Raw genomic sequence first — 42500 nt, forward strand, 5'->3', positions numbered from 1 at the left:
CGACTAGGGCGTGTGCCGGAAGTCCCGCCGTCCGCCCGAAGGGTGGGCGGCGGGACTTCCGACACACGCCCCGAGGGCTGTCCCGTAATCCCTGGCGGGCGCACGACGACAGGAGGACCCCAGGTCCTGTCGTCACACCGCCGCACGACGCCCGACACGCACGCACCGGACGCCGCGAGGCCGCCCTTCGGGCGACGACGGCAGTGTGACGACAGGACCTCCGCGAGGGATCAGTCGACCTCGGCGACCGCCTGCGCGAACTGCGCCGCGTACAGCCGGGCGTAGGCCCCCTGCGCCTCCAACAGCTCCTCGTGCGTGCCCTGTTCGACGATCGACCCGTTCTCCATCACGAGGATGACGTCCGCGTCCCGGATGGTGGAGAGTCGGTGCGCGATCACGAAGCTCGTACGGCCGTGCGCCAGCCGGGCCATCGCCTTCTGGATCAGCACCTCGGTACGGGTGTCGACGGAGCTCGTCGCCTCGTCGAGCACCAGGATCACCGGGTCGGACAGGAACGCCCGCGCGATGGTGATCAGCTGCTTCTCACCCGCGCTGACCCCGGAGCCCTCGTCGTCGATCACCGTGTCGTAACCGTCCGGCAGGGTACGGATGAAGCGGTCGGCGTGGGCCGCCCTCGCCGCCTCCTCGATCTCCTCGCGGGTGACCTCGCGCGAAGCGCCGTACGCGATGTTGTCCGCGATCGAACCGCCGAACAGCCAGGTGTCCTGCAGGACCATGCCGATCCCCGACCGCAGCTCGTCGCGCGACATCTTCGCCACGTCGACACCGTCGAGAGCGATCCGGCCGCCCGTCACCTCGTAGAAGCGCATGAGCAGGTTGACCAGCGTCGTCTTGCCGGCACCGGTCGGGCCGACGATCGCGACCGTGTGGCCCGGCTCGACATTCAGCGACAGGTCCTCGATGAGCGGCTTGTCGGGGTCGTAGCGGAAGGACACCTTCTCCAGCGAGACTCTGCCGAGCAATTCCGCCGGACGCTCACCCGTCCTGGGGTCGGCGTCCTGCTCCTCGGCGTCGAGCAGTTCGAAGATCCGCTCGGCGGACGCGACACCCGACTGCACCAGGTTCGCCATCGACGCGACCTGCGTCAGCGGCATCGAGAACTGTCGCGAGTACTGGATGAACGCCTGGACGTCACCGATCGACAGCGAACCCGACGCCACCCGCAGACCACCGACGACGGCGATCAGCACATAGTTCAGGTTCGACACGAACATCATCAGCGGCTGCATGATCCCGCTGTTGAACTGCGCCTTGAAGCTCGCCTCGTACAGCGCGTCGTTCTGCTCGGCGAAGTCCCTCGCGGACTCCTCCTGCCGTCCGAAGACCTTCACCAGGGTGTGCCCGGTGTACATCTCCTCGATATGGGCGTTGAGCTTGCCCGTCACCTTCCACTGCTGCACGAACTGCGGCTGCGACCGCTTGCCGACGCGGGTCGCCACGACCACCGACAGCGGGACCGTCACCAGCGCGACCAGCGCCAGCAGCGGCGAGATCCAGAACATCATGACCAGCACGCCGATGATGGTCAGCAGGGAGTTGATGAGCTGACCCATCGTCTGCTGCATCGTCTGCGAGATGTTGTCGATGTCGTTGGTCGCCCGGCTGAGCACCTCGCCGCGCTTGGCCCGGTCGAAGTAGGACAGCGGCAGCCGGGACAGCTTCGTCTGGATGTCCTCGCGGATCTGGAACACGACCCGGTTGATCACCCGGATCGACAGCCGTGTCGACACCAGCATCAGCAGACCGGCACCGACGTAGATCGCCAGCGCGGTCAGCAGCACGTTCCCCACCGCACTGAAGTCGATGCCCTGCCCGGGGGTGAAGTCGACCCCGGAGAGCATGTCGGCGAGGCCGCTGTTGCTCTTGCGCAGGCCCTCGACAGCCTGCTCCTTGGTCGTTCCCTCGGGCATCCGCCGGCCGATGACGCCGGCGAACACCAGGTCGGTCGCCTTGCCGAGGATCTTCGGCCCGACGACCGAGAGCCCGACGCTCAGCGCACCGGCCACCAGCATCACGTACAGCGTGGCCTTCTCCGTCGCGAAGCGCTTCAGCAGCCGCTTCGAGGACCCCTTGAAGTCCATGGACCGGTCGGTCGGCGCCCCGCCCGCCATCATGCGTCCGCCAGGACCGGCCATTACGCGGCCTCCGCTTCCGTCAGCTGGGAGAGCACGATCTCCCGGTAGGTCTCATTGCCGTCCATCAGCTCGTGATGGGTACCGGACCCGACGACCCGGCCCTCGTCGAGCACCAGGATCCGGTCCGCGTCACGGATGGTGGACACCCGCTGCGCCACTATCACCACGGTCGCCTCGGCCGTCTCCCGTGACAGCGCCCCCCGCAGCGCGGCATCCGTCGCGTAGTCGAGGGCGGAGAACGAGTCGTCGAAGAGATAGATCTCCGGCCGCTGCACCAGCGTTCTCGCGATCGCGAGCCGCTGCCGCTGCCCGCCGGAGACATTGGTGCCGCCCTGCGCGATCGGCGCGTGCAGTCCGTGCTCCAGCTTCTCGACGAACTCCTTGGCCTGCGCGACCTCCAGCGCGTGCCACAGCTCCTCGTCGGTCGCGTCCGGGTTTCCGTACCGCAGATTCGTCGCGACCGTCCCGGAGAACAGATACGGCTTCTGCGGAACCAGACTCACCGTCTTCGCCAGCAGCGTCGGCTCCAGCGTCCGTACGTCCGTTCCGTCGACCAGCACCTGACCGTCCGTCACGTCGAGCAGCCGCGGTACGAGACCGAGCAGCGTCGACTTCCCGCTGCCCGTCGACCCGATGATCGCGGTCGTCTCGCCGGGCCGTGCCACCAGATCCACCGACCGCAGCACCGGCTCCTCGGCGCCCGGGTAGCGGAAGTCCACACCCCGCACCTCCAGATGACCGTGGGCGCGCAGCTCCCGCACCGGCTTGACCGGCGGCACGACGCTCGAATCGGTCTCCAGGACCTCCTGGATGCGCTCGGCACACACCTCGGCGCGCGGCACCATCATGAACATGAAGGTGGCCATCATCACCGACATGACGATCTGCATCAGGTAGGAGAGGAACGCGGTCAGCGCGCCGATCTGCATCCCGCCGCTGTCGATCCGGTGCGCACCGAACCAGACCACGGCGATCGACGACACGTTCACGACCGTCATCACGGTCGGGAACATCAGCGCCATCAGACGCCCGGTGGAGAGCGCCACATCGGTCAGCTCGGTGTTGGCGCCACGGAACCGCTTCTCCTCGTACGGGTCCCGCACGAAGGCGCGGATGACCCGGTTGCCGGTGATCTGCTCACGCAGCACCCGGTTCACCGTGTCGAGCCGCTCCTGCATCGTGCGGAACAGCGGCCGCATCCGCCGCACGATGAGACCCACCGCGATGCCGAGGACCGGCACCACCGCGAGCAGCACCGCCGACAGCGGAACGTCCTGGCCGAGGGCCAGGATGATGCCGCCGACACACATGATCGGCGCCGAGACCATCATGGTGAAAGTCATCAGGACCAGCATCTGGACCTGCTGGACGTCATTGGTCGTACGGGTGATCAGCGAGGGCGCCCCGAAGCGGCCGACCTCACGTGCCGAGAACGACTGAACCCGGTCGAAGACCGACGCCCGGACGTCCCGGCCGAGTGCGGCCGCGGTGCGCGCACCGTAGAAGACCGCCCCCATGTTGCAGACGACCTGGGCGACGGAGACGGCGATCATGATGCCGCCGTACTCCAGGATGTAGCCCGTGTCCCCCTCGACGACACCGTTGTCGATGATGTCGGCGTTGAGCGAGGGGAGATAGAGGGTGGCGCAGGTCTGCAGCAGCTGGAGCGCCACCAGCAGCACGATCGGTTTCTTGTACGGGCCGAGGTAGCCCCGCAGGAGTTTTATGAGCACGCGTGTCTCTCGGAGTCGGCAGAGGTCGGGAGTCGACTCATTTTCCGGCAAGGCTCGGTGCGACCGCGAACGTTTTTCCTCAAGCCCAGGTCAAGAACGAGACCCGGTCCACCCGCCGGAGACCGAACCTCCGACCGCGGACCGGCCTGGTGACCGAGAGCGCCCGGTTCAGAGCGCGGAGCCGAACGCGCCGGGGTGGAGCTGGTCCCGCGTGGCCGTGTACTGCTGCCGCACCGCCTGGCCGACCGGCAGTTCCTCGCCCGGCTCCAGCACCTGCGCCGCCGCACCCTGCCAGGCCGGGGGAGTCCGCGGATCGAGCGTCCCCCGAGAGACCCCGAGCGCCCAGGCCGCCTGCCGGGCGGCGCCCAGCGCCGCGTACTCGGCCGGCTGCGGCACGACGACCTGTGTACCGAACAGCGCGGGGGCAAGACCCTGCACGGCCGGCAGTTCGGCCGCCGCCCCCAGCAGGAACACCCGACGCACCTCGACCCCACGGCCGCGCAGCACATCGAGCGCGTCGGCCAGCGAGCACAGCATCCCTTCGAACGCCGCCCGCGCCAGATGCTCCGGCTTCATCGACTCACGCCGCAGCCCGCTCAGCGTGCCCGCCGTGTGCGGCAGATGCGGGGTGCGCTCGCCCTCCAGATAGGGCAGGAGCACGAGCCCGGAGGCGCCCGGCGTCGACTTCAGCGCCAGCGCGGACAGCTCCTCCAGGCTCTCCAGCCCCAGCATCTCGGCGGAGCCCCGCAGAGCACGCACCGCATTGAGTGTGTGCACGACCGGCAGATGCATCCCGGTGGCATCCGCGAACGACGTGATGATCCCGGTCGGATCGGACAGCGCCTCGTGGTGCACCGCCATCACCGAGCCGGAGGCTCCGAGCGACACGACCGCGTCGCCGACCCCCACCCCGAGCCCGAACGCCGCCGCCATCGTCTCGCCGGTCCCGGCCGAGATCAGCAGTCCCTCGGGCGTCGTCCCGGCCGTGTCGGAGGGACCGAGCACCTCCGGCAGCGTCGCCTGCTGTCCGAGTGCGAGCTCCACCAGATCGGGCCGGTACGAACCGGTCCCGGCCGACCAGTACCCCGTCCCGGACGCGGCACCGCGATCGGTGGTCCGCCGGCTCGGCCGGCCCAGCAGCTGCCACACCAGCCAGTCGTGCGGCTGAAGCACCGCGGCGACCCGCTGCGCCGCATCCGGCTCGCTCCGCGCCAGCCACCGCAGCTTCGACACCGGCTGGGCGGCCTGCGGGACAGCCCCGACCGCCTCGGCCCAGGCCTGCCGCCCGCCGAGCCCGTCGATCAGATCGGCCGCGGCGACCTGCGCCCGCTTGTCATTGCCGAGCAGCGCCGGACGGACGAGATTGCCCTGCTGGTCCAGCGGCACCAGACCGTGCTGCTGCGCGGAGACCCCGATGGCCTGCACACCTTCGAGCAGCCCGCCGGTGGCCGCCTCACCGAGTGAGAGCAGCCACGCCTGCGGGTCCACCTCGGTGGCCTTCGCCTCGACGGGATGTGCGGCGTACCCCTGCCGGAGCACGGCACCCGTGTCCGCGTCGCAGACGACGATGTGTGTGAAGGCCGAAGAACTGTCCAAGCCGGCGACTATGCCCATGGGGAGATTCTGCCGCACCGCCGGACCGTTCCCGTACGGGAGGAGGACCCGCCGGCCCGCTCACGTGTTGCTGGTGCCCCAGTCGTCCTCGGTGCCCTGCCCCTGGCCCCGCTCCCGCAGTGACCGCACCCGCTCGGCCACCGAGGCGGGCACCTTCTCCCCTACTTTGTCGCTCACCGCGTGGTACGCCTTGCCGGCGAACTCGCGGCCGCTCTGCGCCGCGGACTCGGCACTGTTGCGCACGGCCGGATTCTGGGCGAACTGGCGTGCGGACTTCTTCAGCTGCTCGTAGCGCTCGCGTCCGGCCCGTGTGCCGAGTACGTAACCGAGGGCCAGTCCGGCGATGAACGTGAGCCGGTACCGCATGGCTGCCACCCTTCTCCTGCTCCGTGCCTGCTCCGTGCGACGTGTGCTGCCCGCCTACCCGTCGGCAACCGAGATCACCCCGGGCGATACCGATTGGCGGAGCACCCCCCTGCTTGCGCTAATGTATGTGTCGCAGCGAACGCGCGCCGCCCGGCAGCAGCCAGGCAGGTATGGTTCGGTGCAAACGCAGCAATCCCCTGTAGCTCAATTGGCAGAGCAGCCGGCTGTTAACCGGCAGGTTACTGGTTCGAGTCCAGTCGGGGGAGCGCGATCCCCTGTAGCTCAATTGGCAGAGCATTCGGCTGTTAACCGGAGGGTTACTGGTTCGAGTCCAGTCGGGGGAGCGGAACGGAAGAGGGCCCTTCGGGGTCCTTTTTCGCGTGCCGGATCGGAGTCGGCGCCGGCCCGGCACGGACTCTTTCGCGTCTGATTTCCGCTGTTCGGAACCGGGCAGCGGCCGACTCTGTCTTCATGGTCATGCGAAGCCGACCATCCGGAGCGAGAGATCGTATGACCGGCTATGCTGCGGCAGACGGCGCGCACACATGTACGCGCCACGCCGAAAAGGGGCGGTAGCTCAGCCGGTTAGAGCAGCGGACTCATAATCCGTCGGCCGTGGGTTCGAGTCCCACCCGCCCCACGCCCACTGTTCCTGGCGGAAACGTTTGACCTGGAACAACGCGTAGGCCCCCGCGTCAGCGGGGGCCTTTTCGTGCCCCTCGTGATCGCTCGCTCGCCCCATGCTTGCCCGAAGTGTTGACGGAGTGAGTGAGGCGCGCCGGTGGCTTCCCTCGAACAGCGGGTCGCACTGCGCGCTTCGCCCCTGCTCTACAGAAGGCAGACGTCCGGAAGCAGTGGGAGGTGGAGGTCGATGAGACCGTCACACTCGTCCGGCTTCTGAGGCGCTGTCGGCTCCTCCGTCGGCCCCGGCGTAGGAGGAGGCGGCGGCGTCGTGGTGGGGGAGGCGCTCGGGCCGGGCGCAGCGGTCCCGGCCGGGCCGGGTGCAGCCGTCTCGCTCGGGGCGAGGTTGCCTTCGGCGGGCTCGGCCCGGTCCTCGTCGCCGGAAGCGGGTGTACTGCTGGTCCCGGGGGAGGGCTCCCCCTCGGTGGAGGCCACCGACTGGCCCTCGCCGGAAGCCGCCGACCGGGGGCCGGAGAAGGGGCGCGCGTCGCTGTCGTCATGGGTGACGGCTGTACCGTCCCCTTCTTCGGCGGGGCTGCGCTCCGCGTCTCGACTGTCCCCCTTCTCGTCCTGGCCGGCGCCCGGGACGGGGCCCGGGGCAGTGGCGGGCGGCGCGGCGTTGGCCGTTTGGGGTGCGCCCCCGCCTGACGTCAGGACGAGCGCGCCGGCGACGGCGACGGAGGCGGCGGTCACCGTCATTGTGGCCGCGCGATGTCCTCTCCAGACGGGCCGGGCCAGGTCACCGAAGGAGGGGGGAAGGGCGGGTGGGCCGCCGCCGATGCGGAGCGCAAGGTGCCGCTTGCTGCGGACGGGGTCCGGCTGCTCCGCGGCGTCATCGGCAGGGAGGACGGCCGTTCGTCCAAGGGTGATTGCCGCAATCCTCTGCGCGGCCACCTCTGCGCGCAGCAGGGTGGTGATCTCTCGATTTCTCCGGTGCGCCCTGTGGAGGAGGAATGCCGCCAGGACGACGGCCCCCAGGATTCCGGCCAGCAAGACCTCTGCCACAGTTGCCCTCTCAAGACACTGGATCGTGACCTTGGGTGCATACTCGTGTGCCCACGGTAACTCTTTCCGGGGATATTTGAATCCGTGACCTTTCTGTGACCGGGGTCGCCCGGCCCCGGCCTCGTTCATCCGGCCGACGGTGAGCCGAAGCGCGAGCTCCGGCTGATGTGCGACGACATCAAGCCCCGGCTCGGTGGGTCAGTGCTGGGAGATCGGTCAGCCGCCGGGTGATCGGGGATGGGGGCTCCTCGCCCGGGTCCGGCTGCCCGGCGGAGCGGAACTCATGCCCTATGGGCCCCGTCATCCGGTCGCCCACGGCCTCCGTTGATACCGGACGTGCGACGTCACACGTTCAATCTCGGTAGCCCAGGGTGAGTGACTGCCCCGGCGGCCAGGTGACTGGTCGCCGGGGCGGTGTCGTCCGTGCGCTCGGTCGGTTCGCCGCCCGCGTCGCGCCCTGGGTGGTGGGGGCCTTGAAGTCGTCCCTGCTCCTCGATGCGGTTTTCCGGCGCTCGATGCGCTCCCGCGTCGGCTGCGCTGCGGTGAAGTCCGATCGATTGGTGACGTATTGCCCGCGCGAACCGGATCGTGATGCCGATGCGGCGATACGGTCCGAGAGCCCAGGGTCTGCGTCGACGGGGATGCGGTCGGAGTCCCGTTGTCTTTTGGGTCGTCAGAAACCCTGTGTGCAGGCATGGTTGGCGTGGATCGCGGTGTGTGCCCCAAGGGGAAAGCGGTATGCCGGATGAATATGCGATTGGCATATTCATGCTTCGTCAGGTGTGCGGATGCTGCGTCGGGTGTCGGTCGCCGTGGCGAGGCCCCGTCAGGGCGGTTGGGTGTGGGTTCTGTACGGTCCGCCGGTGGGTCGTACAGGAGGTGTGCTGGAGTGTCATGCCCCGCAATCCCTTGAGAATCCTGGGCATTCCGTAAGTTTCGCCCGTATCCGTCCTTGCCCGACTTGTTGGCGGTTGGGGGTAGTCGTAATGTCGGAAGTGCCGCAGTTGGAGCAAGGGGCGGCACATCAACGTTCGTAAGGAGCTGGAGATGAACGCACGTAGCATCTTCCGCGGAGGCTTCGGCGGAGACGGCGGATACGGCGGCGGATACGGCGGCGGATACGGCGGATTCGGCGGCGGATATGGTCGCGGATTCGGCGGCCGCGGATTCGGTCGCGGATTCGGCCGCCGCGGATTCGGTCGCGGATTCGGCCGCGGATACGGCCGCGGCGGCGGGTGGTGCGGCTACTAACCGCACATCCCCCCATCCCCACTGCTTCGAGGCTGGCTCGCGCACCCGCGCGGGTCCGCCTCGAAGTGTGGGGGCCTGCGTCTATGGCGACGGACCCATAGCCCGAGCACCCCTGTGACGTGACGCCCATGAGCCTTCGCAGCTCACCCCGGCATGCAGCCCGCCCTGACGGGCCGACCCAGAACTCGGCGACGGATGTGCCGATCCGCACCGATCCCATCAGTATCGCCGTCTCGTTCCGGCGCTTCTGGCCACTGACGCGAGGCGACCGGCGCTGGATCGTCCTGATCTGCCTGCTCGGCATCGTGGCTGCGATCGCCGAGACCGTGACGATTCTGCTCTTCGCCCAACTCACCGACAAGGCCCTGCAGACAGGCTCCGTCAGCGCCTTCTGGGGGCCTGCCGGCAAATGGCTTGTTGTGGCCGTTCTCGGTGCAGTGGTGGGGTATCTGGGCAGCTCGCTCGCGGCCTGGATCGCCGAACGCTTTGTGCTGCGGCTCCGGGCCCGTGTTTTCTCGCATCTCCAGACGTTGCCGCCGCACTTCTTCCAGCGCAACCGCCGCGGTGACCTGGTGGAACGGCTGACGGGCGACGTGGAAGCCATCGAACAGCTCGTCGTCTCCGGCATCGTCGGGGTGACCTCGGCTCTCTTCAACACCCTGTTCTTCGCCGCCGCCGCCCTGTGGCTGCGCTGGGATCTGGCCCTTGCCACCTTTGTCCTGGTCCCGCTCTTCTTCGCTGTGACCCGCATGTTCACGGGGCGTCTGCGTGCCGTGTCCCGTCGCGGACGCGCGGCGGACGGTGCCATCACAGCGGTGGTCGAGGAGACGCTGGTCAACGTCGTTCTGACCCAGGCGTACAACAGGCAGCAGGACGAGGAGGAAAGGCTCCAGGACAAGGCGCGAAAGCGGCTGAAGGCGGCGGTGTCCGGCGTCCGCCTCACCTCGCTCTACGCACAGGTCGTGGAGGTCCTCGAAACGCTCTGCATCCTGACGATCATCGGTCTGGGCGCGTGGGAGATCGCCGAGGGAAGGATGACGCTCGGACAGCTCCTGGCCTTCGCCGCCTTCATCGGCTACCTCTACCCGCCGGTGCGCTCGCTGGGCCAGATCGGCCTGACGGCCACCGCTGCGACCGCCGCTGCCGAGCGGCTGCTGGAGATCCTCGACACCCGGCCCGCCGTCACCGACCCGGCCGATTCGGTGCCCGTGCCCGTCCGCAGTCGCGCACTCGGCACGGTGGAAGCACGCCAGGTTTCCTTCCGCTACCCCGGCAGCAGCGAGCTGGTTCTCCGCGATCTCTCCTTCACCGCGAGCCCAGGGGAACTGCTGGTCATCACCGGCCCCAGCGGCGCGGGCAAGTCGACCCTCGCGTCCCTGCTGCTGAGGTTCTACGACCCCGACTCCGGCAGCATCCGACTGGACGGAGTGTCCGTGGACCAGCTGCCGCTCACCCACCTCCGCCGGAACATCACGCTCCTGCCCCAGGACACTCTCGTCCTGCACGACACCATCGAGGAGAACATCGGCTGCGGACGCGACGACACCACCCACCGTGACGTCGTGGATGCCGCACGGGCAGCCGACGCCGACGAGTTCATCCGGGCCCTGCCGGACGGCTACAGCACTGTCATTTCCCCCGGAACCGCCCGGCTCTCGGGAGGCCAGTTGCAGCGTGTCGCCATTGCCCGCGCCATGCTGCGTGACGCGCCCGTTCTGCTGCTCGACGAGCCCACCACGGGGCTCGACACCGTGGCCGCTCAGCGCATCCTCGGACCGTTGCGGCGCCTCGCCGAAGGGCGGACCACCATCGTGATCACGCACGACCTGGCCCTGGCCGCGGACGCCGACCGCATTCTGGTGCTGGACGAGGGCCGGCTGGTGGAGTCGGGTACGCATGCACAGCTCCTCGGTCGGAGCGGTCTGTACGCCACGCTGTTCACCGCCCATCCCCCGGCGCGGAACGGCGTCGCCCGCCCTCCTGCCGCACCGTCGGAAGTTCCCTGGCAATGAGCGGGTGAGCCCCGGCGCCCCGGTCCGCGCCGGACGGCAGGCCCCGGCTTCCGCGGCAGGGGCGTCTCCGGGCGCGGGCGGGCGCCGGCCGGTCGTTACCATCCGCTGTGACCGAAACGACCGAAGAACCCGCCCAGCGCCTCCGCATACTCGCCGACCTGACCCCGCTTCGCACCTCGCTCGACTACCGCAGGCTCTGGTTCGGGAACACGGTCTCCTGGATCGGGCAGGGGATGACGTCGCTCGCCGTGTCCCTCCAGGTGTACGACATCACCGGGTCCGCCTTCTCGGTCGGACTGATCGGAATCTGTTCGTTCCTGCCGCTGGTCGTCTTCGGTCTGTACGGCGGTGCGATCGCGGACACCGTCGACCGTCGCAAGCTGGGGCTGGCCAGCTCGTCCGGTTCGTTCGTGCTCTCCGTCGCCCTGGTCGCCGCCACCGTCGCCGGGGTGGAGCAGGTGGGGCTGCTGTACGCGGTCGTCGCCCTTCAGGCGGTCTGCTTCGCGCTCAACTCACCGGCCCGCAGTTCGATGATCGCCCGGTTGCTGCCGGCCGAGCAGCTGCCCGCCGCCAACGCGCTCAACTCCATGACCAGCACCACCGGCGCGCTGGTCGGGCCGATGCTCGGCGGGCTCATCGTCGGCTGGTGGGGGTACCGGGCCGCATACACCGTCGACGCCGTCACCTTCACCGCCTCGCTGTACGCGATGTGGCGGCTGCCCCCGATGCTCCCCGGACGGGGGGACGGCGCAGGGAAGGGGGGCGGAGAGAAGCGGGCGTCCGTCGCCGACGGGCTGCGTTTCCTGGGGGCGCGGCCCAATCTGCGGATGACCTTCTTCAGCGACCTGTGCGCCATGGTCCTCGCCCACCCGCGGGCCCTCTTCCCGGTCGTCGCCGTGGTCTGGTACGGCGGTGACGCGAAGACCACCGGCCTGCTGGTCGCGGCTCCGGCGCTGGGGGCGCTGCTGGGCGGCGTGTTCTCCGGCTGGCTGGGCCGGATCAGGCGGCACGGGCTCGCGGTGATCGTCGCCGTGGCGTGCTGGGGAAGCGCCATCGCCGTTTTCGGGCTGACCCGTCAGCTCTGGCTGGGGCTGGTCCTGCTGGCGCTCGCCGGGTGCTCGGACACCATCTCGATGGTCTTCCGCAACACCATGCTTCAGGCGGCGGTGCCGGACGAGATGCGGGGACGGCTGCAAGGCGTGTTCATCGTGGTGGTGGCCGGTGGGCCGAGGCTCGGCGACTTCCTGGCGGGCTCGGTGTCCGACCTGACGTCGCCGGCGGTGGCGGTCACCGGGGGCGGGATCGCATGCGTGGTCGCGGTGTCACTGCTCGCGCTGAGGTGGCGCGGGTTCGCCCGGTACGACGCGCGCGATCCGCAGCCGTGACCGGCCGGACGGAGCCGGTGGCGGAGGCAGGGGGAGGGCAAGGGGTCGGGGAGCAGCTTCATTCCCAACTCCGCGACCGGTGATCCGAACCGCAGGCGCCGATCTCCGCAGGCCATGCTCTCCCAGAGTGCCGCTCGCAGTCGAGAGCGGTGCTCTCGCCCTGTGGAGTTGTGCGGGGAGTTGCCCGGAGGCGCGGTGAGGAGGCGGCAGCCGGTCGCCGACGGGCGGCGACCGGCCGCCCGTGAGCCGGACGGCCGGACTCCGCCGATCAGGCGGTCGCGTCGGAGAACTCCGGCATGTCGCCCCCGGTCGTCTTGACGTCGATCACCGAGAATGCCGCCCCCTGCGGGTCGCTCAGCGCGGCGAACCGGCCGAAGGGGCTGGTCATCGGCCCGAACCGGAGGATCGCCCCGCGCTCCGTCGCCTTCGCCACCGCCGCGTCGCAGTCCTCGACGGTGAAGTACACATTGATATACGGCGGGACCTCGGGCGGGAAGTCGTCCGTCATCCTCATCCGCCCCATGACCGGGTCGGCGCCCAAGTCGTAGAGGGAGAAGTCGATCGCGTCGTCCCTCATCTGCTTCACGTGGTACGGGAAGACGGCGGGGAAGAAGGCGTCCGCCTTCGCGGGCTCCCGGGTGAACACCTCCGACCAGCAGTAGGCGCCGGGCGTGCCCTTGGCCTCGAACCCCTCGTGCTGCCCCGCCTGCCACACGCCGAACGTCACCCCGGCCGGATCGCGGGCCAGCAGCATCGAGCCGAAGTCGCCGACCTGCATCGGGTCCATCAGCACCTCGCCGCCGTTGTCACGGATCTTCGTGGCGGTGGCGGCGGCGTCGGGCGAAGCGAGGTACAGGCACCATGCAGACTGGCCCTCCTGGCCGGGCATGGGCGGTACGACGGCGGCCACCGCCTTGCCCTCCGCGTACGCCTGCGTGTAGTTGCCGAACTCCGACGACGCCTCGCTGAAGGTCCAGCCCAGTACGTCACCGTAGAAGCTCTTCGCCCCCTCGAGATCGGTGAACATGGCGTCCGCCCAGCACGGCGTGCCCTCCGGTTCTGCGGCCATCACTCTGCGCTCCTGACTCGATGATTGGTCCGGTTCGTCACGCTAACCAGCCATCCGTCACCCTGCGCGGTGGACTCGCCGTCAGAGGGGCGGTGCGCCAGGGGCCGCGATCCCGCGGGCGATGCCCAGCTCCACCAGGTCCTGGGGTCGAAGGCGTAGCTGGTCGGCCGTGACGCGTACGGCGTCGGGGGAGCGCTTCAGGATGGCCGCCGCGAGCTCCGGGGCGATGACGGAAAAGTAGCTGTCCCGGGTGACGTACGTGTTGTCCGGCGCCGCCAGGGCCAGTGCGCCGCCCGAGCCGCCCTCGCCGATCACCAGGGTCGTCAGGGGGACCCGGGCCTCGGCGATCGCCGCGAACGCGTCGGCGATGGCGGCTCCCGCGCCCGCCCGCTCCGCCTCGGCGTCGTTCGCCGCGCCCGGGGTGTCGATCAGTGTCAGGACGGGTACGCCGAGCCGGTCCGCCAGCCGGATCACCCGGGCCGCGGTGCGATAGCCCGCCGGGCGGGTCGCGGTACCGCACTGGGCGACATACGCGATCGGCCGTTCGCCGCGCAGCCCGAACCCGCAGAGCAGCCCCGGATCCGTACCGCCGCACCGGTCACCGCTGAGCGGCAGCAGGTGGTCGAAGTACGCGTCGAGATACGCCTCGGCACGCGGCCGGGCCGAGGAACGGGCCTGCCGCACGGCGTCCCAGCCGGTCGCGGGCAACCCGGCGTCCGAAAGGGCGTCCGGGACCGGTGCGGGCAGGAGGGGCGCGCCGCCTGCCGCCCCCAGCGCGCCCAGCCACCGCCCCAGTGTCCCCGGCAGCTCGGCCGCGCCGACGACTGCATCGACGTGGCCCGTGACCAGCTGGCCCTCCGCCGTGTAGGCCGACGGGTCCGCGTCCGTCGGCCGCACCCGCGATCCGGCGAACCCGATCTGCGCCCCCGGCAGCGCCAGGATCACATCGGCACCGGCCCCCAGCGTGGCCCAGCCGCCGCCCGTCGTCGGGTCGCGCAGGACCGCGAGCTGGGGCAGACCTGCCGCCCGCAGCCGGGACGAGGCGCGCGCCACCCGTTGGAGCTGGGTGAGTGCCACCATGCCCTCCTGCATCCGGCTGCCGCCCGTCGCGATCAGCGAGACGAGCGGCAGCCGACGGCTGCGGGCGGTCTCGTACGCGGCTTCCAGCCGGTCCCCGGTGCGCCGCCCCAGCGAGCCGCCGAGGAAGCCGAACTCGAACGAGATCAGGACGCACGGGTGGCCGCCGACGGTGGCGAGGCCGTGGACGACGGACTCCTCCTCACCGGTGCGGTCCGTCGCACGGGCCCGGGAGTCCGCGTAACCGGACCAGGAGAGCGGACCGTCCGCCGGTATCTCCGCGCCGGGCGGGGCTACGGCCTCGACGAAGTCCTCGCCGACCGCCGCGATCGCCTGGCGCGCCGTCAGCCGCCTACGCACGGAGGGACCGCTTCATGATCTTGCCCATGTCGTTGCGGGGCAGCGCCTCCAGACAGTGGACCGTGCGCGGCCGCTTGTGCGGGGCGAGCTGAGCCGCCACATGGTCCGCCAGCTCTGCCTCCGTGGGCGGCGCGCCCGGATCGGACGGGACCACCCAGGCGACGATCCGCTCGCCCAGATCCGGGTCCGGCTCCCCGGTGACGGCGGCCTCGCGTACGCCCGGGTGGTCCAGCAGCGCGTTCTCGATCTCGCCCGCGCCGATCTTGTAACCCCCGCTCTTGATCAGGTCGGTCGCCCTGCGGCCGACGATCCGTACACAGCCGTCCGTGTCGAGGGTCGCCATGTCGCCCGTCCGGAACCAGCCGTCCTCGGTGAATGCGGCCGCCGTCGCGTCGGGGCGGTTCAGATAGCCGGTGAAGACGTTCGGGCCGCGCACCTGGATCTCGCCCACCGCGCCCTCGGCCGTCGGGTCGGCGAGCGGGGTGCCGTCCTCCTCGACCAATCGGAGTTCGACGCCGGGCAGGGGCGCGCCGACCGTCCCGGGCCGCGGTTCGCCGTCCGCGCGGACACCGGTGTTCATCAGGGTCTCTGTCATGCCGTACCGCTCGACGACGCCGCGTCCGGTCGCCGCCGCGATCCGCTCGTGGTCATGGACGGGCAGCGCGGCCGACCCCGAGACCAGCAGCCGCGCCCCTGCGAGTGCCTTCGCCAGCCCGGCGGCGTCCGGCGCCGAACCGTCGCCGAGGGTCTCGGCCAGCCGGTGGTACATCGTCGGTACGCCGAACAGCATCGTGCCGCCGGACCCCAGCTCCCGGGCCACACCCTCGGTGGAGAACCGCCCCAGGTGACGCACCGAACCGCCCCGGCGCAGCGGACCCAGGACGCCGAGGATCAGACCGTGCACATGGAACAGCGGCAGGGCATGGACGAGGACGTCGTCGCCGGTCCACTGCCAGGCGTCCTCAAGCGCGTCCAGGGATGCGGCGATCGCCCGGCGGGGCAGGATCGCGCCCTTCGGAGGGCCCGTGGTGCCGGAGGTGTAGACGATCAGAGCGGGGGACTCGGGGGAGGGCTCGGGGAAGCCGACGCCGTTCACCACCGTTGCCGACGTGTCAACATCCGTACGGTCCAGGGCGCCCAGCGCGGGCGGGAGCACATCGCCCGCCCCGGCCAGCACCGCCGACGGGGCGCTGTCGGCGACGACATGGGCCAGTTCCCGCTCGCCCGTCCTCGGGTTGAGGGGCACGGCGGGCACCCCGGCCCGCAGCGCCGCCACCACCGCGACCACGGTCTCCGGGGTCGGTGTGGCCCAGACGGCGACCCGCCCGGCGCCCACGAGCCGCGCGGCGAGGGCGTCCGAGGCGGCGGCCAGCTGTGCGTACGTCAGGGTGTGCTCGCCGAACCGGACGGCTTCCCGGGCGGCGGCAGGGCCGGAACCGTCCTGCAGCGCAGGCAGAAGAGGAGTCACCCTCCCGACCCTAACGGCCTCCCGCGGGGGGAGGTTGTCGGAGCCGTCACCTCCTCCCCGGAGGCGCGCGGACGACGGGCGGCCCTCAGCCGGTCCCGCTCAGTCCCGGCCCTGATCCGCCGGACGGCCGTTCGTCCCGCGTGATGTTCCGCATCCGCCCGTATGCGTACACACACCCGGCCAGTGCCAGGTCGGACAGCAGGATGAAGCCGATCGAGTACGAGCCCTTGATCCGCGGGGTGAAGTACCCGGACAGGGCCACTTTGCCCATGCCCATGCCGAACACACCGAGCGCGGCCCCGCGCCGCGCCGGCGGGAACCACGAGTTGACCAGCGGGATGCCGATTGCGAACGTCGTGCCGCCCAGCCCCAGCAGAAAGCCCACGACGAGCATCGCGCCGTAGGAGTCCTTCGCCGGGATCAGCAGCAGTACGGGAATGACGGTCAGCGCCGGGACCAGCGGAAACATCAGCCGGGGCGCCGTATTTGTCGGTGAGTGCACCTGCCGGGATCCGTCCCAGCGAACCGACCAGCACCGGCACGGCGACCCGCACCGACTCTCGAACGAGCTCAGCCCGAGCCGTTCCTTGAAGGCCCCTGACAACGGCGAGATCAGGTTCCAGGCCCGGAAGGTGGGCCCGAAGCCGATCGTGGCCATCGCGAGATTGCGGTACGCCGCGGCGGACTGCTTGGCGGCCGAAGCGGGCAACTGCTTCACGGCTGTTTCCACCCTGTCGGTCAAGGCCGTACCGCAGCGGTGGGCCCGCCGACGTACTCCATGCGGGGGCACGGGCACCCGACCTCAGGTCTCCGCAGTCGAAATCCGTCACAAGCTGCGATAATCGCAGTATGGACCGTCTGGACAGGGAAATCCTCAGCGTCCTCCAGGAGGACGCGCGGATCTCGTATCGCGATCTGGGGGTACGGGTCGGCCTCAGCGCCAACGCCGCGGCCGACCGGGTGCGCCGGCTGCGCCGCGACGGCGTCATCCGCGGCTTCACCGTGATCATCGACCCGGCCGCCGACACCCGGACGGGCCTGGTCGTCTTCATCGATGTGACACTGCGTATGGACACGACCAACGAGGTGTTCGAACGCGCGGTGCTCGCGCTGCCCGGCATCACCGAAGTGGTGCATGTGACGGGCGGCCACGACTATCTCGTACGCGCCACCGTCGCCGACACCGCCGCCCTGGACGGCCTGCTGCGCAGGCTCAAGCGTGAGGCGGGTGTCGCCCACTCCAGCACCCGGGTCGCGCTCAGAGCGGCGCCTGCCAGGTGACGGTCGTCGAGCGCGAGCCGTCCTCGGCGCGCCCGTCGTCGGCAACCGCCAGCTGGACCGCGGATCGTCCGTCCGGAAGCCGCACCGTCGCATCCACCTCCACCTCTATGGCCGACACCCCGGCCCGCCGGTGCGCCGCCGCCAGCGCGCCGCGCAGCGCCACGAGGAGCTGCTGGTCCACCGGCTGCCGCACCAGGGCGTCCACCGCCCCGGAGAACTGCACCGACGGCTGGAATCCGAGCACGGAGGCCGCGCCCCGGGTCTCCCGCAGCACCCGGCCGCGGAACGTGGAGGGTGCCTCGGCGGGCGGCTGCTGGAGGGCGAAGATCGCGGTCCGCACTTCCTGAATGGTGGAGTCCAGCTCGTCGACGGCTCGGCCGAGCAGCTCGTCCGTCTCCGGTGCGGCGGCCCGCCGGCGGGCCGATTCGAGCATCATCTCCGTCGCGAAGAGCCGCTGGACGACGAGATCATGCAGATCGCGGGCGATCCGGTCACGGTCCTCGTACACCGCGAGCTGCTCCCTGTTGTGCTGGGCGTCCGCCAGCACCAGGGCGAGTGCCGCCTGCGAGGCGAACTGGGAGGCCAGCAGCCGGTCCACCGCCGTGTACGGGGCGCCACCGCGCCGCCGGGGCAGAGCGAGTGTGCCGATGAGCCGCCCGCCGCTCTGCAGCGGCAGCATCATGCTGGGACCGAACCGGGACCGTACATGCGTCGTCATCCGCGGATCGGTCGCCGAGTCGTCGATGAAGACCGGCTCACCGCCCAGCAGCTGCGCCAGTACGGGGGAGCCGGGCTCGATGGTGGTGCCGACGATGCCGGCCGGGTCGTCGAGTGTGGACGCGGTGACGATCTCCATGCCGCCGTCCGCGGTCGGATGGAGGATCACCCCGGCCGAGGCGTCGGCGAGGATCCTGGCCCGCTCGGCGACGGTCATCAGCGCGTCGTCCGCGCTCGTGCCGCTCAGCAGGGCCGTGGTGACGGCTGCCGCGCCCTCGATCCAGCGCTCCCGCTGCCGGGCCGCCTCGTAGAGCCGGGCGTTGGCGATCGCGATCCCGGCCTGCGAGGCGAGGATCTGGAGCAGCGCCACGTCCGCATCGGTGAAATGGCCGGTGATCTTCTCCGTGAGATAGAGATTGCCGAACACCTCGTCGTGCACCCGGATCGGGGCCCCGAGGAAGGAACGCATCGGCGGATGGCCGGGCGGCACACCGCAGGAGCGCCCATCGGCGGTCAGGTCGTCGGAGCGCAACGGCTGCGGATCGTCGATGAGCACGCCGAGCAGACCCGAGTGCCCGTCCGGGAAGTTGCCGATGCGCTCCCGCCCGGCGTCGGTCAGACCGGAGGTGAACAGCTCGGTGATGGTGCCGGCCTCGGGATCGAGGACGCCGAGCGCTCCGTACCGCGCCCCGGTGAGCTTGGTGGCGGTGTCCACGATCTGCCGGAGCGTGGCCCGCAGTTCGAGATCGGTGCCGAGGCCGAGCACCGCGTCCAGCAGCATCGGCAGCCCGGGCGGCCTGCCGTCGGAGCGGTCCGCCGTCTGCCCGTCCGCAGCGGCCGGGTCCTCGTGCGTCATACGCCGCCCCCGTGGTCGTCAGGCGGCCAGCGGGTTGAGGACCAACGGCTCGATCTTGCCGTCCAGCATGGCGCCGAGCCCCAGGACGGAGCAGACGTCGGGGCGCTCGGCGATCTGCACCGGCATGCCCGTCGCATCGCGCAGCATCTGGTCGAGTCCCGGCAGCAGCGCGCTGCCGCCGACCATCATGATTCCGCGGTCCGCGAGATCGGCCACCAGGTCGGGCGGGCAGTCGCGCAGCACCTTGCCGAGGCCGTCGTGGACCGCGGTCAGCGGAGTCTGGATGGCCTGCCGCACGGCGGCGGTGTCGACATGCACCGAGCGGGCCAGACCGGTCACCACGTCACGGCCGTGGATCTCGGTCGTCGCGGGGCCGTACGGGGTCAGACCGTTGCCGCTGAGCGCCAGCTGCAACGGACGCACCGACTGACTCGGCAGCATCAACTCGTGGTGCTGGCGCAGATGCTGGATCACCGCGTGGTCGATGGCGTCGCCGCCGATCGGGATCCGGGCGGCCGTGACGATCGAACCGAGCGAGAGCACCGCGATCTGCGTGGTCGCCGCCCCGCACACCATGATCATGCTCCCGACCGGCTGCTCCACCGGGAGCCCGCAGCCGACGGCCGCCGCGATCAGTGTGTCGACCAGCTCGACCCGCCGGGCGCCGAGCCCGACCAGGGTCTCGACGGCGGCCCGCTGGGCGAGGGGGTCGCTGTCGTGCGGGCAAGCCGCGGCCGCCCGCAGCCGCGGCTTGCGGCGCAGCTGGCGGCGGAGCTTCTCGCCGAGCAGATGGCGGAGCATGCGCTGGGCCATCTCGATGTCGATGACGGTTCCGCCGGAGACCGGGCGCGCCACCCGGATGTAGTCGGGGGTGCGGCCCGTCATCTGCTCCGCGAGCGCACCGACGGCGATGAGCGAGCCGGTACGGGTGTTCACTGCGGCGGCGCTCGGCTCGTCGACGACGAGCCCGAGCCCCTTGACGTACACGCGGGTACGGGCGGCCCCGAGGTCGACGGCGACATGGCAACGGCGCAACTGCTCAAGACTGACGGTCACGGCAGGGTCTCCCGAGAACGCTGATGGGGATGCCGGCGGCAGCCGGCCCTCTCTGCATCGTGCGCCGTCCGGAGGAATCGCGCGCGTTGGGATGAGCCGGAGGGAGTATGGAGCTGACGGGTCGCCAGATGTGGGCGACGCGCCGAATTCAACCGGGCAGCAGTCGCTGGAACAGCCCCCAGGTGAATTCGGCCACGTACGGTGCCCCCGTCACGGGGTCGTTGATCGCCAGTGCCCAGCGGGTCGGTGCGCTGCCCTCCATCGGGCGGGCCGGCGCGAAGGCACGCGCCACCTCGTCGACGGTGCACGACCAGGGGCGCAGATCCTCGACGGTGCGCAGCTCGGGGCCGGCCGCCCCCGGGGCTCTGACCAGCCATTCGTTCCATACGGCCGCGCCGGGCGCGACCATCACCTCGAACCGCAGATCCGGCCAGAGCGGCACCGGCCAGAGCAGGGCATCGCACTCCAGGTCGCCGATCCGGCGGCGTACGGAGGACTCGGGTTCGCCCAGCACCGAGCGGTAGCGGCGCAGCGAACCGCGGCCGCGGGGCGCGCGCACCATCGCCTGCCAGCGGCGGTTCGCCTCCCGCATCTCGGAGAGCGAGGCGCTCAGTTCGTGCCGGGCATCCTCGACGAGGCCGGGTTGATGGTCGGCCATCCGGCGGAGCAGGACGAGCTGGAATTCGAGCGGACCGAAGGGAGCGGTGGTCATGGAATCAACGCTTCCACACAGGATCCTCACCTGAGCGGCTTTCTCTGTTGCCCTATCGGCACATAATCTGCGGGCGCCATGGATTACTGCCACCCGTGTCAGCGGCATCTCAACGGAGCCCTCGCCTGTGCCGGGTGCGGAACCCCCGTCGAGGCGCTGAGCCACTACGCCACGCCCTTCCTCTCCGGCCACGAACCGGACGCGGAGCGCGAGACGACCGCACCGCCCCTGGCGGCCGGACGCCGCCGGTCCCGCGGCGCCGCCGAACCTGTGCGCGGATCCCGGGGCAAGCGCGCCCCGGGCGGCCGGGGAGAGCGGGGTGGCCGGGGCAATCGACGCGGCCGGGAAGGGCGAGGCGTCAAGGAGGGCCGTGGCCGCCGTTCGCACCGTCGCCGCGGCCGTACGGCTCTGCTCGCCGTCCTCGGGGTCGTGCTCGCCGCCGGTGTCCTGAGCTTCGCCCGGCTGGCCATCGAGCCGAACGGCGACGACCACGCCTCCGATTACGTACGCGAGGCCACCGACGTCACGACCGAACCGGCACCGGACCCCTCGTCGAGCCACGACGTCGACGGTCCCGGACCGGTGGACGGCCCCTCCGTGGTCCCGGTCACCGATGCGCACACCTCCGGCACCCGCCGTCCGGCCGCCTCGACCGGCACCGGGGCCCCGGGCGGCGAGGGCTCCGCCCCGCCCGCGGCCACCACCACACCGCCCGACGGCGCCGGCTCCGCCACGGAGCCGCCGTCCGGACCGAGTCCTTCGGGGACGCCTCGCGACCCGGCGGAGTCGGGGGAGCCCACCGGCACCGCGTCGCCGCCCCAGAATCCGGCGCCACCCACACCCACACCCAGCCCGACCAGGACGGAGACGTGCTGGTTCCTGTTCTTCTGCTCCTAGGGCGTCCGCGGCCCGGGGTCCTGGGACTCCGCGTCCACGCCCAGCATCCGCCGCAGCAGATCCCGCAGCACCGCGCGGTCCGTGTCCGACAGTTTCGCCAGGGGCTCCCGGGCGAAGTTGAGCGACTCGCGCAGCTGTCGCGCGGTGTCGATGCCCTTCTCCGTCGGGGCGGCCAGTTTCACCCGCCGGTCGGCCGGGTCGGGCCGACGCTCGACAAGGCCGCGGGTCTCCAGCCGGTCGACGATCCCCGTCACGTTCGACGGCTCGCACTTCAGCTTCTGGGCGATCCTGCGCATCGGCATCGGCTCCAGGGAGAGCAGTCCCAGGACTCTGGCTTGCGCGCCCGTCAGTGAGTGCGCGGCCGCGGCCTGGTCGTACTCCTCGTAGTAGCGCGCCACGACAGTGCCGATGAGCTCGACGACTTCGAGGGTCAGAGGGTCTGTTCGCGTGGTGGCCATGACACTCAGGATACTCCGTTGCTTGACAACATGAAATATTCAGGAGCATGGTTGTTTCACGTCATGAAGCTTTTCTCCGTTGCAGGAACGCTTCCCCCCACCCGTAAGACATTGAGGAGACCTCGAGCCCATGTCTGCAGCACTTCCCACGTCCAGCCGTGAATGGCACCTCGTCGCCCGCCCCCACGGCTGGCCGAAGGCCGAGGATTTCGCGCTGCGTGAGGCCCCGGTCACCGCTCCCGGCGAGGGTCGCATCCTCGTCCGCAACCTGCACTTCTCCGTCGACCCGTACATGCGGGGCCGGATGAACGACGTGAAGTCGTACGTCCCGCCCTTCAAGCTGGACCACCCCATGGAGGGCGGCGCGGTCGGCGAGGTCATCGCCTCCGGCGCCGAGGGGATCGCGGTCGGCGACCACGTCCTGCACGGTCTGGGCTGGCGTGAGTACGCCGACGTCCCCGCCGAGCACGCCGTGAAGGTCGACCCGGACCTGGCCCCGCTCTCCGCCTACCTCGGCGTGCTCGGCATGACCGGGCTCACCGCCTACGCCGGCCTCTTCGAGGTCGCCTCCTTCAAGGAGGGCGACGCCGTTTTCGTCTCCGGTGCCGCCGGTGCGGTCGGCAGCCAGGTCGGCCAGATGGCCAAGCTCAAGGGCGCCTCGCGGGTCATCGGTTCGGCCGGATCCGACGAGAAGGTCAAGCTCCTCGTCGAGGAGTACGGCTTCGACGCGGCGTTCAACTACAAGAACGGCCCGGTCGCCGAGCAGCTGCGCGAGGCCGCCCCCGACGGCATCGACGTCTACTTCGACAACGTCGGCGGCGAGCACCTCGAAGCGGCGCTCTCCTCGCTCAACGTTCACGGCCGCGCCACCATCTGCGGAATGATCGCCCAGTACAACGACACCGAGCCGGTCCCCGGCCCGCGCAACCTCGCCCTGGTCATCGGCAAGCGGCTGCGCCTGCAGGGCATGCTCGTCGGCGATCACGCCGCGCTCCAGCCGCAGTTCGTCCAGGAGGTCGCCGGCTGGCTGGCCTCGGGCGAGCTGAAGTACGGCGAGACCTTCGTCGAGGGCATCGAGAACGGCTTCGAGGCGTTCCTCGGTCTGATGCGCGGCGAGAACACCGGAAAGATGATCGTCTCCCTCGCCTGAAGGTCACTCCCGGGCACCCGTTAGTCTCATTGCAAGCCGTCGCGATCGTGGGCGCGAGTCGCGGCGCTACAGCAGAGGAACACTCAGCATGAGCATTCAGGACATAACCGTCGCGTACACCGCTGTCGCCACCGCGGAGAACGGCCGTGACGGCCGTGTCTCCTCCGACGACGGCCGGCTCGACGTCGTCGTCAACCCGCCGAAGGAGCTGGGCGGCAGCGGTGCGGGCACCAACCCGGAGCAGCTCTTCGCGGCCGGCTACAGCGCCTGCTTCCAGGGCGCTCTCGGCGTCGTGGCCCGCCAGGAGAAGGCCGACATCTCCGGCTCCACCGTGACCGCCGCCGTCTCCATCGGCAAGACCGCCGAGGGCGGCTTCGGCCTGGAGGTCGCGATCTCCGCGACCATCCCGAACGTCGACACCGCCACCGCGCAGTCGCTCATCGAGAAGGCCCACCAGGTGTGCCCGTACTCGAACGCCACGCGCGGCAACATCAAGGTCGAGCTGTCGGTCGTCTGATCGCCCGTACGGCTCGTACGTGACCGAGGGTCGCACCCCCGCCAGGGTGCGGCCCTCGTTTTTGTTCGATATCCCGGACATTGTTCGGAATTCTTGCGCGACCCATTGACGCGCAAGCGCTTCGATTTTACGGTCCGTTCGAAGTTACGGGCAGCATTCGGGATTTCGAATAAGTGAGGGCAGGGAATGGGACGACCTGGCCTGAATCGCAGGCAACTGATCACGGGGCTGGGTGGGTTGGCCGTCGCCGGCAGCTTCGGCTTCGCGGCGCTGGGAAGCGGTGCGGACGCCCTCGCGTCGAGCGCGGCCTCCCGGGTCCGCTACTGGAATCTCTTCAGCGGCGGCGACGGCTCCAACATGATCGCGATGCTGGACGCCTTCCGTAAGGCCAACTCCGGCATCGCGGTGAAGGACGCGACCCTCCAGTGGGGCAATCCGTACTACACCAAGCTCGCGATGGCGGCCGCCGGCAGCCGCGCTCCGGACCTCGCCGTCAGCCACCTGGGACGTGTCGCGGGCTTCGCGCCGGGACGGCTCCTGGACCCCTGGGACACGGACCTGCTCGCCACGTTCGGCGTACGCGAGCAGGACTTCAACCCGGCGCTGTGGAAGCGCGCCTTCATCGACGGCAAGCTGTACGCTCTGCCGCTCGACATCCACGTCCAGCTGAACTTCTATCGCAAGGACGTCCTCAAGAAGGCCGGCCTGCTCGGCGACGACGGCCTCATCGTGCCGATCGCCTCCACCGAGGAGTGGTTCGACGCACTCAAGGCCGCCAAGAAGGCCACCGAGAACGGGCTGCAGACCGTCGGTATCCACGCCAACGACCAGAACTTCGCCTGGTGGTTCTTCGTCGCCTTCTACACCCAGCTCGGCGGAACCTACTTCGACGACGCGATGACCGAGGTCACCTTCGACGAGGAAAAGGCCACCCAGGTCCTGGAGTTCCTTCGGCAGCACGTCACCGACGGGTACGCCACCGCGGGCGCGGCCGATGCCGAGCAGTTCATGAACGGCTCACCGTTCACCTGGGAGGGCAACTGGTCGGTCCCCGTCTACTCGGGCGCGAAGATCGAGTACGGCGCCGCCCCGCTGCCGCCGGTCTTCGGCAAGCAGGCGACCCACGCCGAGTCGCACTCCTTCGTCCTGCCGCACCAGTCGGACCGAGGCGGCTCCTCCAACGAGGGCGCGCACCGACTGGCCGCGTACATCGTCAAGAACGCCCTGGCCTGGGCGGCGGGCGGGCACATCCCCGCGTACACGCCGACCCTCGGATCCGCCGCGTACAAGAAGCTCACGCCGCAGAACGAGTACGTCTCCGCCATGGATCACCAGGCGACGGAGCCGAAGGCCTGGTTCTCGGGCTCCACCGGGACGCTCGCCGCCCGTATCGGACCGGTCGTGGCCTCCTCCACCCTCGGCTCCGCCAAGCCCGCCGCGGCCGCCCACCGCATGAAGAACGTCCTCGAAACGCTCCTGGCGATGAAGAACCCGATGGATGGCAGGACCGCCGCGCAGGGAGGTGCCGCATGACGACGACACACGCCGAGGCCGCTCTCGCGCCCGCTTCGAAGTCGATGCGTTCCATCAGCTCGGGGGATACGGAGAGCGCGCGGGCCCGTGCGGGGCGGGCGCTCCAGCACGGCGGCTGGTTCGTCGCGCCGTTCCTCGTGCTGTTCGCGCTGTTCGTGATCTGGCCGGTCCTGCGCGGCGTGTATCTGAGCTTCACCGACGCCAACGTCTCCGGCGTCGGTGCGAACTTCGTCGGCTGGGACAACTACCGCGAGGCGTTCGACGACCCGCTGGTGTGGGACTCCCTCGGCCACAGCGCCTACTTCACGCTCCTGGTCGTACCCTGCATCACGGTCCTCGCCTTCCTGATGGCGATGCTCGCCCACCACATCGAGCGCGCCAAATGGCTGTGGCGGCTGTGCTTCTTCGCCCCGTTCCTGCTGCCGTCGACGGTCGCGAGCAACCTGTGGCAGTGGCTGTTCAACCCCGGGACCGGGATGGTCAATTACGTCCTCGGCGTCGACACGCCCTGGCTCACCGACAAGTCAACGGCCATGCTCGCCGTCGTCATCACCACCCTGTGGTGGACGGTCGGCTTCAGCTTCCTGCTCTACCTGGCCGCGCTCCAGACCATCCCGGACCACCTCTACGAGGCGGCCAAGCTGGACGGTGCCAACGCCTGGCACCGCATGGTGCACATCACCGTACCGATGCTGCGGAACATCACCGGGCTCGTCATCGCCCTGCAGATCCTCGCCTCCCTCCAGGTGTTCGACCAGGCCGTCGTGATCTACGACTTCGGTCCGGGCCCCGAGGAATCGACCCGCACCTTCGTCCAGTACACCCTTGAAGAGGGCTTCACCAGCTACCGCGTGGGCTACGCCTCCGCGATCTCCATCATCTTCTTCGTGATCATCGCGGCCGTCGCCCTCGGGCGCATGTGGCTGCTGCGCAAGCGTGAGGAGGGCGTGCGATGACCGCCACGCAGATCCGTGTCAGGACCGGCCCGGTCGGGGCGGGCAAGGTCCGCAAGCCCTGGACCGCTGGCCAGATCGTCCTCACCGTGGTCGGCGTCGCCGTCTCCGCGGTGTGGGTGGCCCCGCTGGCCTGGGCGCTGTTCACCTCCCTGAAGTCGGAGACCGAAGCCGTCGAGGTGCCGCCGCACTGGCTGCCGAAGGTGTGGACCGCCCAGGCGTGGAAGGCCATCTTCGAGACCGGCAACATCACCAACTGGTTCGTGAACTCGCTCGTCGTCTCGGTCTGTGTCACGGTCATCGTGCTGGTGGTCAGCGCGCTTGCCGGATACGGCTTCGCACGCACCGAGTTCCGCGGCAAGGGCGCCCTGATGGGCCTCGTCATGGCCGGACTGATGGTCTCGCCGGCGGTGCTCGGCGTACCGCTGTTCAGCACTGTCCAGTCGATGGGCATGGTCGACACCTACTGGGGCATGATCCTGCCGCAGTGCGCGCCCGCCGCGATGGTCTACATCCTCTACAAATTCTTCCAGGGGATTCCGAGGGAGCTGGAGGAGGCCGCCTTCATCGACGGCGCCGGTCGCTGGCGGGTGTTCTTCACCATCATCGTGCCGCTGTCCCGGCCCTCCCTCTCCGCGGTCGGCATCTTCACCTTCATTGCGTCCTGGAACAACTTCCTGTGGCCGTACATGGTGACCAACAACCCCGACCTGATGACCATGCCGAACGGCATCGCGACCGTGATGAATTCCTACGGCATCCAGTGGGCCCAGCTCATGGCCGGCGGCCTGATGGCCGGGCTGCCGCTGATCATCGTCTTCGTCTTCTTCCAGCGTCAGATCGTCAGCGGCGTCGCCCACACCGGCCTGGCCGGGCAGTGACCCGTACCGAGACCCCGGAGGCAGTTCCCGTGCAACGAACTGCGCCGGAGCCGCGACGGCCGGCCCGTCGTGGGACGACCCCGCACACGCACAGTCCTGCTCATTTTCCCGACCGATGACCGAGATACCGAACACACCGAGGAAGTCATGACCCGCACCGCGCGCTTCACCCTCGACCCGGCGTTCACCGTCGGCGACGTCGACCCCCGCCTCTTCGGCTCCTTCGTCGAGCACCTCGGCCGCTGCGTCTACGACGGCATCGTCGAGCCCGGCCACCCGGCCGCCGACGAGGCCGGCCTGCGTACGGACGTCCTCGAACTCATCCGTGAGCTGGGTGTCACCGCCATCCGCTACCCCGGCGGCAATTTCGTCTCCGGCTACCGCTGGGAGGACGGCGTCGGCCCCGTCGACGAGCGCCCGCGCCGCCTCGACCTGGCCTGGCGCTCCACGGAGACGAACCGCTTCGGGCTCTCCGAGTACATCGCCTTCCTGAAGAAGATCGGCCCCCGGGCCGAGCCCATGATGGCCGTCAACCTCGGCACCCGGGGCGTTCAGGAAGCCATCGAACTCCAGGAGTACGCCAACCACCCGGCCGGCACCGAACTCTCCGACCGCCGCATCGCACACGGCGACAAGGACCCCTTCGGCATCAGACTCTGGTGCCTGGGCAACGAGATGGACGGTCCCTGGCAGACCGGCCACAAGACCGCCGAGGAGTACGGGCGGCTCGCCGCCGAGACGGCACGGGCGATGCGCCAGATCGACCCGTCCGTCGAACTCGTCGCCTGCGGTTCGTCCGGCCGGTCCATGCCGACCTTCGCCGAGTGGGAGGCGACGGTCCTCGCCGAGACGTACGACCTTGTCGACTACGTCTCGCTCCATGCCTACTACGAGGAACTCGACGGCGACCGCGACTCGTTCCTCGCATCCGCCGTGGACATGGAGTCCTTCATCGAGAGCGTCGTCGCCACCTGCGACCACGTCGGGGCCCGCCTCAAGTCGTCGAAGAGGATCAACCTCTCCTTCGACGAGTGGAACGTCTGGTACATGAGCCGCACCCAGAAGGAGGCCGAGGAGAACCCGCTCGACTGGCCCGAGGCGCCGCGCCTGCTGGAGGACAACTACACGGTCACGGACGCCGTCGTCTTCGGCACGCTGCTCATCGCACTGCTGCGCCACGCGGACCGGGTGACCGTCGCCTGCCTCGCCCAACTGGTCAATGTGATCGCCCCCATCATGACGGAACCCGGCGGACCCGCCTGGAAGCAGACCACGTTCTTCCCCTTCGCCCAGGCCGCGGCCCACGGGCGGGGACAGGTCCTCGACGTGCGGGTCGACTCGCCCACGTACGAGACGGCGAAATACGGCGAGACGGATCTGCTGCACGCCACCGCGGTCCGTGACCCGCAGACCGGTGCGGTCACGGTGTTCGCGGTCAACCGGAGCCAGGACGCGGAACTTCCGCTCGAAGTCGCCCTGCACGGCATCGACCTGACGGCCGTTGCCGAACACCAGGTCCTCGCCGATCGGGACCCGGACGCCCGCAACACCCTCACCGACCCGGAACGCGTCACCCCGCACCCGGCCGACGGCACGAAGCTCGACGGCGGCATGCTGCGGGCGACGCTGGAACCGATGTCCTGGAACGTGATCCGCCTGACCTGAGCGCGGCAGAGGCCGAGCCCGTCCGGCGTTCGAGGACAAATCGTCCCGCCGGACGGGCCCGGCCCCGACTCCCCGGTCACCGGTGTCCACCGCCGCCAGTACGCTGACGCCATGCGTGATCTAGGGGCGGGTTTCAGCTATTTGATCAAGGGGCAGCGCTGGGTGGCCCGGCACGGACGATGGTTCGGCTTCGGTCTGATCCCCGGCCTCATCACACTCGTCGTGTACGTGGGAGCGCTCATCGGTCTCGGCTACGGAGCCGACGACCTCGTCGCCTGGGCGACCCCGTTCGCCGACGACTGGTCCAGCCCCTGGCTCGGTCTTCTCCGCACCACGCTCACCGTGCTGGTCTTCGCGCTCGGCCTCTTCCTCGCCGTGGTCACGTTCACCGCCGTGACCCTGCTGGTCGGCCAGCCGTTCTACGAGTCGCTCTCCGAGGAGGTCGACCGCACGGAGGGCGGCGAGGTCCCCGAGTCCGGGCTGCCGCTCTGGCGCGAGCTGTGGATCTCCGCCCGTGACAGCATCCGCATCCTGGTGCGTGTCACGCTCTACGCCGTCCTGCTCTTCGCCCTCGGATTCATCCCGGTCGTCGGCCAGACCGTGGTCCCGGTCATCGGCTTCTGCGTCACCGGCTACTTCCTCACCGAGGAACTCACCGCCGTCGCGCTCCAGCGCCGTGGCATGGTCCTGGCCGACCGGCTCGTCCTGCTGCGCGGCCGCCGCATGCTGATCCTCGGCTTCGGCGTACCGCTGGGACTCGCCTTCCTGGTCCCGTTCGTCGCCGTGTTCCTGATGCCGGGCGCCGTCGCCGGGGCCACCCTGCTCGCCCGGGACCTGGTGGCGCCGCCCGCCGACGACGAGGACGCGTCCCCGTCCGCGTCCCCGTCCCCGTCCCCGTACAGCGTCAACACGGACTGAGGAGACCTGAGCTCATGACCGAGATCATCGCCGTCGCCGTCATCACCGTCCTCGCCGTCATCAGCCCGGGCGCCGACTTCGCGATGGTCGTGCGCAACAGCTATCTCTACGGCCGGACGACCGGGCTCCTCGCCGCCGCGGGTGTCGCCGCGGGCGTCCTGGTCCATGTCACGTACACCATGCTCGGCGTCGGGCTGCTGATCGCGTCCTCGACCGTCCTGTTCACCGTGATCAAGCTGGCGGGTGCGGCGTATCTCGTCTACATCGGGGTACGGACCTTCTTCGCCCGCAACGACCTCGCCGTCGACCTGGAGTCGAAGCCGGGACTGAGCCGGCTCGGGGCCCTGCGCACCGGCTTCCTCACCAATGCGCTGAACCCCAAGACCACGCTCTTCGTCGTGTCGACGTTCACCCAGGTCGTCGGACCCGACACCGGCTTGTGGCGGCAGGCCGGCTACGGGCTCTTCATGTCCCTCGCCCACCTCGGCTGGTTCGGACTGGTCGCCCTGTTCTTCTCGCACGCCCACCTGCGCACCGCGATGCTGCGGTGGCAGAAGGTCCTCAACCGGGGCATCGGTTCGGTGCTCGTCGGACTGGGCGTCACGCTGGGCCTCGCCCGCTGAGGTCCGCGACGGACGTCGGCTCGCAGAGGACTTCGAGGGCGGTCGCCCGGTAAGCCGCATGGTGCACGCGCTGGTTATCGATCTTGTCGTATCGGTGTTATCGCTGGTCATCCGACTCGCGGGTGGGGTCTTCGTGCTCGTCGGCTGCGTCCGGGGATCCCGGCTGCAACAGCCGCAGGAAGTCCCGGAACGCGGCCGGCATGTCCACCGATCCGGGGTCGAGCAACCACTGGTACTGGAGCCCGTCCAGCACCGCCACGAGCAGCGGCGCGGCCCGCTCCGGAGTGAGGCCGCCCGGCAGTGTCCCGCCGTACTCCGTGCGCAGCATGGCCGCCATGCTCGCGCGCACCTGTGTGTAGCGGCGGGTGAAGAACTCCCCGGCCGGATGCCCCTCCGTCACGCTCTCGCCGAGCAGCGCCGAGAACGTCTGGACGACGCCGGGGCGCATCGCGTTGTACTCGACGAGCGAGTCCAGAAGATCCACCCGCCAGGTGCCGTCACTGCGGGACCCGCCGCCCGTGTCCCACTGGTCGCGCTCCTCCAGTACGGCGACGAGCAGCGCTTCCTTGGTCGGGAAGTAGTGCAGCAGTCCCTGCTGGCTCAGCCCGACCCGCTCGGCTACCGCGCTCAGCGTGGCGCCGCGGTAGCCGCGTTCGGCGATCACTTCCAGCGTGGCGCGGAGGATCTCCGCCCGCCGCTCCGCGGTTCTGGCCCGCACCATCGCGCCCGGCCCCTTTCGGTGCTGTCGGTTCCTCAAGCAGGACCGTACGCCATCCCCGACATGTCGCATAACAAAGCAATAACAAAGCCTACTGCTCTACTGGTAACCGAGTCACCATGGAGACAATTCCGCAGAGTATTCACCACGAGGAGGTACGGCCGTGGCAGGCGCGTCCACACCCACCCAGCCCGACGAGGCCCGCGAGGCCGCGGTCGAAGCGGCGCTGGCCGCACTCGGACTCGACGACAAGGCCCGGCTGCTGGCCGGCCAGGACATGTGGTCGCTGCCTGCGCTCCCCGCCGTCGGCCTGGGCTCGCTCGTCATGTCCGACGGCCCGATCGGTGTCCGCGGTGTCCGCTGGACCGCCGAGGACCCCTCCGTCGCCCTGCCGTCGCCCACCGCGCTCGCCGCGACCTGGGACCCGGCGCTCGCCCGCCGCGCGGGCCGGCTGCTGGCCCAGGAGGCCCGCCGCAAGGGCGTGCACGTCCTTCTCGCCCCGACCGTCAATCTCCACCGGTCGCCGCTCGGCGGGCGCCACTTCGAGACGTACAGCGAGGACCCGTACCTCACCGGCGAGATCGGCGCCGGCTATGTGCTCGGCGTTCAGGACGGCGGCGTCGGCACGACCGTGAAGCACTTCATCGCCAACGACGCCGAGACCGACCGCTTCACCGTCGACAACATCGTCGCCCCGCGCACGCTCCGCGAGATCTACCTGGCCCCCTTCGAACGGATCGTCAAGAACGCCCACCCATGGGGCATCATGGCCGCCTACAACCAGGTCAACGGCTCCACCATGACCGAGCACCGCTACCTGCAGAACGCGGTGCTGCGCGGCGAGTGGGGCTTCGACGGCTCCATCGTCTCCGACTGGCTGGCCGCCCGCTCCACCGGCGCCGCGATCAACGGTGGCCTCGACATCGCCATGCCGGGGCCGAAGACGGTGTACGGAAAGGCGCTGGCCGCGGCCGTCCGGGCCGGCGAGGTCGAGGAGTCCGTCGTCGACGGGGCCGTGCGCAACGTACTGCGCCTCGCCGCCCGCGTCGGCATCCTGGACGGCGCCCCGCCCGTCGTCGACCCGGCGGACCACCCCACCGGCATCGACGGCGACGCGCTCGCCCGCGAGATCGCCCGCCGCTCCTTCGTCCTCGTACGCAACGAACGCGCCGCGCTCCCCGTCGACCCGGCCGTCGTGCGCAAGGTCGCCCTCAGCGGCGCGCTCGCCCGCGACGCCCGGGTCCTCGGCGGCGGCTCCGCACAGGTCTTCCCGCACCACATCGTCTCGCCGCTCGACGGCCTGATCGCCGCCCTGCCCGAGGACGTCCTCGACTACCGCGTCGGCGCCGACCCGAACAATGAACTCGCCCCCGCCGAGAAGGGCTTCGAGCTCCGGGCCGTCTGCTACGACGCATCCGGTGCGGTCCTCGGCTCGGCGCCGCTGCACAGCGGCACCGTCCAGTGGATCGGCGACGACCTCCCCGACGGCGTGACCCACGAGACGCTCCACAGCGTCGAGATCACCGGCACGTTCGTCCCGCGCGACACCGGCGAGCACCTCTTCGGCACCCGCGGCACCGGAGCGCTCACACTCACCGTCGCAGGCGAGACCCTCTACGACGACATCCATCGGGTCACCGGCTCCTCCGACCCCGGCGAGGCGTTCTTCGGCAACCCGCTGGAGCGGGGCCGGGCGACCCTCGCGGCGGGCACCCCCGTCGAGGTGTCGCTGCGGCAGGTCCCCGAGACGCTCGGCGCCGACTCGCCCATTCCCGGCGTCTCGTTCTCCTTCTGTCACCTCGGCCCGCGCCGCGACCCCGACGAGCTGATCGCCGAGGCCGTCGAGGCGGCCCGCGCCGCCGACACCGCGATCGTCGTCGTCGGCACCACCGAACGCGTCGAGTCCGAGGGCTTCGACCGCACCGACCTGATGCTCCCCGGCCGCCAGGACGATCTCGTCCGGGCCGTCGCCGCCGCCAACCCGAACACCGTGGTGGTCGTCAATTCCGGTTCCCCGGTGGAACTTCCGTGGCGCGACGAGGTCGCCGCGGTGCTGCTCAGCTGGTTCCCCGGTCAGGAGGGCGGCGCGGCGCTGGCCGACGTTCTGCTAGGCGCCGCCGAACCGGGCGGCCGCCTGCCCACCACCTGGCCGGTCGCACTCGCCGACGTCCCGGTCTCCGTCACGACCCCCACCGACGGTGAACTCCACTACGAGGAGGGCGTCTTCGTCGGCTACCGGGCCTGGGAGAAGGCGGGCATCCGACCGGCGTACCCCTTCGGCCACGGACTGGGCTACACCACCTGGGAGTACGAGTCCCTGACGGCCGCCCCCGACTCCGCCACCGTCCGTCTCCGCAACACGGGCACCCGCCCCGGAGCCGAGACGGTCCAGATCTACCTGGCACCGACGGACGACACCGCCGAGCGCCCGGCCCGCCGGCTGGCCGGCTTCGCCCGCGTCGAAGCGGCCCCGGGCGAGAGCGCCGAGGCCGTGATCGAACTGGACCGGCGCGCGTACGAGATCTGGGACGAGGCGGCGTACGACTGGACCCTCGTGCCCGGCACGTACGAGGTGCAGGCGGCGCGCTCGCTCGGCGACGTACGCCTGACGGCGGCCACGGAGGTCAAGGAGTAGCGGCAGCCCCTCGGACCGGAGAGCCCCGGAGCGGCACCCGACCCCGCTCCGGGGCTCTCCTCATCCGGTCAGCGCACCGAGAACCCGTACACGGTCGTCGACGCATACTCCTCGCCCGGCCGCAGCACCGTGCTCGGGAACTCCGGCCGGTTCGGCGAGTCCGGGAAGTGCTGCGTCTCCAGCGCGATCCCGTCGCAGGGCCGGTACGGCCGCCCGTCGAGGTGGTCGGCGGTGTACAGCTGCATTCCGGGCTCGGTCGTGGTGACGGTCAGGACGCGCCCCGAGCCGGGGTCGTACAGCTCGGCCACCGGACCGTCCACCGCCTCGTCCAGCACGAAGTTGTGGTCGTATCCCGTGCCGACCGTCCGGGCCGCACGGAAGTCGAACCGGGTACCGTCCACCGGCAGCAGCTCGCCCGTGGGAATCGACGCGCCGTCCACCGGGGTGATCCGCCCGGCCGCGATCCGCAGGGTGTGCCCGGCCGCACTGCCGCTGTCGGCGCCGGCCAGGTTCCAGTACGTGTGATTGGTCAGGTTCACCACGGTCGGTGCGTCCGTCGTCGCCCGGTACGCGATGCGCAGCGCCCCGTCCTCGTCCAGGGTGTACGCCGCCGAGACCGCCAGCCGCCCCGGGAAGCCCTCCTCGCCGTCCTCCGCGACCAGCGACAGCTCCACACCGCCCGGGACCTCCCGTGCCTCCCACACGCGCTTGTCGAAGCCGAGGGCTCCGCCGTGCACATGGTTGCGCCCCTCGTTCCGGGTCACGTGGTGGGTCTGCCCGTCGAGCACGAAGGAAGCGCCCGCGATCCGGTTCGCGTACCGTCCGACCAGCACCCCGAAGTAGGGGCCCGAGCACGTCTCGTACGCCGCGAGATCCGGCAGCCCGAGCGCCACCCCGGCCCGCAGGCCGTCCCGTCCGGGCACCTCCACCGACTGCACGGCGCCGCCGTACGTCAGGACGCGCACCCGCGTACCGGCCCGTTCCAGCGTCCAGCGGTGGACGGCGGTGCCGTCCGCGAGGGTGCCGAAGAGGTCCGTACGTATCGCCGTGCTGCTCAAACGCGTGTCCATGATCACGGACCATAGACCACGTGCCGATGGCTACGCCGGGGGCTTCCGAGCCGTGATATTGCGGTAGGCGATCTCGGCGAGCCGGGCCTGGCCGCTCAGCCCCGGATGGAACCAGTCCCACTGGCTGAGCTGCCGTCCGGTGAACCGGTAGTCGAAGACCGCACCGCCGTCGTACCGGCAGCGCGGATCCTTCGCGCACACGTTCCGCAGCACCTCGTTGTACGCCACGACCCGCTCCTGCACCGAGGCCCGGCGCGCCTCGGCCCCGGCGCTCATGTCATCCGCATGGCCCAGCATCGACTTGCAGATGCCCAGCTTCCAGATCTGCTTGCCCAGGGGGTTGTCGCGCCCAGTCGACCAGAGGCGTTTGAGATCCGGCACGCTCGACACGTACACCTGCGCCTTCGGCGCCTTGCTGCGGAGCTGCCGCATCGACGCTTCGAACGAGGCCCGGAAGTCCGCCACCGGCGTCATCAGTCCCGCCGAGTCGCGGCAGGCGTCGTTGGCGCCGATCATCACGGTCACCAGGTCCGGCTTCCGCTCCGCCGCGAGAGCCATCTGCTCCGGCAACTGGGCGATCCGGGCCCCGGTCTCGGCGTGGTTCCAGCTGTGCGAGGCCGCGCCCGAGGAGCCGAGCAGCCGCACCGCCAGGCTCCGGACCTCGCTGTCCGTGCCGGTCGCCCAGGAGACCTCAGGACAGTCGGCCAGCACGGAGCAGGCGTCGAAACCACGGGTGATGGAGTCCCCGACTGCGGCGACCGACCCGGGACTGCGGTTCCAGGCGGGGGAGGGCGCGGCAGACGGGCGGTGCTGCCCGGCGGCGGAACTCCTGGTCGTCCCGTCCGACCCCGTGTCACAGCCGGCCAGCGCGGCCGCGGCGATCACCGGAAGCGCCGCCAGAACGGCGGCACCGGTGCGCGAGCGATGGCTCGCGGAACGTTTCTGCATCCCTCTTGCCCTCCCGTTTATGCCCCCGGCAACCCCCCAGGGCCCCAGGCGACACGCCCGCGCGCCCTGCCGGGTGAAAGGTGTGCGAATGATGGGCCCAGGACCGACGGTACGTCACACCTGGGGCGTCGCCGCACGGTAGCTTTTCCCCGTCGAACCAGTGCCACGTTCCGCCACCCGGCTCCACTTGGGTGGTTTCGTATTATCACATCACGTCACATACTGTCCTTTTTCTGGAGATTCACTCCCGATGCTGTTTACTGACGACAACCTCGGGGACCGGCCGAGAAAAGGCGGTACGGGCGCGAGGCCGCTGGGGAAGGCGAACCTCGTCCCACACTGGAGGTCCCGGTGACGACACGTGGAGTCCTGTACGTTCACTCCGCACCGCGCGCGCTCTGCCCACATGTCGAATGGGCGGTGGCAGGTGTCCTCGGTGTGCGGGTTCAGCTCGACTGGATCAGACAGCCGGTCTCGCCCGGCACCTGGCGTTCCGAGTTCTCCTGGAAGGGTGCCGCGGGGACCGCGTCGAAGCTTGCCTCCGCACTGCGGGGGTGGGATCTGCTGCGCTTTGAGGTGACGGCGGAGCCGTGTGCGACGGCGGAGGGCGAGCGGTACAGCTCCACGCCGGAGCTGGGCATCTTCCACGCGGTCACCGGCATGCACGGCGACATCCTGGTGCCGGAGGACCGGCTGCGGGCCGCACTGGCGCGGTCGGTGCGGGGGGAGACGGAGCTGGAGACGGAGATCGCCAAACTTCTCGGCAAGCCGTGGGACGACGAGTTGGAGTCGTTCCGGCATGCGGGGGAGGGGGCGCCGGTGCGGTGGCTCCACCAGGTGGTCTGACCCATCGGCGGGTGCGGGTCGCGCCTGCGCGGGCCTGCTCCCCTGCCCGTCCCTTCCCGACACCGGAGGCTCCGCCCCGGACCCCGCTGCGCGATCGCCGGAGGAGCATGATCTTCTGCCCGGGCGATGGAGGACATCGTTCAGCCCGGACAGCGGTGAAGCCCGCCTCCCCGAGGGGACGGCGGGCTTCGGCGCGCTGGGGGTCAGACGCTGCGGAATGCCAGCACCACGTTGTGGCCCCCGAACCCGAACGAGTTGTTGATCGCGGCGATCGACCCCTCGGGCAACGGACGGGGCTCATCGCGCACGATGTCCGCCTCCACGGCCTCGTCGAGGTTCTCCACGTTGATCGTCGGCGGAGCCATCCGGTGGTGCAGCGCCAGGACCGTGGCAACGGTCTCGATGCCGCCCGCGCCACCGAGCAGGTGACCGGTCATCGACTTCGTCGCGGAGATCGCGACATGGTCGAGGTCGTCGCCCAGGACCTTGCGCAGAGCCTTCAGCTCCGCGACGTCGCCCTGCGGCGTCGACGTGGCGTGCGCGTTGAGGTGCACGACCTCCGACGGCTTGAGGTCCGTCTGGTCCAGCAGGTTCTGCATGGCGGCAGCGATCCCGCGTCCGGTCGGCTCGGGCTGGGCGATGTGGTGGGCGTCCGCGGACAGCCCCTGTCCCAGCACCTCGCAGTAGACCTTGGCGCCCCGCGCGGCAGCGTGCTCCGCGGACTCCAGGACCACGACGCCCGCGCCCTCGCCGAGCACGAAGCCGTCACGGCCCGTGTCGTACGGACGAGACGCCTTCTCGGGCTCGTCGTTGTTCTTGGACATGGCCATCATGTTGGCGAACGCCGCGATCGGCAGCGGGTGGATGGCCGCCTCGGTGCCACCGGCGAGCACGACATCGGCGCGGCCGGTGCGGATCATCTCGACGGCGTAACCGATGGCCTCGGCGCCCGACGCACAGGCGGAGACCGGAGTGTGGACACCGGCCTGCGCGTTGACCTCGAGGCCGACGTTGGCCGCCGGGCCGTTCGGCATGAGCATGGGCACGGTGTGCGGGGAGACGCGGCGTACGCCCTTCTCCTTCAGCACGTCGTACTGGTCGAGGAGCGTGATCACGCCACCGATACCGGAGGCGATGACCGAGCCGAGCCGGTCGGGCTGGATCTTCTCGTCCTCACCGGCCTTGCCGGTGAAGCCGGCGTCCGCCCATGCCTCGCGGGCCGCGATCAGCGCGAACTGCGCCGAGCGGTCCAGCTTGCGGGCGAGCGGGCGGGGCAGTACGTCGCCCGGGTCGACGGCCGCGAGGGCGGCGATCCGGACGGGCAGTTCGGCGAAACGCTCGCCCTCGAGAGGCTTGACGCCGGAACGACCGGCCATCAGACCTTCCCAGGTCGACGCGGAGTCGCCACCCAGCGGAGTGGTTGCGCCGATACCGGTGACGACCACGGTGCGATTGGTCGAGTTCACTGGAAAATCTTCTCCACGTGTAGAGGGTCGTGAATCAGCGGCGCCACCGCCGGGTGGCGACACACGAGCCGGCTGGATCAGGCCTGGTGCTTCAGGATGTAGTCGGCAGCATCGCCGACCGTCTTGAGGTTCTTGACGTCCTCGTCCGGGATCTTGACGTCGAAGCGCTCTTCGGCGGCGACGACGACCTCGACCATGGACAGCGAGTCGACGTCCAGGTCGTCGGTGAAGGACTTGTCCAGCTGGACGTCCTCGACCGGGATACCGGCGATCTCGTTGACGATCTCGGCGAGACCGTTGACGATCTCTTCCTGGGTGGCGGCCATGTTGGCGCTCCTTCGATGTATTTCTGCAGGGTTCGGACGTCCGGACCGGAAGGTCCGGTGTGCCTAGGGGAGAGTAACGACCGTCGCGGCGTAGACGAGACCCGCCCCGAAGCCGATGACGAGCGCGGTGTCGCCGCTCTTCGCCTGACCGGTCGCCAGGAGCCGCTCCATGGCGAGCGGAATCGAGGCGGCGGAGGTGTTGCCGGTGGTCTCCACGTCACGGGCGACCGTGACGTGCTCCGGCAGCTTCAGGGTCTTCACCATCGAGTCGATGATCCGCATGTTGGCCTGGTGCGGGATGAAGACGTCCAGGTCTTCCGGGGCGACCCCGGCCGCGTCCAGCGCCTGCTGGGCGACCTTCGCCATCTCGAAGACGGCCCAGCGGAAGACCGCCTGACCCTCCTGCGTGATGGCCGGGAACTTCTCCGGACGGTCGGCGTGGAACTCGTCCCACGCCACGGTCTGCTTGATCGTCTCGGACTTGTCGCCCTCGGAGCCCCAGATCGTCGGGCCTATGGCGGGCGCCTTGGAAGGGCCGACGACGACCGCGCCGGCACCGTCGCCGAACAGGAACGCCGTCGCGCGGTCGTGCAGGTCGGTGAGGTCGCTGAGCCGTTCCACGCCGATGACAAGTACGTACTCCGCCGAACCCTCGACGATCAAGCCCTTGGCGAGGGTCAGGCCGTAGCCGAACCCGGCGCAGCCGGCGGAGATGTCGAAGGCGGCGGGCTTGCCCGCACCGATCTTGTGGGCGATCTCGGTCGCGATGGCCGGCGTCTGCTTGAAGTGCGAGACGGTGGAGACGATGACGGCGCCGATCTGCTCCGGCGTGATCCCGGCATCGGCGATGGCCTTGCCGGACGCCTCGATGGACATCGCTGCCACGGTCTCCTCCTCGGAGGCCCAGTGGCGGGTCGCGATGCCGGAGCGGGAGCGGATCCACTCGTCCGACGAGTCGATCGTTTCGAGGATCACCTCGTTGGGCACCACACGGGTCGGGCGGTAGCCGCCCACACCCATGATCCGTGCGTACGCGGCGCCCTGGCTGGGCTTGATCTTCGACATGCTCTCGGGCTCCTTAGGCGTCTGCGTGCTCAGCGAGGAGCGCGCGGGCCGCGTCGAGGTCGTCGGGGGTCTTGAGCGCGAGGGTCTGCACCCCGGGCAGTGCCCGCTTGGCGAGACCGGTCAGGGTCCCACCCGGGCAGGCCTCGATGAGCGTCGTGACGCCCAGCTCCTTGAACGTCTCCATGCACAGGTCCCAGCGGACCGGGTTGGCGACCTGGCCGACCAGCCGCGAGATGACCTCGGCGCCGGTGGCGACCGGCTTTCCGTCGGCGTTCGAGACATACGTCACAGTCGGCTCGGAGACCGTCAGTGCCGCGGCGGCCTCGCGGAGCCGGTCGACGGCGGGAGCCATGTGGTGCGTGTGGAAGGCGCCGGCGACCGTGAGGGGCACCACCCGGCGCACGCCCTCGGGTTTGTCCCTGGTCAGCGCGGCGATCTGAGCGGCGGTGCCGGCGGCGACGATCTGGCCGCCCCCGTTGACGTTCGCCGGGGTCAGCCCGAGCTTCTCCAGGTGCGGGACCGTCACCTCCGGGTCGCCGCCGAGCAGCGCCGCCATGCCGGTCTCGGTGACCGCTGCGGCGTCCGCCATGGCGAGCCCGCGGGTGCGTACGAAACGGAGCGCGGTCTCCTCGTCGAGGACACCGGCGAGCGCCGCCGCGGTGATCTCACCAACGCTGTGACCTGCGACGACATCCGGCGACGCGGCCAGCGCGGAGGCGGACAGCAGGCCCGCGGCGACCAGCAGCGGCTGAGCAACCGCGGTGTCGCGGATCTCGTCCGCGTCGGCCTTCGTGCCGTAGTGGGCGAGGTCGAGCCCGATGGCGTCGGACCAGGCCGCGACGCGGTCGGAGGCACCGGGGAGGTCGAGCCAGGGAGTCAGGAAGCCGGGCGTCTGAGCGCCTTGGCCGGGAGCGACGAGTACGAGCACCCTCACACTCTCTCTTGTGAACGGTCCTGAACGCCCGTGGGGACAGGGACGAAGAACCGTAGGGGGAATTGTTGATGTCCGACAAAAGTCTAGGACTGGGTATCCCTGTCGGCCAGACGCCCCAGAATCAGGGCGATTCGCAACGTGAACGCCGAGCGGACATCGGATGGCGACCACCCGGTGACGTCTGTCACACGTCGAAGCCGGTAGCGCACGGTGTTGGGGTGCACGAACAGCATCCGGGCCGCGCCCTCCAGGCTGCTCGCCTGCTCCAGGTACACACTCAGAGTCTCCAGCAGCGCCGAGCCCGCTTCCTCCAGCGGTCTGTAGATCTCCTCCACCAACTGGTCCCGCGCGGCGGGGTCGCCCGCAATGGCGCGCTCCGGCAGCAGGTCGTCGGCCAGAACCGGCCGCGGCGCGTCCTGCCAGGCACCGCACGCCTTGAGCCCGGCGGCGGCGGCCTGGGCGGACCGGGTGGCCGCCAGCAGGTCGGGCACCACGGGTCCGGCGACGACCGGGCCGGCCGCGTACGGGCCGATCAGCGCCTTTGCGACGTGCAGCGGGTTGTCGCTGCCGCCCGCGATGACGACCAGACGGCTGCCGAGCACTCCGGTGAGGACCTGGAGCTTGGCGTGGCGGGCGGCGCGTCGGATCGCCTCGACGGTCAGTTCGCTGTCGCCGTCGGGGGCCGTACCGAGGATCACGCACACATGCTCGGGCGAGTTCCAGCCGAGCGCGGCGGCCCGGGAGACGGCGCCCTCGTCGGCCTCCCCGGACAGCACCGCGTTCACCACGAGCGATTCCAGCCGGGCGTCCCAGGCACCGCGCGCCTCGGCCGCCTGCGCGTACACCTGGGCGGTCGCGAAGGCGATCTCCCGTGCGTAGACGAGCAGCGCCTCGCGCAGCAGCGACTCGTCGCCGGGCGCGGCGACCTCCTCGATCGCGGCCTCCATGACCTCGATCGTCGTGCGCACCATCTCGACGGTCTGGCGCAGCGTGATCGCCCGTGTCAGCTCGCGCGGAGCCGTACCGAACACATCGGTGGAGATGGCCTGAGGCGTCTCCGGGTGCCGGAACCACTCGGTGAAGGCGGCGATTCCGGCCTGGGCCACCAGGCCGATCCATGACCGGTTCTCCGGTGGCATCGCCCGGTACCAGGGCAGCGACTCGTCCATGCGGGCGATCGCGTTCGCGGCCAGCCGGCCGGAGGACTGCTCCAGCCGCTTCAGGGTCGCGGCATGCAGGTGGGCGTCATTCGCAGCAGGCTGCTCAGGATCGGATCGGGGCACGGACACAAGATTGCCTTATCGGGCCGCGGGCACGGTGGGCCGGGGCCGCCGCGGGTCGTACTGCCGAGTAGCGGACGGCCGGTCACCGGTCGTGACGCGGGGGCGCCGGGCCGGGCTACCGTGGACCCGTGATTTCCGTACAGCGCGCGGACGACCGGTATACGGGCGGGGACGAGGCCGCCGGCATCCTGTCCCGGCACGCTTTCTCCTTCGGCTCCTTCTACGACCCGGACAACCTGCGCTTCGGCGCGATCCTGGCCTGCAACGAGGAGCGACTGGCGCCCGGCGCGGGCTTCGACGAACATCCGCACAGCCACACGGAGATCGTCACCTGGGTCGTCGAGGGAGAGCTGACCCACCGCGATTCGGCCGGCCATGCGACCGTCGTACGGGCCGGAGACGTCCAGCACCTCAGCGCCGCGGCCGGGGTGCGCCACGTCGAACGCAACGACGGAGACGTTCCGCTGACGTTCGTTCAGATGTGGCTGTCGCCGCTCTCCCCGGGTGGCGAACCCTCGTACACGATCGTTTCCGGCATCGCCGACTCCACCCCGTACGCCCTCCCGGAGGCCGGTGCGATGCTGCACGTACGCAGACTGGCTTCCGGGGAGCGCACCGCGGTGCCGGACGCGGCGTGGGTGTACGTCCATGTGGTGGCCGGGGGCGTGTGGATCGGCGACGAGGAGCTGGAGCCGGGTGACGCGGCACGGATCACCGGCGAGGAGGGGCTGGAGCTGGTGGCGGCCGGGACGGCCGAGGTACTGATCTGGGAGCTGTCGGCCTGAGAGCGGGGTGCGAGTGGCCGGGAATTCCGT

General features: G+C 70.3%; 36 protein-coding genes, 3 tRNA genes and 1 pseudogene. 19 read left to right on the forward strand and 21 right to left on the reverse strand.

Annotated features, from left to right (window positions below):
• Positions 1 to 230 precede the first annotated feature (230 nt).
• The 4 genes from ACFU6I_RS01600 to ACFU6I_RS01615 all read right to left on the reverse strand — a co-directional run bounded on the left by ACFU6I_RS01600 (position 231) and on the right by ACFU6I_RS01615 (position 5869).
• The gene (locus tag ACFU6I_RS01600; RefSeq protein ID WP_384360234.1) at positions 231 to 2156 is read right to left on the reverse strand and encodes an ABC transporter ATP-binding protein; all 1926 of its coding nucleotides are present in this window, start codon (positions 2154 to 2156) and stop codon (positions 231 to 233) included.
• The gene (locus ACFU6I_RS01605) at positions 2156 to 3889 is read right to left on the reverse strand and encodes an ABC transporter ATP-binding protein (protein WP_384360237.1); all 1734 of its coding nucleotides are present in this window, start codon (positions 3887 to 3889) and stop codon (positions 2156 to 2158) included. The genes ACFU6I_RS01600 and ACFU6I_RS01605 overlap by 1 nt, the downstream gene beginning before the upstream one ends.
• Positions 3890 to 4057: 168 nt before the next feature.
• Positions 4058 to 5503, reverse strand: a complete 1446-nt coding sequence (locus tag ACFU6I_RS01610; protein ID WP_384360239.1) for an FGGY family carbohydrate kinase — start codon at positions 5501 to 5503, stop codon at positions 4058 to 4060.
• A gap of 60 nt (positions 5504 to 5563) precedes the next feature.
• Positions 5564 to 5869 carry a YtxH domain-containing protein gene (locus tag ACFU6I_RS01615; protein ID WP_345519476.1) on the reverse strand — a complete coding sequence of 102 codons (306 nt, stop codon included), beginning with the start codon at positions 5867 to 5869 and terminating at the stop codon, positions 5564 to 5566.
• 193 nt (positions 5870 to 6062) lie between these two features.
• On the opposite strand from ACFU6I_RS01615, the gene ACFU6I_RS01620 reads away from it, so the two are divergent.
• The 3 genes from ACFU6I_RS01620 to ACFU6I_RS01630 all read left to right on the forward strand — a co-directional run bounded on the left by ACFU6I_RS01620 (position 6063) and on the right by ACFU6I_RS01630 (position 6509).
• Positions 6063 to 6135: transfer RNA gene (locus ACFU6I_RS01620), tRNA-Asn, on the forward strand.
• A 5-nt stretch (positions 6136 to 6140) separates the two neighbouring features.
• Positions 6141 to 6213: transfer RNA gene (locus tag ACFU6I_RS01625), tRNA-Asn, on the forward strand.
• 222 nt (positions 6214 to 6435) lie between these two features.
• Positions 6436 to 6509: transfer RNA gene (locus ACFU6I_RS01630), tRNA-Ile, on the forward strand.
• 188 nt (positions 6510 to 6697) lie between these two features.
• Here ACFU6I_RS01630 and ACFU6I_RS01635 read toward each other — a convergent pair.
• Positions 6698 to 7555 carry a hypothetical protein gene (locus tag ACFU6I_RS01635; RefSeq protein ID WP_384360241.1) on the reverse strand — a complete coding sequence of 286 codons (858 nt, stop codon included), beginning with the start codon at positions 7553 to 7555 and terminating at the stop codon, positions 6698 to 6700.
• 1047 nt (positions 7556 to 8602) lie between these two features.
• Between ACFU6I_RS01635 and ACFU6I_RS01640 the strand changes: the two genes are divergently transcribed.
• The 3 genes from ACFU6I_RS01640 to ACFU6I_RS01650 all read left to right on the forward strand — a co-directional run bounded on the left by ACFU6I_RS01640 (position 8603) and on the right by ACFU6I_RS01650 (position 12203).
• Positions 8603 to 8806, forward strand: a complete 204-nt coding sequence (locus ACFU6I_RS01640) for a hypothetical protein (RefSeq protein ID WP_384360243.1) — start codon at positions 8603 to 8605, stop codon at positions 8804 to 8806.
• 128 nt (positions 8807 to 8934) lie between these two features.
• Positions 8935 to 10818 (forward strand): ABC transporter ATP-binding protein, encoded by a 1884-nt coding sequence (locus tag ACFU6I_RS01645; RefSeq protein WP_384360245.1) that lies wholly within the window; start codon positions 8935 to 8937, stop codon positions 10816 to 10818.
• Between the two features lie 107 nt (positions 10819 to 10925).
• Complete coding sequence (locus ACFU6I_RS01650) at positions 10926 to 12203, forward strand: MFS transporter (RefSeq protein ID WP_384360247.1); 1278 nt, start codon at positions 10926 to 10928, stop codon at positions 12201 to 12203.
• A 268-nt stretch (positions 12204 to 12471) separates the two neighbouring features.
• On the opposite strand, the gene ACFU6I_RS01655 is transcribed toward ACFU6I_RS01650, so the two are convergent.
• The 4 genes and pseudogenes from ACFU6I_RS01655 to ACFU6I_RS01670 form a co-directional block, all read right to left on the reverse strand.
• On the reverse strand, positions 12472 to 13272 hold the full coding sequence (locus ACFU6I_RS01655) for a VOC family protein (RefSeq protein ID WP_384360249.1): 801 nt from the start codon (positions 13270 to 13272) through the stop codon (positions 12472 to 12474).
• Positions 13273 to 13353: 81 nt separating this feature from the next.
• Entirely contained in the window at positions 13354 to 14709 is a 1356-nt protein-coding gene (locus tag ACFU6I_RS01660) for a carboxyl transferase domain-containing protein (protein WP_384360251.1), read from the reverse strand.
• On the reverse strand, positions 14702 to 16177 hold the full coding sequence (locus tag ACFU6I_RS01665) for an acyl-CoA synthetase (RefSeq protein ID WP_384360253.1): 1476 nt from the start codon (positions 16175 to 16177) through the stop codon (positions 14702 to 14704). The genes ACFU6I_RS01660 and ACFU6I_RS01665 overlap by 8 nt, the downstream gene beginning before the upstream one ends.
• A 225-nt stretch (positions 16178 to 16402) precedes the next feature.
• A pseudogene (locus ACFU6I_RS01670) lies at positions 16403 to 16907 on the reverse strand (MFS transporter); the annotation flags it as partial.
• Between the two features lie 119 nt (positions 16908 to 17026).
• Here ACFU6I_RS01670 and ACFU6I_RS01675 point away from each other — a divergent pair.
• On the forward strand, positions 17027 to 17458 hold the full coding sequence (locus ACFU6I_RS01675) for an Lrp/AsnC family transcriptional regulator (protein ID WP_345519490.1): 432 nt from the start codon (positions 17027 to 17029) through the stop codon (positions 17456 to 17458).
• Here the strand turns inward: ACFU6I_RS01675 and ACFU6I_RS01680 are convergent.
• The 3 genes from ACFU6I_RS01680 to ACFU6I_RS01690 all read right to left on the reverse strand — a co-directional run bounded on the left by ACFU6I_RS01680 (position 17436) and on the right by ACFU6I_RS01690 (position 20799).
• A complete protein-coding gene (locus ACFU6I_RS01680; protein ID WP_384360255.1) occupies positions 17436 to 19031 on the reverse strand; it encodes a GAF domain-containing sensor histidine kinase in 1596 nt (531 codons plus the stop codon). The genes ACFU6I_RS01675 and ACFU6I_RS01680 overlap by 23 nt on opposite strands.
• Before the next feature lie 18 nt (positions 19032 to 19049).
• Positions 19050 to 20087, reverse strand: a complete 1038-nt coding sequence (locus ACFU6I_RS01685) for a rod shape-determining protein (RefSeq protein ID WP_384360257.1) — start codon at positions 20085 to 20087, stop codon at positions 19050 to 19052.
• Between the two features lie 148 nt (positions 20088 to 20235).
• Positions 20236 to 20799 carry a hypothetical protein gene (locus ACFU6I_RS01690; protein ID WP_384360259.1) on the reverse strand — a complete coding sequence of 188 codons (564 nt, stop codon included), beginning with the start codon at positions 20797 to 20799 and terminating at the stop codon, positions 20236 to 20238.
• 78 nt (positions 20800 to 20877) lie between these two features.
• Between ACFU6I_RS01690 and ACFU6I_RS01695 the strand changes: the two genes are divergently transcribed.
• Positions 20878 to 21696 (forward strand): hypothetical protein, encoded by an 819-nt coding sequence (locus tag ACFU6I_RS01695; protein ID WP_384360261.1) that lies wholly within the window; start codon positions 20878 to 20880, stop codon positions 21694 to 21696.
• On the opposite strand, the gene ACFU6I_RS01700 is transcribed toward ACFU6I_RS01695, so the two are convergent.
• Positions 21693 to 22154: a MarR family winged helix-turn-helix transcriptional regulator gene (locus ACFU6I_RS01700; protein ID WP_384360263.1), complete on the reverse strand. Its 462-nt coding sequence runs from the start codon at positions 22152 to 22154 to the stop codon at positions 21693 to 21695. The genes ACFU6I_RS01695 and ACFU6I_RS01700 overlap by 4 nt on opposite strands.
• Positions 22155 to 22284: 130 nt before the next feature.
• Between ACFU6I_RS01700 and ACFU6I_RS01705 the strand changes: the two genes are divergently transcribed.
• The 8 genes from ACFU6I_RS01705 (at position 22285) to ACFU6I_RS01740 (ending at position 30394) form a co-directional block, all read left to right on the forward strand.
• Positions 22285 to 23304: an NADP-dependent oxidoreductase gene (locus ACFU6I_RS01705; RefSeq protein WP_384360265.1), complete on the forward strand. Its 1020-nt coding sequence runs from the start codon at positions 22285 to 22287 to the stop codon at positions 23302 to 23304.
• Between the two features lie 88 nt (positions 23305 to 23392).
• The gene (locus ACFU6I_RS01710) at positions 23393 to 23821 is read left to right on the forward strand and encodes an organic hydroperoxide resistance protein (protein WP_384360267.1); all 429 of its coding nucleotides are present in this window, start codon (positions 23393 to 23395) and stop codon (positions 23819 to 23821) included.
• Positions 23822 to 24007: 186 nt separating this feature from the next.
• Positions 24008 to 25354 (forward strand): extracellular solute-binding protein, encoded by a 1347-nt coding sequence (locus ACFU6I_RS01715; protein ID WP_384360269.1) that lies wholly within the window; start codon positions 24008 to 24010, stop codon positions 25352 to 25354.
• Between the two features lie 44 nt (positions 25355 to 25398).
• Entirely contained in the window at positions 25399 to 26310 is a 912-nt protein-coding gene (locus ACFU6I_RS01720) for a carbohydrate ABC transporter permease (protein WP_384360588.1), read from the forward strand.
• Complete coding sequence (locus tag ACFU6I_RS01725) at positions 26307 to 27188, forward strand: carbohydrate ABC transporter permease (protein WP_384360271.1); 882 nt, start codon at positions 26307 to 26309, stop codon at positions 27186 to 27188. Before ACFU6I_RS01720 ends, ACFU6I_RS01725 begins: the two co-directional genes overlap by 4 nt.
• A 147-nt stretch (positions 27189 to 27335) precedes the next feature.
• A complete protein-coding gene (locus ACFU6I_RS01730) occupies positions 27336 to 28853 on the forward strand; it encodes an alpha-N-arabinofuranosidase (RefSeq protein ID WP_384360273.1) in 1518 nt (505 codons plus the stop codon).
• 111 nt (positions 28854 to 28964) lie between these two features.
• Complete coding sequence (locus ACFU6I_RS01735; RefSeq protein ID WP_384360275.1) at positions 28965 to 29771, forward strand: EI24 domain-containing protein; 807 nt, start codon at positions 28965 to 28967, stop codon at positions 29769 to 29771.
• Between the two features lie 14 nt (positions 29772 to 29785).
• Positions 29786 to 30394, forward strand: a complete 609-nt coding sequence (locus ACFU6I_RS01740; RefSeq protein WP_345519505.1) for a LysE family transporter — start codon at positions 29786 to 29788, stop codon at positions 30392 to 30394.
• Positions 30395 to 30491: 97 nt separating this feature from the next.
• On the opposite strand, the gene ACFU6I_RS01745 is transcribed toward ACFU6I_RS01740, so the two are convergent.
• Positions 30492 to 31115, reverse strand: coding sequence for a TetR/AcrR family transcriptional regulator (locus ACFU6I_RS01745; protein WP_384360277.1), 624 nt, complete (start codon positions 31113 to 31115; stop codon positions 30492 to 30494).
• A gap of 160 nt (positions 31116 to 31275) precedes the next feature.
• Between ACFU6I_RS01745 and ACFU6I_RS01750 the strand changes: the two genes are divergently transcribed.
• Entirely contained in the window at positions 31276 to 33747 is a 2472-nt protein-coding gene (locus tag ACFU6I_RS01750; RefSeq protein WP_384360279.1) for a beta-glucosidase, read from the forward strand.
• 68 nt (positions 33748 to 33815) lie between these two features.
• Here ACFU6I_RS01750 and ACFU6I_RS01755 read toward each other — a convergent pair whose 3' ends face one another.
• Together ACFU6I_RS01755 and ACFU6I_RS01760 are read right to left on the reverse strand one after the other, a co-directional pair.
• The gene (locus ACFU6I_RS01755; RefSeq protein ID WP_384360281.1) at positions 33816 to 34817 is read right to left on the reverse strand and encodes an aldose epimerase family protein; all 1002 of its coding nucleotides are present in this window, start codon (positions 34815 to 34817) and stop codon (positions 33816 to 33818) included.
• A 30-nt stretch (positions 34818 to 34847) separates the two neighbouring features.
• Positions 34848 to 35765, reverse strand: coding sequence for an SGNH/GDSL hydrolase family protein (locus ACFU6I_RS01760; protein ID WP_384360283.1), 918 nt, complete (start codon positions 35763 to 35765; stop codon positions 34848 to 34850).
• Positions 35766 to 36116: 351 nt separating this feature from the next.
• Between ACFU6I_RS01760 and ACFU6I_RS01765 the strand changes: the two genes are divergently transcribed.
• The gene (locus ACFU6I_RS01765; protein WP_384360285.1) at positions 36117 to 36611 is read left to right on the forward strand and encodes a DUF3145 domain-containing protein; all 495 of its coding nucleotides are present in this window, start codon (positions 36117 to 36119) and stop codon (positions 36609 to 36611) included.
• A gap of 203 nt (positions 36612 to 36814) precedes the next feature.
• On the opposite strand, the gene fabF is transcribed toward ACFU6I_RS01765, so the two are convergent.
• From fabF to ACFU6I_RS01790, 5 genes are all read right to left on the reverse strand, one after another.
• Positions 36815 to 38077, reverse strand: a complete 1263-nt coding sequence (gene fabF / locus ACFU6I_RS01770) for a beta-ketoacyl-ACP synthase II (RefSeq protein WP_266986001.1) — start codon at positions 38075 to 38077, stop codon at positions 36815 to 36817.
• Between the two features lie 77 nt (positions 38078 to 38154).
• Positions 38155 to 38403 carry an acyl carrier protein gene (locus tag ACFU6I_RS01775; RefSeq protein ID WP_030925892.1) on the reverse strand — a complete coding sequence of 83 codons (249 nt, stop codon included), beginning with the start codon at positions 38401 to 38403 and terminating at the stop codon, positions 38155 to 38157.
• 63 nt (positions 38404 to 38466) lie between these two features.
• Entirely contained in the window at positions 38467 to 39468 is a 1002-nt protein-coding gene (locus ACFU6I_RS01780) for a ketoacyl-ACP synthase III (RefSeq protein ID WP_384360287.1), read from the reverse strand.
• A 13-nt stretch (positions 39469 to 39481) separates the two neighbouring features.
• Complete coding sequence (locus ACFU6I_RS01785; RefSeq protein ID WP_384360289.1) at positions 39482 to 40396, reverse strand: ACP S-malonyltransferase; 915 nt, start codon at positions 40394 to 40396, stop codon at positions 39482 to 39484.
• 89 nt (positions 40397 to 40485) lie between these two features.
• Positions 40486 to 41685 carry a helix-turn-helix domain-containing protein gene (locus tag ACFU6I_RS01790; RefSeq protein ID WP_208857587.1) on the reverse strand — a complete coding sequence of 400 codons (1200 nt, stop codon included), beginning with the start codon at positions 41683 to 41685 and terminating at the stop codon, positions 40486 to 40488.
• A gap of 128 nt (positions 41686 to 41813) precedes the next feature.
• Here ACFU6I_RS01790 and ACFU6I_RS01795 point away from each other — a divergent pair, with 128 nt between their 5' ends.
• A complete protein-coding gene (locus tag ACFU6I_RS01795; RefSeq protein WP_384360291.1) occupies positions 41814 to 42470 on the forward strand; it encodes a pirin family protein in 657 nt (218 codons plus the stop codon).
• Positions 42471 to 42500: the final 30 nt, after the last annotated feature.

Source organism: Streptomyces sp. NPDC057486, from assembly GCF_042802415.1.
In the GTDB taxonomy this organism is placed as follows: Bacteria; Actinomycetota; Actinomycetes; order Streptomycetales; family Streptomycetaceae; genus Streptomyces; species Streptomyces yanii.

What these genes read in the sequence shown, in the direction of transcription:
- ACFU6I_RS01655 (WP_384360249.1), bottom strand. Translation starts at nt 13,272, where the DNA reads ATGGCCGCAGAACCGGAGGGCACGCCGTGCTGGGCGGACGCCATGTTC.
- ACFU6I_RS01645 (WP_384360245.1), top strand. Translation starts at nt 8,935, where the DNA reads ATGAGCCTTCGCAGCTCACCCCGGCATGCAGCCCGCCCTGACGGGCCG.
- ACFU6I_RS01725 (WP_384360271.1), top strand. Translation starts at nt 26,307, where the DNA reads ATGACCGCCACGCAGATCCGTGTCAGGACCGGCCCGGTCGGGGCGGGC.
- ACFU6I_RS01730 (WP_384360273.1), top strand. Translation starts at nt 27,336, where the DNA reads ATGACCCGCACCGCGCGCTTCACCCTCGACCCGGCGTTCACCGTCGGC.
- ACFU6I_RS01695 (WP_384360261.1), top strand. Translation starts at nt 20,878, where the DNA reads ATGGATTACTGCCACCCGTGTCAGCGGCATCTCAACGGAGCCCTCGCC.
- ACFU6I_RS01745 (WP_384360277.1), bottom strand. Translation starts at nt 31,115, where the DNA reads ATGGTGCGGGCCAGAACCGCGGAGCGGCGGGCGGAGATCCTCCGCGCC.
- ACFU6I_RS01690 (WP_384360259.1), bottom strand. Translation starts at nt 20,799, where the DNA reads ATGACCACCGCTCCCTTCGGTCCGCTCGAATTCCAGCTCGTCCTGCTC.
- ACFU6I_RS01720 (WP_384360588.1), top strand. Translation starts at nt 25,399, where the DNA reads ATGCGTTCCATCAGCTCGGGGGATACGGAGAGCGCGCGGGCCCGTGCG.
- ACFU6I_RS01755 (WP_384360281.1), bottom strand. Translation starts at nt 34,817, where the DNA reads ATGGACACGCGTTTGAGCAGCACGGCGATACGTACGGACCTCTTCGGC.
- ACFU6I_RS01640 (WP_384360243.1), top strand. Translation starts at nt 8,603, where the DNA reads ATGAACGCACGTAGCATCTTCCGCGGAGGCTTCGGCGGAGACGGCGGA.
- ACFU6I_RS01600 (WP_384360234.1), bottom strand. Translation starts at nt 2,156, where the DNA reads ATGGCCGGTCCTGGCGGACGCATGATGGCGGGCGGGGCGCCGACCGAC.
- ACFU6I_RS01700 (WP_384360263.1), bottom strand. Translation starts at nt 22,154, where the DNA reads ATGGCCACCACGCGAACAGACCCTCTGACCCTCGAAGTCGTCGAGCTC.
- ACFU6I_RS01775 (WP_030925892.1), bottom strand. Translation starts at nt 38,403, where the DNA reads ATGGCCGCCACCCAGGAAGAGATCGTCAACGGTCTCGCCGAGATCGTC.
- ACFU6I_RS01615 (WP_345519476.1), bottom strand. Translation starts at nt 5,869, where the DNA reads ATGCGGTACCGGCTCACGTTCATCGCCGGACTGGCCCTCGGTTACGTA.
- ACFU6I_RS01735 (WP_384360275.1), top strand. Translation starts at nt 28,965, where the DNA reads ATGCGTGATCTAGGGGCGGGTTTCAGCTATTTGATCAAGGGGCAGCGC.
- ACFU6I_RS01705 (WP_384360265.1), top strand. Translation starts at nt 22,285, where the DNA reads ATGTCTGCAGCACTTCCCACGTCCAGCCGTGAATGGCACCTCGTCGCC.
- ACFU6I_RS01610 (WP_384360239.1), bottom strand. Translation starts at nt 5,503, where the DNA reads ATGGGCATAGTCGCCGGCTTGGACAGTTCTTCGGCCTTCACACACATC.
- ACFU6I_RS01780 (WP_384360287.1), bottom strand. Translation starts at nt 39,468, where the DNA reads ATGTCGAAGATCAAGCCCAGCCAGGGCGCCGCGTACGCACGGATCATG.
- ACFU6I_RS01760 (WP_384360283.1), bottom strand. Translation starts at nt 35,765, where the DNA reads ATGCAGAAACGTTCCGCGAGCCATCGCTCGCGCACCGGTGCCGCCGTT.
- ACFU6I_RS01715 (WP_384360269.1), top strand. Translation starts at nt 24,008, where the DNA reads ATGGGACGACCTGGCCTGAATCGCAGGCAACTGATCACGGGGCTGGGT.
- ACFU6I_RS01675 (WP_345519490.1), top strand. Translation starts at nt 17,027, where the DNA reads ATGGACCGTCTGGACAGGGAAATCCTCAGCGTCCTCCAGGAGGACGCG.
- ACFU6I_RS01740 (WP_345519505.1), top strand. Translation starts at nt 29,786, where the DNA reads ATGACCGAGATCATCGCCGTCGCCGTCATCACCGTCCTCGCCGTCATC.
- ACFU6I_RS01680 (WP_384360255.1), bottom strand. Translation starts at nt 19,031, where the DNA reads ATGACGCACGAGGACCCGGCCGCTGCGGACGGGCAGACGGCGGACCGC.
- ACFU6I_RS01710 (WP_384360267.1), top strand. Translation starts at nt 23,393, where the DNA reads ATGAGCATTCAGGACATAACCGTCGCGTACACCGCTGTCGCCACCGCG.